The following is a 57,671-nucleotide window of genomic DNA, read 5'->3' as shown; positions in this document are numbered from 1 at the left end:
AGTTTGCGATTGACGTAAATATCAACCCGATAAGTGCCGGGCAGTACGCTGTTGGTACGCAGAAACTCCTGGAGGTCAGGCGGCTGATCGCTTCCCTGGATAAACGCCGTATTGAATTTGACTGTCCCGTCAGCCCGAGTACCGCCAGGCGAGGCTGCGAACGCGCTGAGCGAAAACATCAACGTCAACCCCAGGCCGATACCCAGCGGACAATGTCGTGGGTGAGGCAGAGCGAACTGTGCAATGACTCCCTTGTGATCTTTTTTGCGCCATTCCATAGCGGTCTTCACTCTACTTCGGCTGTCGCGCGCGCCGCGCAATCCTTTACACAGACGCAGGTCTGCCGGGCCGGTTTGTCACGCAGACCCGACGGTTTGAAAGGTGAACGCTGACGTGTGATGTTTCAGGTTATCGAGGCAAGGCCTTGCGGGCATGACCCGGTTCTTTATCGGCCAGTGTCACTTGATAAGGCACTTGCCCGCCGTAGTCATTGATACTGACGAAACTCACCAGCAACGGTGCACTTCCCGGGGTGTGCAACAACGGGATACGCAAGCGCTGATGGGGGGCAAGCATCTGACTGTCGAGGCGGGCAAGCTCATTATCGTGTTGGCGTATGGAAATCCTCAGCATGGACACGTGATAGGGTCCTGGATTCTCCACCTGCACACCCGCGTTATCGATTGATTGCCAGTTCAGCTGTTCAGGTGCCTGCTGCGGATCGTCCTGTAAACCGTCAGGCCGAAAGAACACTTTTATGCGCTGACGTATCGCAATCTGCAGCGTGTTCTCTGCAGCGGTCTGGGGGATTTCCTGCACATTGAGCCATAACACCGATTCACGATCAGTGGGCATGTCTGCACCGGAATGAATGATGCGCAACAGTTGTCTGCCACCTCCGGCCATCCGCGTCAACGCAGGCGTGACGATAAAAGGCAAATACAGCGGGGTGTCGTTGTTGTCAGTCTTGCTGGTCGCCACTGTCGGAGATTCAAGCCAGGACTGCAGGAGAATCTCCCCCCCGCCACTGTTGTGAACACCCAGGCTGACCTCTTTTTCATTGCTCTGATAGATGACGCGCGTCGTATTCAATACGATGCCCGCCTGAACAGAGGACGCCCAGCACACTGCCGCAACAAGCGTCGTGTAGCGAAAAAAATCAGGAAACATACTGGCGTTCGCCTTGAATTCGATAAGGGACAGAGCGAGCAGTGCCCGCCCTGTCCGACACGGTTACTCGTAATCCATCACGAACGGCAGGAAGCCGTCGGCATTACCCGGATTGGTCGGCGTGCCGTTGAGCACATAGACCGCGCCAAAATTGATTTCAGCAGTCGCACCGCTGGCACCATCCTTGATGAGCGTGGTGTCGACGGTTTCAGCACCGCTCAGGTCCATCAGAACGCTGGAGGTATTGAGCAAGCCGATACCGACGCCATCTGCCGCGCCGGTGGTGCGCAGAAGTTTGGCATCGTTATTGTCCAGACCGCTGCCGTTACGGGCAGTAAGGCGCATCTTGACCATGTTGTATTGATCTGCGCCCGCGCTGCAGTTGACCAACAACTGGATAGGCGCAGCCGTTTCGAATCGACTTTCACTCGATACACCAATATCAGAGAAGGAGACGTTGCCCAGGTCGACATTGATTTCGCCAGGGTTGGTGCCCGCACTGACGCCCGTGCCCGGTCCCACATCGCAGGAGATATTGGTCAGTGTGCCGTTGAAGACCATTTTTCCGTTGTTCGCTGCACTGACGTTACCCGCCATGCCAACGCCCATTGCGCCCAGAACTGCCAATGTAAGAGAGAGCTTTTTCATGCTAACGACCTTCCTTGTGTTATGTCGTGTGTGCCCGCTATCGGACGGTGAGCACTATAGATCCAGGTCTATTTCGATGCTGTCAGCTGGATAACTTTTAACCCGCAGACAACACAACACGACACGCAGGACAGGTCTGTAGGAATAACCAGGCGTCTTGCGCAAGTAGGCTAATTACGGCTGTTACACAGTGTGGCGCGGGTGTTTTAAACCAGGGTGGTGTCAGTTTTAAAAGGGCTGACCGGACACTGGACTGTCACTTAAACGTGGGTGACAGTCCGGTCGAAAAAATAATACAGATCTGTATTTATTGATAGCTCAACGTGATGACTCCAGCGCTTGCCCGCAGGGCCTTGCCGTCGATCTCGGCGGCCGGAAGTACCTGATACTGCGCGACAAAGGGCACCGCCTGATCACCACATGCATTGTGCTCGGTGCTCACCTGCATATTGATGCCCGGTGCAACTTGCAGGATGCGCGCATGAGCAGCAGGCACATTCACATTAATGTCGGAAATCACGCAACTGCTGTTGACGATACTGCCATGCAACGTCACTACGCCGTCCTTTGCCCATGAAAAAGCAGGCGCAGCCAGCAAGGGAACCAACACAATGACGGCCCCCAAACCCTGGCGAAGAAACAAACATTTCAACATGACTTTCCAGGTCGTTTTTTTACTGTTCATGGCGTTCTCCACTCATAGGCTCATACAGTGAGTTAAGTTGATGGGAGAATTAGCTGCCAGAAGCCGACCTAGGAAAATGTAGGAAAACTCTTAGGACTTTATAAACATCTGGACAAATAGCTCTTCAACATAGATATCGTCCGTTAGCGGATTTTCTTGACTGCACGCCATGCGCGGTGGAGGCTTTCTGACAAACCTGACAGCTAAAAGTCATTCTGCTGACCGGGTTTGCAGGCTATAAGGAAGCCGTAAAAAAATATTACTCCCGTACCGACATTTGGCGTTTTCTTCATATGCGCAGACAGACCCTGACCGTCACCGCTGTAGTCCTGCTGATAGCCTGCGTGGCCATTGCCGGATGGAAACTGACACGCCCTGCCACACTCCCGAAAAACTCCGTGACTGCGGTGCCTGTCAAGGTGATCACGGTCAGCATTGAGGACGTACCACGTTTCGTCACAGGGATCGGCTCGGTGCTGTCACTGCAAAGTGTGGTGATCCGTCCTCAGGTAGATGGCGTACTGACGCGCGTGCTGGTCAAGGAAGGTCAACAGGTCAAGGCCGGCGAGTTGCTGGCGACGCTGGATGACCGCTCGATCCGCGCCTCGCTGGAGCAAGCTCGCGCCCAGCTGGCGCAGAACAAGGCGCAGCTAGATGTCGCGCAGCTGAACCTGAAACGCTATCGCCAGCTCACTCAGGACAACGGTATCTCGCGTCAGACATTCGATCAGCAGCAGGCACTGGTCAGGCAACTCGAAGCCACGGCGAAAGGCAACGAAGCAAGCATCAACGCCTCACAGGTGCAGCTCTCCTACACCCAGATTCGCTCGCCGGTTACGGGCAGGGTCGGCATCCGCAATGTCGATGAAGGCAACTTCCTGCGCGTCAGCGATGCTACCGGGCTGTTTTCGGTGACACAGATCGACCCGATTGCGGTGGAATTCTCTCTGCCTCAGCAGATGTTACCGACCCTGCAGGGACTGATTGCCGAACGCAACGCTGCGACCGTCAAGGCGTATCAGGGCGACGGCGCGGCCAACGGACTGCTTTTGGGTGAAGGTACGCTTTCATTGATCGACAATCAGGTGTCGGCAACCACCGGCACGATCCGCGCCAAGGCTCAATTCAAAAACCCCGGCGAACAACTCTGGCCTGGGCAACTGGTCACGGTGAAGATCCAGACCGGTGTCGAACTCAACTCGCTCAAAGTACCGCCACAAGTAGTGCAGCGCGGCATCGATCAGCACTTCGTCTATCGACTCACTGCTGATAAAAAAGTGGAAGTCGTACCGGTCAAGGTGCTTTATCAGGACAGCGAGCAGACGTTGATCAGCGGGCCAAACGCCGGAGATGTACTGGTCAGCGACGGCCAGTCGCGGCTGCGGCCGGGGGCGGCTGTCGAAGTGGTCAGCGCACCCGCCCCGGATGTCGCGAGCGCGCAAGTGGAGCACGCACGATGAATGGCCGAGGCTCGGTATCGGCGTGGTGCATCGACCACCCGGTGGCCACCTTGTTATTGACCTTCGCACTGGTACTGCTAGGGGTCATTGCCTTTCCACGACTGCCGATTGCGCCGTTGCCGGAAGCGGAGTTCCCGACCATACAGGTTACCGCGCAACTGCCCGGTGCCAGCCCGGAAACCATGGCGTCTTCGGTTGCCACGCCGCTGGAAGTGCAGTTCAGCGCGATCCCCGGCATGACCCAGATGACCTCCAGCAGCGCCCTGGGGTCCACCAACCTGACGCTGCAATTCACCCTCAACAAAAGCATCGACACTGCCGCTCAGGAAGTCCAGGCCGCCATCAACACTGCAGCGGGACGCCTACCAGCCGACATGCCGAGCTTGCCGACCTGGCGCAAGGTCAACCCGGCTGACAGTCCGGTGCTGATCCTGAGTGTCAGCTCCAGCCTGATGCCCGGCACGGAGCTGAGCGATGTCACCGAAACCATCCTGGCGCGCCAGCTCAGCCAGATCGAAGGCGTGGGTCAGGTGTTCATCACCGGCCAGCAAAGGCCAGCGATTCGTGTGCAGGCCGCTCCCGAAAAACTGGCCGCGCTGGGGCTGACCCTGGCCGACATTCGCCTGGCGGTGCAACAGACCAGCCTCAACCTGGCCAAAGGTGCCTTGTATGGCAAGGACAGCATTTCGACACTGTCGTCCAACGATCAGTTGTTCAAGCCGCAGGACTACGCGCAACTGATCGTTTCCTACAAGAACGGCGCCCCCGTCCAGCTCAAGGATGTGGCTCGGGTGGTCGCTGGTTCGGAAAACGCCTACGTCAAGGCCTGGTCCGGCGACCAGCAAGGCGTCAACATCGCTATTTTTCGTCAGCCTGGCGCCAACATTGTCGACACTGTGGACCGCATCCAGCGTGAACTGCCACGCTTGCAGGAAATGCTCCCCGCTACCGTTGAGGTCTCGGTACTCAACGACCGGACCCGCACCATTCGCGCCTCGTTGCACGAAGTGGAACTGACCCTGATGATCGCGGTGCTGCTGGTGGTGGCGGTCATGGCACTGTTTCTGCGTCAGCTGTCAGCCACCCTTATCGTCAGTGCGGTGCTCGGGGTATCGCTGATCGCCAGCTTTGCGATGATGTACCTGTTCGGCTTCAGCCTGAACAATCTGACATTGGTAGCCATCGTGGTCGCGGTCGGGTTCGTGGTGGACGACGCCATCGTGGTGGTAGAAAACATCCATCGCCACCTTGAGGCCGGACAAGGCATGCGCGAGGCCGCCATAAAGGGCGCGGGGGAAATCGGCTTTACCGTGGTGTCGATCAGTTTCTCGCTGGTGGCGGCATTCATTCCGCTGTTGTTCATGGGCGGTGTGGTCGGGCGGCTGTTCAAGGAGTTTGCGCTGACTGCCACCGCAACCATTCTGATTTCGGTGGTCGTCTCCCTGACCCTGGCGCCGACCCTGGCGGCACTGTTCATGCGCGCCCCCACGCACAACCCGCATCAGAAGCCGGGCTTCGGTGAACGTTTGCTGGCCTCCTACGAGCGAGGCTTGCGCAAGGCGCTGGCCCATCAGCGACTAATGCTCGGCGTGTTCGGCCTGACCCTGGGGCTGGCGGTGGTCGGCTATATCCTCATACCCAAGGGCTTCTTTCCGGTTCAGGACACTGCTTTTGCACTCGGCACCACCGAGGCCGCTGCCGACATTTCCTACCCGGACATGGTGGAAAAACACCTGCAACTGGCAAAAATCGTCGGTGCAGACCCGGCAGTGCTGGCGTTCTCGCATTCAGTCGGTGTGTCAGGCAGCAACCAGACCATCGCCAACGGACGCTTCTGGATCTCCCTCAAGCCGCGCTCCGAACGCGATGTGTCGGTCAGCGAGTTCATTGACCGCCTGCGCCCCCAACTGGCGAAAGTCCCCGGCATCGTTCTGTATCTGCGTGCCGGACAGGACATCAACCTCAGTTCCGGGCCGAGCCGCAGTCAGTATCAGTATGTGCTCAAGAGCAACGACGGCGAATTGCTCAATACCTGGACGCAACGGCTGACTGAAAAACTGCGCAGCAATCCGGCGTTTCGCGATATGTCCAACGACTTGCAACTGGGCGGCAGTGTCACCCATATCTATATTGATCGCAGTGCTGCCGCGCGATTCGGCCTGACCACCGCCGACGTCGATCAGGCGCTGTACGACGCGTTCGGCCAGCGGCAGATCAGCGAATACCAGACCGAGGTCAACCAGTACAAGGTGATCCTCGAGCTGGATGCCCAGCAGCGTGGCAAAGCCGAAAGCCTGGCTTACTTCTATCTGCGCTCACCGCTGACCAACGAAATGGTGCCGCTGTCGGCGCTGGCCAAAGTCAGTGCGCCGCGCATGGGCCCGCTGTCGATCAGCCACGACGGTATGTTCCCGGCTGCCAACCTGTCATTCAACCTGGCGTCCGGGGTCGCACTGGGCGACGCGGTAAACATGCTCGATCAGGCCAAGAAAGAGATCGGCATGCCGGCCTCGATCATCGGCAGTTTTCAGGGCGCGGCACAGGCATTCCAGAGTTCGCTGGCCAACCAGCCGTGGCTGATTCTCGCCGCGCTGGTGGCGGTGTACATCATTCTGGGTGTGCTTTATGAAAGCTTCGTGCACCCGCTGACCATCATTTCCACCCTGCCCTCGGCAGGTATCGGCGCGCTGTTGCTGCTATGGATGATGGGGCAGGACTTCTCGATCATGGCCCTGATCGGCATCGTGTTACTGATCGGTATCGTCAAGAAGAACGGCATTCTGCTGGTGGACTTTGCCCTGCAAGCGCAGCGTGAGCAGGGCCTGTCGCCACAGGAGGCCATTTATGAGGCCTGCATTACCCGCTTCCGACCGATTATCATGACCACCCTTGCCGCCTTGCTCGGCGCACTGCCGCTGATGCTGGGTTTCGGAGTCGGTGCCGAACTGCGTCAACCGTTGGGTATCGCAGTGGTCGGCGGCCTGCTGGTGAGCCAGATGCTGACCCTGTTCACTACGCCGGTCATTTACCTGCAACTGGAGCGGCTGTTTCATAAACGCCACCCGGCGCCCGCCGCACCCGCGCTGGCCCTTCACAAGTGAGAGTCACCCGATGCGCGTGTTGATTATCGAAGACGAAGAGAAAACCGCAGACTACCTGCGCCGCGGCCTGACCGAACAGGGCTACGCCGTCGACGTGGCGCGCGATGGCATCGAAGGTCTGCACCTCGCGCTGGAGAACGACCACGCGATCATCATTCTTGATGTGATGTTGCCCGGCCTGGACGGCTTCGGCGTATTGCGTGCGTTGCGCGCGCGCAAGCAGACGCCCGTAATCATGCTTACCGCTCGCGAGCAGGTCGATGACCGCATTCGCGGCCTGCGCGAAGGTGCCGATGACTATCTCGGCAAACCGTTTTCCTTCCTGGAACTGGTCGCCCGTCTCCAGGCGCTGACCCGCCGCAGCGGTGGCCACGAACCGGTGCAAATCACTATCGCCGACCTGTGGATAGACCTGATCAGCCGCAAGGCGACTCGCGCCGGAATGCGTCTGGATCTGACCGCCAAGGAGTTTTCGCTGCTCAGCGTGCTGGCCAGACGTCAGGGCGACATCCTCTCCAAGACATCAATCGCCGAGATGGTCTGGGACATCAACTTCGACAGTGATACCAATGTGGTCGAAGTCGCGATCAAACGCTTGCGGGCCAAGCTGGACGGTCCTCACGAACATAAACTGCTGCACACCATTCGTGGCATGGGCTATGTGCTGGAGAACCGCAGTGCGGGTTGATTCGATCGCCCTGCGCCTCAGCGGACTGTTCGCGCTGGTGGCACTGGTGGTGTTCCTGCTGATCGGCTGGGCCTTGTACCTGCAAGTCGACAAGAGTCTGGACCTGTTGCCGCGTGCCGAAGTCGATGCGCGCTACAGTGTGCTGGAATCGGCCGTCGGGCGTTTCGGCAACCCGGAGCACTGGGGCAAGATCAAGGCAAAGCTGGAGTTGCTCAGCGAGGAAGACAAGCGCTTGCGTTTCTGGGTAGTCAGCGACAACCCGCTGTACGAATTCGGCAACCCGGACGCGAACATTCGTCGTTTCGCGCAAGGCGCATCGGGTATGCATGACCTGAAACTGGCCGATCACCCGTTCGCATTCAAGGTACTGGTCAGCGAATTCCCAGCCAAGGAACAGCGCCCGGCGCTGCGTTTTCTGACCGCCATCGATACCGAGACATTCTGGCATACCCAACACTCGCTGCTGGTCGCGCTGATCAGTCTGGCTACGCTGGGTATTTTGCTGGCTTCGGCGCTTGGTTACTGGGTCGCGCGCATCGGCCTGCGTCCTTTGACCAGTCTCTCGCAGGAAGTCCAGAAGCTCGCCCCGCCAAGGCTGTCCGGGCGCTTGCAGATTTCGCCGCTGCCACCGGAGCTTGAACAATTCGTCGCTTCGTTCAACTCCACGCTGGAACGGGTCGAGCAGGCCTACTCTAGGCTCGAGTCGTTCAATGCCGATGTGGCGCACGAGCTTCGCTCACCGCTGACCAACCTGATCGGCCAGACCCAGGTGGCGCTGACCCGCGGCCGCTCGGCCGAGCATTATTTCGAGGTGTTGCAATCAAACCTCGAAGAGCTGGAGCGTTTGCGCTCGATCATCAACGACATGCTGTTTCTGGCCAGCGCGGATCAGGGCACAAAAGTCAAAGCGCAGACCTGCGCGTCACTGGCAGACGAAGTCGCCACCACGCTGGATTACCTGGATTTCATTCTGGAAGATGCCCACGTGCAAGTCCGGGTTCAGGGCGACGCCAGCGCGCCGATTGAAAAGCCGCATTTGCGCCGCGCCTTGATCAACCTGCTGCATAACGCCGTGCAACACACCGATGCCGGCCAGGTCATCGAGGTAACTATCGAGTCGCGCGATGCCCATGTGAGTATCGGCGTGACCAATCCCGGCGTGCAAATAGCCCCGGAACATTTGCCCAGGCTGTTCGAGCGCTTTTACCGGGTCGATGCCTCACGCAGCAACAGCGGCGCCAATCATGGCCTGGGGCTGGCCATCGTCAAGGCCATTGCATTGATGCACGGCGGCACTGTGTTCGTGAACAGCGACAAGGGTGTCAATACGTTCGGCATACAGCTGCCTCGCTGATACCTTCAAGAAATACAGCACCCAGTCTGTCTTTCGCAGCCATCCGTGTACGTCTGTTCGGATCATTTTAAATACACTTGCTTTATTCACATTCCATTCATATGAGGCTATAAGGAGCGTGTTATACACCCAGCATTAAAATCATAAAAATAATGATAACTGACTTAACCATTTATCAAGATTCATTCGTCTGCAGGTAGAACAACCAATGATGTTGTTTGCGTCATCTCGGCAAGACCGGCTCAAATGGACCCGACCGGAACTCATGCTGATCTTTGGCAGTTCACTGTCAATGTTCGCCATACTGGGGATTGTGGCGTCTCTACTGGCCCGGGAGCGTGACGACGCAGCGCAGACTGCGGCGCGTGCGGCGGCCAATATCGTGCAATTGATTGATGCCGACGTCATGCATAACGCAGAACTTTACGACTCGTCCCTGCAAGGCATGATCAGCGCATGGCAGCGTCCGGACCTTCAGGATCTGTCACCTGAACTGCGACAACTTGTCCTGTTTGATCGCTCCACTGCGGCGTCTTTCAAAGGCGATCTGGTAATGCTCGATAACAAGGGCGCCATATTGGCTGACTCACTGTCCGTCATCCCTCGAAACGACAACTTCTCCGACCGCTCCTATTTCAAAGAGCACACGGTGAACCCTTCGCTGGGTCTGCACGTCAGTGCGCCGTACAAAAGTCGTTGGGGTTACAAGGACTGGTGCATCAGTTTCAGCCGTCGCATGTCAGGCCCCAACGGAGAGTTCAACGGCATTGTAAGTGCGGCAATGCGGCTGGTGTATTTCAAACACTTGTTCATGAGCCAGAATCTGGGTGTCGGCAGCAGTATCAACCTGATCAATACCGCAGGCATCCTGATCGTCCGCTATCCCGATCTGGAGGGCGAAGATCTGATCGGCAAGGATTACAGCCACAGCCCCAACTTTCAGCGCATTCTTCAGGAAGGAGATGGCAGCTTTGCTGCCATGTCGACGCAGTTGAACGCTCGTCGGCTGTATACATTTTCCCGGGTCGGCAATCTGCCGCTGATTGTCGTCATCGGTCAGTCCGAGGACGAGGTGTACGCGGTATGGCGGCGCAATGCCTGGCTGGTCGGCTCCGCTACCAGCGTACTGTGTCTCGGAATCCTGTGGCTGACATGGCTGCTGTGTCGCGAGTTGCGACGACGCCATCGCGCCGAGGATGCACTGGCCAGCCTTGCCGCTACGGACGGCCTGACCGGGCTCGACAATCGTCGCCAACTTGACGAAGGCATGGAAACCGAATGGGCACGGGCACAGCGCTCAGGCAAACAGCTGTCCTTGCTGATGATCGATGTAGACCATTTCAAGGCATTCAACGAGCGTCATGGTCATCAGGGCGGTGACGAAGCACTGCGCCTTATTGCACAAACCATCTCCTGCAATATCCGCCGGCCCGGCGACCGGGTTGCACGCTATGGCGGCGAGGAGTTTGTGGTAGTGCTACCGGAAACCGACTTGCCTGGGGCCATGATGATTGCCGAACAGATCCGCAAGGCAGCTGAATCACTGCCGCTGTTTCCGGGTGCACAACAGCCCATAACCGTGAGTATCGGTATCGTTTCAGAGATGGTGCGTCAGGGAGACAAACTGGAGGCGTTTTTCGGAATAGCTGACAAGGCGCTTTATCAGGCCAAGCACAAGGGCCGTAACCGCGTGGAGCATCGTAGTTCGGTTACCAGAGAAATGACCGACCAGGTTTGATGAGCTGCCAACGGGCATAAAAAAACGCCAGACTGGCTGGCGTTTTTTTGTTACCGCTGCAACATCGAATTACGATGCGGCGCGGGCTGCGTCACGCAGTGCTTTGACTTCGTCGTGATTTTTCAGCACGCCTTGATACTGCTTTTCAATCACAGCGATCACGGCTGGGGAGATAGCCTTCTCACGCGACTTCTCAAGAGCTTTGCTGTAGGCCTTCTTGGCAACGTCTTCGCCACGCTCTACTTCTTCCAGTACGGCTTTGTCGTCGTTGCTGGTGAAGGCGGTTTTCAGCTTGACCCATGCCTGATGCACGTCAGCCGATACGCTGGAAGAATCTTCTGGCTTGCCACCCAGTTGCTGTACATGCTGCTGCAACTCACGTACCGCACCATCCACTTCGGTAGCACGACGTGCCAGGAATGTTTTTACCTGTGGGCTTTTCGCGTTCTTTGCGCTGGTCTCGAAGCCTTCTTTACCGTCGATGCTGGTTTCGATCAGGTCATTCAGGATAGAGATCGTTTCTTTGTTGATATCAGTCATTTGATAATTTCCTAATGGCAGGTTGATACGAAAGTGTGTAGATGAATAGGTAATTGCAGACACCGTGCCAGTTTTTGATATGTGAATAATTCATTAAAATCAATAAGTTATGAAATTTTCACAATTGGCTGTTCGTGACTTCTGCATGATCTGTCGTTTGGCCTGCATGCAGAATGCACGTATTGTGCTGTTCGATATGTATTGATGGGAGGCTTGCAGATGAACCCGGAGAAGCTCAGGTTATTGGTGACGCAGGAAATGCCATTCGGCAAATACAAAGGACGGCTGATCGCCGACTTGCCAGGTCATTATCTGAACTGGTTCGCGCGCGAAGGCTTTCCGAAAGGTGAACTGGGAGGTTTGCTGGCATTGATGCAGGAAATCGATCACAACGGCCTTGGCGCGCTATTGGACCCGCTGCGCACGCGCCCACGTCACTCGTTCAAGGACAAGGGATAAACAAAGATGCGGTCCGGGGAGAAAAAAACGGTGCTCCGGACCAGGGAGCACCGAAAAGCCATACAACCAACAACAACTTCCTTGTCGGAATCAGCCGCAAAGGGGCTGATTCCGAAATCCTGAAAATCAGTCAAACAACGCCATTGCCTGCGCAGTGGCTTCCTGAATGCGGCCCCAGTCGCCATTCTTGACCCAGGCGTTATCAATCATCCAGGTCCCGCCCACGCACATTACATTGGGCAAGGCCATGTAGCTCTTCAGGTTCTGCTCGTTGACGCCGCCAGTCGGGCAGAAACGCACCTCATTGAAAGGTCCGCCCAAGGCCTTGATTGCCGCCACGCCGCCGCTGATCTCGGCCGGGAACAGCTTGAAACGGCGATAGCCCATGGCATAACCGATCATGATTTCCGAGGCACTGCTGACGCCCGGCAAAAGGGGCAACGGGCTGTCGACTGCGGCTTGCAGCAGGTCTTGCGTGCTGCCAGGGGTCACAATGAACTGCGAACCTGCCGCTTCGGCATCTGCCAGCATCTTGCGGTCAAGAATGGTGCCGGCGCCCACACACAGTTCCGGGCGCTGTTCACGCAGAATACGGATGGCGCTCAGACCGAACGCCGAGCGCAGCGTAACTTCCAGTGCAGTCATGCCGCCAGCGGCCAGCGCATCGGCCAGAGGCAGCACATCCTGGTCACGAGCAATAGTGATGACCGGCAGAATCTTCGCCTTGGCGCAGAGTTCGTCAATCTGGGCAATCTTGTTCGCCATGCTGATGAGCGGCTGATTATTTTCGTTCTGTGTCATGGCGACGGATCCTTTGTTTGTGGGGCTTATGGGGCTTATGGGCACCAGTAAATCTCGAGAGACGGGTTGAGAAAGGCACGCACCGGCATCTCGGCGAGGTCATTGCCCGCCAGCGCGGTGCGCAGGGTGTCGAGTTTGGCCTGACCGGACACCGACAGGATCGGCGAACGTGCCGACGCCAGCAGGCGGCGGGTCAGGGTCAGACGCTGGTGCGGCACGCTCGGTGCGAGCATCGGCAGACAGCGGCGCTCGCCTTGCAGATCAAGGGCTTCTTTCAGGTTCGGGCTATCGGGGAACAGCGACGCGGTATGCCCGTCGTCGCCCATGCCCAGAATCAGTACATCAATCGGTGGCAGCTCGGCCAGCGCCTGATCTGCAGCCAGCGCTGCTTCTTCTACAGTGCCCGCCACGCTGTACAGCCCCAGAAACTTCGCCTTCGCCACAGGCCCCTGCAGCAAGTGGCGCTGCAGCAGGCCCGCATTGCTGTCGACATGCTCGGTCGGCACAAAACGCTCGTCGGCCAGGCTGATGACCACTTTCGACCAGTCCAGCGGCTGCACGGCCAGGCTCTGGAAAAAGGCCACCGGACTGCGACCACCGGACACCACCAGGGTCGCCTGACCGTTTTCGCCAATTGCCTGCTTCAGGCGCTCGGCGACGTTGGCCGCCAGCGCATCAGCCAGTTGCTGCGGTGTGTCGAAATCACGTGCTACCAGCCCTGCTGGCAGCTCAAGGTCACATATCGCCATACCAGGATCTCCCGTCGCGAGTAATCAGGGCAATGGAGCTCATTGGCCCCCAGGTTCCGGCCGGATAAGGCTTGGGCGCATCGCCCGCCTTCTTCCAGCCAGCGATCAACTGATCGCACCATTGCCAGGCGTACTCGATTTCATCTTTGCGGACAAACAGGTTCTGATTGCCACGCATGACTTCCAGCAACAACCGCTCATAAGCGTCGGGGACACGAGCGCTGCGGTAGGTGTCGGAAAAATTCAGTTGCAAGGGCCCGCTGCGCAGCTGCATGCCTTTATCCAGCCCCTGGTCCTTGGTCATCACCTGCAAGGAAATGCCTTCGTCAGGCTGCAGGCGGATGATCAGGCGGTTGCTGATCTGCAAACGCTGTTCCGGCGCGAAGATGTAGTGCGGCGGCTCTTTGAAATGGATCACGATCTGCGACATTTTCTGCGGCATGCGCTTGCCGGTACGCAGATAAAACGGCGTACCCGACCAGCGCCAGTTGCGGATATCGGCACGCAACGCGACGAAGGTTTCAGTATCGCTCTGGGTGTTGGAGTTCTCTTCCTCCAGATAACCCGGTACCGCCTTGCCTTCGCTGTAGCCAGCGGTGTACTGCCCACGCACCACCTGGGTTGCCAGACGCTCGGGCGTAAACGGGGCAAGCGCCTTGAGCACCTTGACTTTCTCGTCGCGAATACTGTCGGCCGACAGGTCACTGGGCGGGTCCATGGCGATCAGGCAGAGCAGTTGCAGCAGGTGGTTCTGAATCATGTCGCGCAACTGACCGGCCTGATCGAAATAGCCCCAACGGCCCTCGATGCCGACCTTCTCGGCAACCGTGATCTCCACATGAGAAATATGGTTCTGGTTCCACTGGGTTTCGAACAGGCTATTGGCGAAACGCAGGGCAATGAGGTTCTGTACCGTGTCCTTGCCCAGGTAGTGGTCGATACGATAAACGCGGTTTTCCGGGAAGAACTGCGCCACTGCATCGTTAACCCGGCGCGAAGAAGCCAGGTCGTGGCCGATGGGTTTTTCCAGTACGGCGCGCGTACGCTCGGCCAGATTGACCGAAGCAAGGTTCTCGCAGATTGCGCCGTAGACCGAGGCCGGGGTGGCGAAATAGGCGATCAGGGTTTCGGCGGTGCCGACGCGTTCGGCAAGCGCGACGTAGTCCTCAGCTTTGAGGAAGTCGACATGCAGGTAGCTGAGGCGCGCCAGAAACCGGCCCAGGTTGTCGGGCTCAAGTTCGGCCTCGGGAATGAAGCGGCGCATGGATTTTTCGATATACGCCAGATGCGACTGTTCGTCGCCGGGTTCACGCGCCAGGGCAAGAATTTTTGTGTCTTCGTGCAGCAGTCCAGCGCGATCAAGCTGATAAAGAGCCGGGAACAGCTTGCGTACCGCCAGGTCCCCCAAGGCACCAAACAGGGCAAATGTGCACGGTTCAACCGTAATCAAGGGCATAATGTTGGTTCTTTTATCAAGTTAGGCTACAAATACCTTTTTTAAAGGCGTTACTCAAGGCCATATGTAGTAATAACCACAACATTCTGCCTAAAAGCATATTCCAGTGGTGATCAACACAGGCCCTCAGTACGATAGGCCACCTTTGCTACAGGCTAAAGAGCTAAAAAAAGCTCAGGCCAAAACCGTTGGTGAATCAGCCCCCGACAAGGACTTTGAATGGACCGCGTAAGAAACCTCCTGGAGCAAATCCAGGGCCGACTCGATGAGTTGAACAAGGCCGAGCGCAAAGTGGCCGAAGTCATCCTGCTCAACCCGCAGATGGCTACGCGACTGAGCATTGCAGCGCTTGCCCAGGCCGCCAAGGTCAGCGAACCGACGGTCAACCGCTTCTGCCGTTCGTTCAGCGTCAGCGGTTATCCGGAGCTCAAACTGCAACTGGCCCAGAGCCTTGCCAGTGGCGCAGCCTACGTCAGCCGCGCTGTGGAAGCCGACGACAATCCCGAGGCGTATACCCAGAAGATTTTCGGCAGCGCCATTGCGTCGCTCGACAGCGCCTGCCAGCAACTGGACCCGGCGCTGATCAGCAAGTCCGTGGACATGCTGATCCAGGCGCGGCAGATCCACTTTTTCGGGCTGGGTGCCTCAGCGCCGGTGGCGCTTGATGCGCAGCACAAATTTTTCCGTTTCAACCTGGCGGTCACGGCGCATGCCGATGTGCTGATGCAACGAATGATTGCGTCGGTGGCCCATACCGGTGAATTGTTCGTGATCATTTCCTACACCGGGCGCACGCGCGAGCTGGTGGAAGTGGCCCGCATCGCTCGTGCCAATGGCGCTTCGGTGCTGGGCCTGACCGCCGCTGGCTCGCCACTGGCGCAGGCCAGCACTGTGAGCCTGAACATTCCCCTGCCGGAAGACACCGACATCTACATGCCGATGACCTCGCGGATCATCCAGCTCACCGTTCTCGATGTGCTGGCCACCGGCATGACCCTGCGCCGCGGCGTCGACTTCCAGCCGCACCTGCGCAAGATCAAGGAAAGCCTGAATGACAGCCGCTATCCGATAGAAGATCAGGGCTGACTGGGTGTCGTTGACTATCGTTCCCACGCTCCGCGTGGTAATGCCTTTCGTGACGCTCTGCGTCACACAGTCCTGCGATTCAGTGAGATTTCGGCTCGACTCGATTCACCTTTTCGCCCCTCGGCGAGTTACTTTGATGGGGCCAAAGCAACCAAAGCCCCTCGCTCCTGTTTCCGGCCCGACTTCGTCGCACTCTGCGTTGTCTGTGCCATCGTGGTTGAAAAGCGCCTAGAGCAGCTTGGTTAAAGGCACGATTCAGATATCACTATCGTGCCGACGCTCCGCGTCGGCATGCAGTTCGTGACGCCCTGCGTCACACGCAACTCACCCCGCCAGGCTGGCTTGCAGTTTGAGCTGCACCTGTTCTCCAGGCCGCAAGCTGAAGGCGTCGCCGGAACCAGAAGCAGCTTCCACGCGCACAAAACCTGCGGTCTCGCTGCCACACACCCCCAGTAGCGGTCTGTTGCCGGGGTGCCAGACCACGGTATTGACGCTGTCGCCGGTGTCGATGTTCAGCCTGCGCTGCCAGGTCGGGTCCTGAAGTTGCAAGGCTCCGGCATGTTCGAAGACTCGCTGGCAGCCGCCTGCCACACGCAATTCGCCTTGTTGCTGGCAGACCTGTCGGCTGAGTTCGTCATAACCCTGCGCCCCATCAAGGCCCTCGAGCGCAACTTCAGCCACATCGCCAATCCGCCAGTACGCATGCAGCGCATGGCTGAAATGACACGGTTCACTGTCCTCGTGGCGTGTGCTCAGACGCAACTCCATGCCTTGCCCCAGCTCGGCATGCAGGTCGACCTGCCAGTCCCACAGCTGCAAGCGCCAGTGCAGGCTGACGCCCTTTTCGCTCTCGCTGCTGTCGATCAGTTTCCAGTCCAGCAAGCGTCCCCAGCCGTGTGCCGGCCAGCCGCTTTCACCGGGGTGTCGGCCGTACCAGGGCCAGCACACTGGCACGCCACCTCGGATCGCCCCCACCTGCGGCCATTGTGCAGCGCACCAGAGCCAGGGCTTCTGGCCTTGCGGCTGAAAATGCAGCAACTGCGCGCCCTGGCGACTGAAGACTGCCTGACACTGCGGATGATCGATAACCAGTACATCGCGCAGCTGGTGACGCTCCCACTCGAAAGTGGGTCTGGCACGTCGGGATCGGAAGAAGCGTTGCAATGGATGTTCAGGCAGTTGCGCGTCGAGAGAGGTCATCGCCAATCGCGTCCCTGAAAAATAAAAGGATCAAGCCAAAAAAAACGGGCAGCCAGGCTGCCCGCAAAGCACACACGACCTTTGATCGCGTTACGCGTCAATCAGTACTCAGAACTTCGACTGGATCTTGATGCCCGCCACAATCGCGTCATCAACCTGATCTACACCGCCAGGATGCTTGACGTACTGCAGGTTGGGACGCACGGTCAGCCAGTTGGTAACGTGGAAGCCGTAGTAGATTTCCGAGTTGTACTCAGTTCTCTGGACAGGCAGGTAGCCAGGGTTGTCGTAGTCGTTGATGCCGCTGATCTGGTTGGCCAGACGCACGCGATCCTGCACATCGTCGTTGACGTGGATACGGGCGATACCGATACCGATGTCATCTTTCGGACGCGAGTTGAAAGGACCTTTGTACGTGAAACCGATTTGCTGGTAGTTATCGACGAAGTTGGTGGCCTTGTCATGCACGGTAGCGTTGGCAAAAATGCTCAGGCCGCGCGATGCATCGCCATCGTGGGTAGTCAGCTGTTGCTGAGCAACAACCCACCAGCCGTGCTTGCTGTCATGCGACTTGAACGCAGCGCCGGTAGCTGCCTGTGGCTGACCGTTGACGTCTTCATAGACATCATCGGCGTTGGGCGTGCTCTTGTAGAAGCCGACACGGTATTCACCGGGCAACGAATTGACGGTCGGCGTCCAGACCAGTTCGACCGGCAGGATCATGCCTTTGGTGCCGCTGCCGCTGAGTTTGAAGCCGTTGCCGGTTTCGAGGTTGGACGGGTTCTGCTCGTAGACGCCGACCTGTGCGTACACTTCCGGCGTGATGTTGTACTTCACGCGCAAGGCCCACTGGCTGATTGGCCAGTTGTACCAGGTGTTCACATAGTTACCGACCTGCGAGCCGCAGAACGACAGGTTCTGGAAATCGCAAGGGAAGCTGTTGAAGTCTTCGCCCGGTCCGAAACGACCGGCCTTGACGTCCAGCGCGCCATCAAAGTACTTCTGCTTGACCCACATTTGCGTCAGACGCCAGGTCTGGCCGCGACCCCAGACTTCCTGGGAGGAGCTGAGGGTACCGGCACGAGGGTCGCCGATCCGGTCGTTGGAAATGTTGCGCCCGCTACGTTCGGTGATTGCCAGCTTGAACTCTGCGTCCTGCCAGCCGAAAGCCTTTTGCAAATCGACTTTCATGCCCAGCGCGAACTGGTCGCTGTAGCGGCCGGTCTTGTCATCGTTGTAACCGCCCTTGATGTTACTGGCCATCTCGGAAACGTATTCCAGCGAGAAGTCATAACCCTTGTCGAGCAGTTCGGTACGCTTGCCGTTCCAGTCGCCAGTCATCCACGGTGAATCGGCAGAAAATGCGTCGGCAGCATGAACGCTGCCTGCCAGCCCCATCGCACCCAATACCGACAGCGTGCTTACCAACTGGAACCGGGAAAGCGATTTACCTTTGTTGATCTTCTTCATCCCATCAATCCTCGTTTTATTGTTATTAGCTTTGGTAGACGTTTTGCTTCATTCACTGCTTCGTTTTCGCCGGTCGGCCGCTTCATTGTGGCAGTAGACAGCCGGCCAGCGATGCCCGGTGCTGGATCAATTTATCACTTGCGGCTCAACTGAGACATTGTTTACCCGTTCAGCCAAAGGCGGTGCTCCCAGAACCCCAAGACGCTCACCGCTCTGAGCATCGAAAATCAGCACTCTGGAAGGGTCGAACTGCAGGGTCAGACTTTCGCCCACCTGCGGTGCGACATCCGGCGCAAGGCGACAGCAGACCTTGCTCTGATTGAGCGTGACGAACACCAGCGTGTCCGGCCCGGTAGGCTCGGTCACCTGGACCTCGGCACGGATGGTCGGCATGCCATTCGATTCAGCGCCAGCAAGCATAATCTGTTCTGGCCGGATACCGAGAATGATTTCTCGATCTTCCAGCCCGGCATCGGACACCCCGACCGGGAGCTCGCAACGCGCCTGACCACTGTCGAGCAGCGCACTCAATTGGCCGTCCTTGCGTTGCAGACGCAGCGGGATGAAGTTCATCGGCGGTGAACCGATGAAACTGGCGACGAACAGGTTGGCCGGATCGGTGTAAATCTGCTTGGGCGTACCGAATTGCTGAACGATACCGTCCTTCATGACCGCGACCTTGTCGCCCAGCGTCATGGCCTCGATCTGATCGTGGGTTACATAAACTGTGGTGGTTTTGAGGCGCTGGTGCATCAGTTTCATTTCGGTACGCATCTCGACGCGCAACTTGGCGTCGAGGTTGGACAGCGGCTCATCGAACAGGTAGATCTTGGGCCGCCGCGCAAGGGCACGCCCCATCGCGACCCGCTGCTGCTGGCCACCGGACATCTGGCCCGGCTTGCGATTGAGCAAGTGCTCGATCTGCAACAGCTTGGCTACGCGAGCCACTTCCGCATCGATGTCGGCCTGCGGCATCTTGCGGATTTTCAACCCGAACGCGATGTTTTCACGCACGCTCATGGTCGGGTAAAGGGCATAGGACTGAAAGACCATCGCGATGTCGCGGTCCTTGGGGCTGGTGCTGCTGACGTCCTGGCCATCGATCAGGATCTCACCGCCGCTGATGCTTTCCAGACCGGCAATGCAGTTCATCAAGGTGGATTTGCCACAGCCGGAAGGGCCAACCAGAATCAGAAACTCGCCATCCTTGATCGACAGATCAATGTTCTTGAGCGTGTCCGGCAGGTTGCTGCCGTAGGTCTTGTTGACGTTGCGTAATTCGAGAGTCGCCATGATTACCCCTTGACCGCGCCGGCCGTGAGCCCACGCAGGAAATACTTGCCAGCCAGTACGTAGACCAGCAGTGTCGGCAGGCCGGCAATCATCGCCGCCGCCATGTCAACGTTGTATTCCTTGGCGCCTGTGCTGGTGTTGACCAGATTGTTCAGGGCCACGGTTATCGGCTGAGATTCACCGCTGGAGAACACAACGCCGAACAGGAAATCGTTCCATATCTGGGTGAACTGCCAGATAAGGCAGACCATCACGATGGGCGTGGACATCGGCAGAATGATGCGCCCGAAGATGGTGAAGAACCCTGCACCGTCCAGCCGTGCAGCCTTGACCAGAGCATCCGGAATGCTGACGTAGTAGTTACGGAAGAATAGCGTGGTAAATGCCAGCCCGTAGACCACATGCACAAACACCAGCCCGGTGGTCGTACTGGCCAGGCCCATTTTGCCCAGCGTAAAGGAAGCCGGCAGCAGAACGGTCTGAAACGGCAGGAAGCAACCAAACAGCAACAGACCGAAAAACAGCTGCGAGCCCTTGAAGCGCCACATCGACAGCACATAGCCATTGAGCGCGCCAATAGCGGTGGAAATGATGACTGCCGGAACGGTGATTTTTATCGAGTTCCAGAAATAACCATCGACCAGGTCCCAGGCCTTTATCCAGCCGATTGCGGTGATCACACTTGGCCAGCTCAGCAAGTTGCCCGTGCCAATATCTTCGGGGGTCTTGAAGCTGGTGAACAGCATCACCACCAGCGGCACCAGGTAAATCAGACAGGCCAGTATCAGCACGGCGTAAATGAGAATACGACTGAAGCTGATGCCCGGTTTGCCAACATGACTAGTCATGGCGTTTGGTCCTCAGCTCGGAATACAGGTACGGCACCAGAATCGCCAGGATCGCGCCGAGCATCAGAATCGCACTGGCCGAGCCCATGCCCATCTGACCGCGGCTAAAGGTGAAGGAGTACATGAACATTGCAGGCAGGTCGGATGAGTAACCGGGGCCACCGGCGGTCATCGCTGCCACCAGATCGAAGCTCTTGATGGCAATGTGCGCCAGGATCATCACGGCACTGAAGAACACCGGACGCAGGCTTGGCAACACAACACGCCAGTAGATCATCGGCAAACTCGCGCCATCCATCTGCGCAGCGCGAATGATCGATTGATCGACGCCACGCAGGCCCGCCAGAAACAACGCCATGACAAAGCCGGAAGACTGCCACACCGCAGCAATGACCAGGCAGTAAACCACGCGGTCCGGGTCGATCAGCCAGTCGAGACGGAAACCTTCCCAGCCCCAGTCGCGCAGCATCTTGTCCAGGCCCAGGCCGGGGTTGAGCAGCCATTTCCACGCTGTACCGGTGACGATCATCGACAGTGCCATCGGGTACAGGTAAATGGTGCGAATCATGCCCTCACGACGGATGCGCTGGTCCAGCAGGACGGCCAGCAGAACACCGATCACCAGGCTGATGCCAATGAACATCCCGCCAAACACCGCAAGGTTCTTGCTCGCCACCCACCAGCGATCGTTATCCATCAGGCGTGCGTATTGTGCCAAACCGACCCATTTGTAGGACGGCAGAAACGTCGAGTTGGTAAACGAAAGCGCGAATGTCCAGAGGATGTAGCCATAGAAACCCACCAGCACGATGAACATGCTGGGCGCCAGCACCAGTTTTGGTAGCCAGCGTTGCAGCGCATCCATTGGCGAGGCTTTGCTGATCGCAGCGACAGAGCTCATCGGGAGTATCCCATCCGGTGTATCGAATCCAGGCCGCAGCCGCGGGTGAAATCAACAGAGGATTTCAGCACCACGAACTGCGGGTACAGGCGGTTCAGAGAGAATTACTGGGCCGATTTGACCGCAGTGGCCAGCTTCTTGGCTGTCGCTGCAGGATCAGCAGCCGGGTCGTTGATGTAGTTGGTGACCACATCAAAGAACGCACCCTGCACCGCCAGCGTAGTGGCCATGTTGTGCGCCATGCTTGGTTGCAGGCCACCGGTCTTCGAATCGGCCAGGAAATCCTTGGCAGCGGTTTGCGCACACGAGTCGAAACCGTACTTGCTCATGTCGGACAGCATGTCTTCACGAACCGGGATCGAGCCCTTGTTGATGCTGAAGACTTTCTGGAAGTCCTCGCCCATCGCGACCTTGGCCAGATCCTGCTGTGCGGCAGTGGTGCCCTTGTCTTTCTGCTTGAACACCGCCAGCGAGTCGATGTTGTAGGTAAACGCCTTGTCGGTGCCAGGGAAGGCTACGCACTGGTAATCCTTGCCGGCGACTTTCTTGGCTGCGGTCCATTCACTCTTGGCCCAGTCACCCATGATCTGCATGCCGGCCTTGCCGTTGATGACCTTGGCAGCTTCCAGGTTCCAGTCCTGGCCCTTGCCATCGGCATCCATGTAGGTCGCGACTTTCTTGAGCTCCGTGAGGGACTTGACCATGCCTTCACCGGTCAACGCGTCCTTGTCCAGATCAACCAGGGCCTTCTTGTAGCCATCAGCGCCCATGACCGAAAGCACAACGGCTTCAAAGACGGTGCTGTCCTGCCACGGCTGACCACCGTGGGCGAGCGGAATGAAACCGGCTTTTTTCAGCTTGTCGCCCGCAGCGTAAAATTCTTCGAGCGTGGTGGGCGCCTTGTCGATACCGGCTTTCTTGAACACCTCAGGGTTGATCCACAGCCAGTTGACGCGGTGGATGTTTACCGGCACCGCTACGTAGTCACCGTCGTACTTCACGGTGTCGGAGACCTTCTTGTCCAGCAGCGAGTCCCATTTCTCGGCCTTGGCGACGTCTTTCAACGCGTCTGTATCAAGCAGACCGGTAGAGGCCCATTCCTGAATGTCAGGACCTTTGATCTGGGCAACACCTGGCGGGTTACCAGCAACCGCACGGCTCTTGAGCACGGTCATGGCGGTGGAGCCGCCACCGCCTGCGATGGCGCCGTCCTTCCAGACAAAGCCGTCTTTTTCGACCTGCGCCTTCAGAACATCGACCGCAGCCTTTTCGCCACCCGACGTCCACCAGTGCACAACTTCTACAGTGCCTTTGGATTCAGCGGCAATAGCGCTCAGAGGGAACAACGAAGCGAGAGAGATGACAACAGCGAGACGTGACATGGAATTCATCGAATTGACCTTTCTTGTTGTTATGCATGAGCAAGTCTGATGCTTGCGCTTCGTGGGAGTCTAACCAAGCCAGACGCAACGACAGTAACGAAGGGACGCGCAATTGTCACAGGATGGTGACAATTGAAACACCCTGAAAATACAAGCTCAAAGCCACTACCCGGAAAGTCATTCCATTGTTCTTGGCAGGTGCAGCGTCACCCGCAACCCACCCTCACGCAGGTTCTGCAGGCTGACTTCGCCACCATGACTGTGGGCGATGTTACGCGCGATACCCAGGCCCAGACCGTAGCCCTGTTGCTGATTGCCTGCCAGACGAAAATGCGGCTCGAAGACATGCTCCAGACGTTGCTCGGGCACACCAGGCCCTTCGTCATCCACATGCAGGACAAAAGCCGTGGCGTTGTCCTCGACTTTCAGATGAGCCCGATGGCCATATTTAAGGGCATTGTCGATCAGGTTGCCGATGCAGCGCCGCAGCGCCAACGGCTTGCCGGGATAGGCAGCCTGCGCCTCGCCTTGCTGGGTAACACGTCCGTCGCCTTCAACATTCAGCCAGGGCTCGACCAGGCAATCAAGCAGTGCATTGAGATCCACCGGCTCGATGTTTTCATGAATATCAGTGTCTTTGACGCACTGCAGCGCGCCTTTGACCAGCAATTCCAGTTCGTCCAGATCGCGGCTGAATTTGTGCTGCATGTGCTCATCTTCCAGCAGCTCGACGCGCAACCGCAGCCGGGTGATGGGCGTACGTAAATCATGGGAGATGGCACTGAACAACTGACCCCGTTCGGTCAGGTAGCGGCTGATACGGTTGCGCATGGCGTTGAACGCACGGCTGACCTCAATCACCTCGCTGCCGCCGCCCTCGACCACCGGCTCGACGTCCGCACCCAGCGACATGTCCCGTGCGGCCCGCGCCAGACGTTTGAGCGGACGGCTCTGCCAATGCACCAGCAAACCGATGAACAACAGCAAAAACACGCTGGTCAGGACGATGAATGAAACCTGCTGAAGGGGCAGCTCCTGCTCCTCCAGCGAGGTGTAGGGCTCAGGCAGCAGAGAGGCAATGTAGAACCATTCACCGGGCGCCATTTCGATTTGCGTGACCAGCACCGGCGGGTTCACCGGCTCAAGTGTCAGCGCGTAATGCGCCCAGGAACGCGGTAGCTCATCGAGCTTCAGGCCGCTGTTGAAAACGCGCAGTTCATCAGGCCGCGCAAACCATACGGTGATGTCCGGCCCATTGCCCAGACGCTGGCGCAATACCTCGCCCACCACGTCCAGCACCGCCTGTTTGCGAGGCGTGGGCTGCATGATCTGCATGTCCAGCGGGTGATCGTTGAGCGAGACGACGAAACGTGTGCCGCCCATACTGCGCAGTTGGTCCAGCACCATGGGCCGATAGGCCAGCGGCAATGAGCGAAAGTAACTGACACTGGCTGCCATCGAGTACGCGAGACTGCGCGCGCTGGTCACCAGCCCTTCGGTCTGTGTGGCGCGCAACTGTGACAGCCAGATCACGCTGGACAGTGTCTGAGCCAGCAGAACCGCCAGTAACGTCAACAGCAGCATGCGCCCCAGCAATGAGCGCGGCAGTGGCAGGCCGGTTCTTTTTGCTCCTGCCACCGGCGGGTTAATAACCGTTGCCCGCTTGCGAGTTGACGTTCGCGGCCAGCAGATAACCACTACCGCGAATGGTGCGGATCAGACGCGGCGACTTGCCGGTATCGCGCAGACGCTGACGCAGACGACTCACCGCCATATCGACGATCCGCTCCAGCGGCATCAGTTCACGCCCGCGTGTGGCATTACCGATAGTGTCACGGTCGAGAATCTGCTGGGGATTGTCGAGAAACAGCTTGAGCAGCGCGAAGTCGGCACCGGACAGAATCACTTCTTCGCCGTCATTGTGAAACAACCTGTGACTGACCATGTCCAGCCGCCACTCATCGAACAGAATGACATCGCCGCCAGGACGCTCCTGGCCGAACTGGGCGCGCCTCAGCAATGCCTTGATACGCGCTTGCAGCTCACGCGGGCTGAACGGCTTGCCCAGATAATCATCAGCCCCCAATTCCAGGCCGATGACCCGGTCGGCTTCGTCCGAACTGGCAGTCAACATGATGATCGGCACATGCGGCTGGCGCGGATGCTGGCGGATCCATTTGCACAGACTGAAACCGTCTTCATCGGGCAGCATCACATCAAGGATCAGCAAATCACTGGGTTCTTCGTTGAAGGCGCGCCGAAAATCAGCGCCATCACCCACCGTACGCACCTGAAAACCAGCACGACTCAGGTAGGCGTCCAGCAACTCGCGAATCTCCTGATCGTCATCCACCAGCAGGATCGATTTACTGACTGAACTCAAGTTGAGGCGTCCTCGTTTGACGGTGAATCTTTGTTGTTATGGGATGCTGCTCAGATCTGCGAACCGAAGGCCTGTTGTAGAGCAACCCCTGAGCCCATCAGGCCAGGGTACTCGGCGGTGACCAGCCAGACCGGCAGGTTCTTGAAATAATCGCTCATCACACCCTTCTCGGCCATGGCTCGCTTGAAACCGCTGTTGATGAAGAACTCAGTGAAGCGCGGCACCACGCCACCAACAATGTACACACCGCCCAGGCTGCCCAGAGTCAGCACATTGTTGCCCACCACCCTGCCGAGAAACACACAGAACTGCTCCAGCACGGCTGCGGCTACCGGGTCGCCCGCCAGCGCTGCCGAGGTGACAGCCGCAGGCGACTTGAGCACCGGCTCGATATCGTCCAGGGCGCAACTGACCTGATACAGCAACAGCAATCCCGCGCCACTGAGTACGACTTCAGCGCTGACATGCTCATGCTCGGCCATCAGACGTGTCCACAACAGCGCCTCGCGTGCCGTGCCGATTGGCAGGTCAGCGTGCCCGCCCTCGCCCGGCAGCGCCAGCCAGCGACTGCCTTCAAGCTTGATCAGCGTGCCGATGCCCAGCCCCGTACCCGGCCCGACCACCACACGCGGACGATCAGGCTTGCCAGCGCCAGGGCAAACCGTCAGGTATTCATCTTCCTTGAGCCGGGTCATGCCCAGCGCCATGGCGGTGAAGTCGTTGATCAGCAGCAGGTGATCGACTTTCAGGTCAGCGCAAAATGCCTCACGGCTCAACTGCCAATGGCTGTTGGTGAATTGAAAAAAATCGCCATCCACCGGTCCGGCCACGGCCAGGCATACGTGACTGATATCACCGCGCTGCAATTCAAGGTCCTGCAAATAGACTTCGATGGCCTTTTCCGGCCCGGCGTAGTCAATGGTCGGGAATACCCGGACAGAATGCAGCGTGTCGTCTTCCCAAATGGCAAAACGTGCATTGGTACCGCCTATATCACCGACCAGGGCCAACTTCACTTGAGCGTCTCCAGACTAGAAGTAAAGGCGCTGGCACCTTGCTCTGCGGAGCTGAAGGCCATGCGCATGAATCCAAAGAGCTCGCGACCACAGCCGACACTGTTGTCGATCTGGTTGATGGCCGGTTCTCTGGCGGCCAATTCTGACGCTTCGACCAGAACTTGTAACGTGCCTTTTACGCCATCCACACGGATCACATCACCATCGCGCACCAGTGCCAACGGGCCACCATCAAACGCCTCCGGGCAGACATGAATGGCCGCAGGGATTTTGCCCGAGGCGCCCGACATGCGTCCGTCGGTGACCAGCGCAACCTTGAAACCACGGTCCTGCAGAACCCCCAGAAACGGCGTCATCTTGTGCAACTCGGGCATGCCGTTGCAGCGCGGCCCCTGGAAGCGCATCACGGCGACGAAATCGCACTCCAGCTCACCCGCCTTGAACGCATCGGCCAGCTCCTTCTGATCCTGAAAGACCTTGGCTGGCGCTTCGACGATCTGATGCTCCGGGGCCACGGCAGAGACTTTCATCACACCGCGGCCCAGGTTGCCTTCCATGACCCGCAAACCACCTTCCGGCGAGAACGGACGGGCGACCGGACGCAAAATGTTTTCATCAAGGCTTTCAAGCGGTCCTTCGCGCCAGACCAGCTTGCCATCCTCCAGGAATGGCTCTTTGGTGTAGCGGCTCAAGCCGTAACCGGCCACGGTATTGACGTTTTCGTGCAACAAACCGGCAGCCAGCAGCTCGCGGATCAGGAACGACATGCCGCCCGCCGCCTGGAAGTGGTTGATATCGGCTTTGCCGTTGGGGTAAACGTGGCTGAGGGTGGGCACCACTTCCGACAGGTCGGCCATGTCTTGCCAGGTCAGTTGAATGCCCGCGGCCTGGGCAATCGCCGGCATGTGCAGCGTGTGGTTGGTCGAACCACCCGTCGCGTGCAACGCAACGATGGAGTTGACCAGCGAGCGCTCGTCGACGATTTCGCCGATCGGCATGAAACTGCCGCTCTGCATGGTCAGACGCGTCACCTGGCGAGCTGCTTCGGCGGTCAGCGCATCGCGCAGTGGCGTGTAGGGATTGACGAACGAGGCACCGGGAAGGTGCATGCCCATGACTTCCATCAGCAGCTGGTTGGTGTTGGCCGTGCCGTAGAAGGTGCAGGTTCCCGGACCGTGATAGGACTTCATTTCCGAGTCAAGCAACTCTTCACGGCTGGCCTTGCCTTCCGCATAACGCTGCCGTACGTCGGCTTTTTCCTTGTTGGAGATACCTGAAACCATAGGCCCGCCGGGCACGAAGATGGTCGGCAGATGACCGAAACGCAGTGCACCCATCATCAGGCCAGGGACGATCTTGTCGCAGATACCCAACATCATGGCGGCGTCGAACATATTGTGTGACAAAGCAACTGCCGTAGACATGGCAATCACTTCGCGACTGGCAATGGCCAGTTCCATACCCGGTTCACCCTGGGTCACGCCATCGCACATGGCAGGCACGCCGCCGGCAAACTGACCGACCGAACCAATGTCACGTAAAGCCTGTTTGATCTGGGCAGGAAAGTGTTCGTAGGGCTGATGCGCCGAGAGCATTTCGTTGTAGGAGGAGACGATTGCCACGTTAGCGGCGTTCATCAGACGCAGGCTTTGCTTGTCTTCCGGCCCGCAGGCAGCGACGCCGTGAGCGAAGTTGGCACATTGAAGCTTGCCGCGCATCGGGCCATCGCTCGCTGCGCCGCGAATCAATTGAAGGTAGCGCTGACGGGTATCGCGACTGCGGGCGATGAGTCGCTCAGTTACTTCAAGGACGCGGGGATGCATGTGATGAACTCCAGGCTAACGTCTAAGGTCACCCGTAAAGACGGTTCCGGTTTTCGAGCAGTGACGGGCGGGGAGCAGAACCCTGATCTCGATCAACCGGGAGGGCCTTTCAGGCTTGTAGTTGTAGATAAAACAAAATATTGCCACTAAAAAGGCTTGTTTTCTATTTCTATGAGAATAATCTTGTAATTCCAACAACAAATTCAGAAGGACGGCTGTATGACTCTTCGTATCGCAATCAACGGTTTTGGCCGCATCGGCCGCAACGTCCTACGCGCACTGTATACCCAAGGCTACCGTCAGGACCTGCAGGTCGTCGCCATCAACGATCTTGGCGACAGCGAAATGAACGCACACCTGCTGCGTTTCGACACCGTACACGGCCCTTTCAGCGGCACGGTCGAGTGCGACAAGGATAGCCTGACCGTCAATGGTGACCGTATTTCGGTCAGTGCCATTCGCAATCCGGCCGAACTGCCGTGGAAGGCGCAGGACATCGATGTAGTGTTCGAGTGCACCGGCCTGTTCACCAGCCGTGACAAGGCCGCCGCGCACCTCACTGCCGGTGCCCGTAAGGTCATTATCTCCGCCCCTGCCAGCGGTGCCGATGCCACCATCGTCTATGGTGTCAACCACGACACGCTGCGTCAGTCGCACCAGATCATCTCCAGTGCATCCTGCACCACCAATTGCCTGGCTCCGGTCGCCCAGGTGCTGCACCGTGAGCTGGGGATCGAAAACGGTCTGATGACCACCATCCATGCCTACACCAACGACCAGAACCTGATTGATGTCTATCACACCGATCCGTACCGCGCCCGTTCGGCCACGCAATCGATGATCCCGAGCAAGACCGGCGCTGCCGAAGCGGTGGGTCTGGTGCTGCCGGAGCTGGCAGGCAAACTCACCGGCATGGCGGTACGCGTGCCAGTGATCAACGTTTCGCTGGTCGACCTGACCGTGACCCTGAAGCGTGAAACCACCGTTGAAGAAGTCAACGCACTGATGAAAGAAGCCAGCCAGCATTCCAAGGTGCTGGGTTACAACGCCCTTCCGCTGGTTTCCCACGACTTCAATCACAACCCGTTGTCGTCGATTTTCGACGCCAATCACACCAAGGTCAGTGGCAAGTTGCTCAAGGTACTGTCGTGGTACGACAACGAATGGGCGTTCTCCAATCGCATGCTCGACAACTGCCTGGCACTGCACAACGCCGAGTAAATTCAGCGTCGCAGTGGGCAGCACAGCAAGATAATTATTTACAGATGCAGGCTTGACCCGACCAAAAGATGAGAAGCATTATCATTTGCTCACATCTCTGGTCGGGCCTCTCTGTGTCGCAGTCACGCTTCAACGATGTCTTTCTGGCCCAGCGCCCGGTTCTGCTACGCACGCTGCAACGCATGGTCGGCAACCAAAACGCTGCCGAAGACCTGCTTCAGGAAACCTGGCTGCGCGTCAGCCGTGCATTGACCGAACACCCCGTCGACCACCTTGAACCCTTCGTCTTTCAGACCGCCCGCAACCTGGCGCTGGATCATTTGCGTGCGCGGCGTATTCATGGCCGGACCATGCTCGAAGACGTCTCACCTGCCCGGCTCGAAAGCGTCGTAGCCCAGATGGGCTCGCCTGAAGACGCTGCGCACGCCAAGCGCCTGCTTGAAAACCTGAGTGCCAGCCTGAGTACGTTGAGCCCGCGCCAGCAGAAAATCTTTACCCTCAGCCGCCTCGATGGCCGCAGCTATCTGGAAATCGCCGAGCAACTGCAGGTCTCCGCCAGTACCGTCCAGAAAGAACTGAAGCTGATCATGGCCATCTGCGTAGGCGTCCTTTCAAGACTTGACCCGCCCTGAACCCTGCCGCACGCTGCCAGAATCTAATCGATACAGTTTCAGGATTGCCGAGGAACACTGTGGCCCCGAGAACCGAACGCCCGCACGCGATTGCGCAGGACGTGTTGAGCAACGCTGCAATGGATCAGGCACTGACCTGGCTGGTCGAACTGGAAGGCGCCGACGCCAACCGGCTTGCCCGCTTTCAGGAATGGCTGAACGCCGATCCAGAACACGCACGCGCCTTCGATAAGGCCCGGACACTCTGGAATTCACAGCCGGTTCAGCACGCCGCCGAAAGCATCGCGCAACCCCGCAAGCCATCGGTGTGGCAACGTGTCCGTGCGCAGTGGAAACCTCTGGCCACTGCAGCGGTGTTGCTGTTGGGGCTGTTCAGTTTCAGCAATCTGCCGCTGCGCCTGCAGGCCGATCACCTGACGATAATCGGTGAACGCCAGCGCCTGGAACTGGCAGACGGCTCGAAAGTGCTGCTCAATACCGACTCGGCCTTCTCCAGCCAGATCGATGAGCAACAGCGCTCTGCTCGCCTGCTGCAAGGCGAAGCATTCTTCGATGTCAGTTCCAGAGCGGGTGTGCCGCTGGAAATCGAAGCCGGACCGGTGCGCATGAGTGCCAACAGCACCGAGTTTTCCGTGCGCTATCTGAACGGCGTTGCCCAGGTAAAAGTGCAGCGCGGCGCTGTCGACGTGCGTGCCACACGCGGCGACTCCAGCGTCAGCCTGGGGGCCGGAGAAAGCGTTCGCGTGGGGCCTGCTGGCTTCGGGCATCGTGAAAAGCTTGACCCGGTCCGGGATTTCGCCTGGGTGCAGGGCCGACTGATCTTCGACAACCGCCCGCTGAGCGAAGTGCTGACTGAGCTGCGGCGCTACTATCCTGGCTGGATTATCAGCACCAACCTGCAACTGGATCGTGTGGCGGTGACCGGCAACTATCGCCTGGACAACCCGCTCGACGTGGTGCGGTCGCTGGCACAGATCACCTCGGCAAGCCTTCACGAAATGCCCGCGCTGGTGATTCTCAACTGAAGGAAAGTTTTTTTACTCGATAGCGACTGCCCGTTCGTCTAGTTATAGCCAATGCAACTGATTCTCATTTTGAAACAGTTTGTAAACACTATAACGAGCAACACCCCAGGGAGCGCTACCGATGTCATCCACGTTCACGCCTGCCGCCCAACCACGCGTACGGCTCACGCTATCTCTGCTGACACTTGCAGTGCTGGGCGCCAGTCTGCAGACGGTCAACGCCAGTGCTGCCAGTGAAAGCACCCAGGCGGTACGCCCGGCAGGCACCTATAGCTTCTCGATCAGGCAGCAACCACTGGTGTCGGCCCTGAACGAGTTCAGCCGCGTGACCGGATGGCAGGTAGGCATGCCAGCGGATCTGGCTCAAAACGTCATTTCTCCTGGTGCACATGGCAACCTGAGCGCCGCACAGGCGCTGGACAACATGCTGGCTGGCAGTTCGCTGAGCTATCGCAATCTGGGCAACAACAATGTAGTGCTGGAAAAGCGCACCGCAACCGCCGGCGTCATGGCCCTCGATCAGATCACCGTCAGTGCCACGCGCCAGGCACAGGATGTCGCCACAGTACCAAACACCGTCAGCGTGCATTCCCGCGAAGAACTGGACCACAGCAACGTCAACACCATCCGTGATCTGGTGCGCTACGAGCCGGGGGTTTCGGTGGGCGGTGCAGGCCAGCGTGCAGGCACAACCGGCTATAACATCCGTGGCATTGACGGTAACCGAATCCTGACTCAGGTCGATGGCGTCGAGGTCCCTGACAGCTTTTTCACCGGCCCTTATGCGCAAACCCATCGCAACTATGTCGACCCGGAAATCGTCAAGCGTGTGGAAATCCTCCGCGGTCCGGCCTCGGCGCTGTACGGCAGCAGCGCGATTGGCGGGGTGGTCAGCTATTACACGCTGGACCCGGATGACATCATCAAGCCCGGCAAGGACGTCGGCGCGCGCCTCAAGACCGGCTACAGCTCGGCAGACCAAAGCTGGCTGAACTCGGCCACAGTCGCAGGCCGTCAGGGCGAGTTCGACGGCTTGCTGCACCTGAGCCAGCGCAATGGCCACGAAACCGAATCCTATGGCAGCACTGGCGGTACCGGCCTGGGCCGTACCGAAGCCAACCCTCAGGACGCGCGCAGCACCAATATTCTAGCCAAGCTGGGCTGGAACTACGCCGACGGTTCGCGTCTGGCTCTGGTCTACGAAAAGTACAAGGACGACCGCGACAGTAACCTGAAAAGCGCAGTCGGCGGGCCGTTCACCAACGGTAGCGGGCTGGGCATGTATCAATCGCGCGAGGGTAACGACACCATCACCCGCGAGCGCTTCGGGATCGAAAACAGCTTTGCCGTCGACAGCCTGCTGGTCGACAACCTCAAATGGAGCATGAATTACCAGACCGCGAAAACTGATCAGAGCACTCGGGAGCGGTACTTTCCGTTCTCCCGAGATGTCATTCGTGATCGCGACACGCACTATCAGGAAAAACAGTGGGTATTCGATGCCCAACTGGACAAGGCATTCTCCATCGCCAGCACGGACCATGTGCTGACCTACGGCACGACGGTAAAGCAGCAGAAAGTCACCGGGCTGCGCAGCGGCAGCGGGACCTGTGCGCGCGTATTCGGCTCCTGCCGTGCCGTTGGTGCAGACAGCCCGAGCGACCGTCTGGCCGCGACGAGCGATTTCCCGGACCCGACCATCACCAGCTATGCGCTGTTCGCACAGGATCAGATCAGCTGGAACGACTGGACCTTCATGCCTGGCGTGCGTTACGACCATACCCGGCTCGATCCGAAGTTCACGCCAGAATTTCTCAGGTCGGTCAGCCTGAGCGACCCCGACCAGGCCAACGATGAAACGCGGACATGGCATCGCTTGTCGCCCAAGTTCGGTGTGACCTATGCACTTAGCGACGCCTACACCTGGTACGGCCAGTACGCCGAGGGCTTCCGTACCCCTTCGGCCAAGGCCCTTTATGGCCGCTTCGAAAACCCGACGGCAGGCTATGTGGTTGAGCCCAATCCGAACCTGGAACCGGAAACCAGCAAGAGCTATGAAACCGGCCTGCGCGGCCGCTTTGAAGCAGGCTCGTTCGACATCGCGGTGTTCTATAACAAGTACCGCGACTTCATCAACGAGGACGCCATCACCCCCGGCTATAGCGAACTCACGTTCCAGTCCAACAACATCAAGCACGCAACCATGAAGGGCGCGGAATTCAAAGGGCGCATCAATCTCGACAGCATCGGTGCGCCAAACGGTCTGTACAGCCAGGCATCGGTTGCCTACGTGCAGGGCCGCAACAACGATACAGGCGAGCCGATCAACAGCGTCAACCCGCTGACCGGTGTGATCGGCCTGGGCTATGACCAGAATGACTACGGTGGTCTGCTGAGCTGGACGCTGGTCAAGCGCAAGAATCGCGTGGACGACAGCAATTTCCACACGCCGGACGGCACCTCCAGTCAATTCAAGACCCCGGGCTTCGGCATTCTGGACCTGAGCGGCTACTACAAGGTCAGCGACGATGTGACCGTCAATGCGGGCCTGTACAACCTGACCGACAAGAAATACTGGCGCTGGGACGATGTGCGCGGCTACGACGGCGTGGGCGAAGCTGGTGTGACTGCGCCCGCCAATCTGGATCGCCTGACCCAGCCGGGACGCAACTTCAGCGTCAACGTGGTATGGGACATCTGAACCTGAAAGTAGCGTAAAGCCCGTCGCCGAGTACATCGGCGGCAGGCTTTTTTTACGCTTTCGGGTGCAGCTATTCGTCTATTCAACAAGCCCCTTTTTCAGCAAGGAAGAACTCGATGACTCTTGATCAGAACCGACCGACCCTGCGTTCGCAACGCCTTAGTCAGATTACCCACGCGCCGCACGAGCAACTCGACAAGGTGGTCAAGGCCCACGCGCCGTTTGAAACCCTGGCCAGCTACGCACGCTTCGTGGTTGCTCAATACCTTTTTCAGACGGAACTGCAAAGCCTGTACAACGAGCCTGCGCTGGAGGCGATCATCAACGACCTGCCGGCCCGCTGCCGCGCCGAACAGGCCGGGGCGGATCTTGCCGACCTGAACATGGACCTTCCCCTGCCGGTGGCCGGAGGAGTAAAAGCGCCGAGCACCGCAGAAGCGCTCGGCTGGCTATTTGTCTCCGAAGGTTCCAAGCTGGGCGCTGCATTCCTGATCAAACGCGCTGAAGCCTTGAACCTGAGCCACAGCTTTGGCGCCCGGCATCTGGGCGAGCCTGCCGGGGGCCGCGCTGCCGGCTGGAAAACCTTTGTCAGGACGCTTGACGGGCTGTCGCTGACCGCCGAGCAGGAAGTAGCACTGGATCGAGGCGCCATTGCCGCATTCGAGCGCTTCAATGTCCTGCTGCAACACGCCTACGCCGATGCCCCTATTACAGATCTGGCACAGGCATGAAAAAGCGCCCGGTGCTGTTAAGCTGGCCGGGCTCCCCGAACCTGCCTGTAGAGACCATGACGTACAAACCACCCGGCTCAAGACTCTCGCGCCTTTTATACGGCATCCTCGCCTATGTCGCCCTCGGCATCGGCATTGTCGCGATCTTCATTCCCGGCTTGCCGACCACCGAGTTCATTCTGCTGGCGGCCTGGGCGGCGACACGCAGCTCGCCGCGTCTGAATGCCTGGCTGGAAAACCATCGTGTGTTCGGCCCGATTCTGCACAACTGGCGCAACGGCAGACTGGTCGCCCGCAAGGCCAAGATCAGCGCCACCATCAGCATGCTGGTCTGCGCCGTGGTGATGTTGAGCCTGATCGGCCACGCCTGGTGGCTGTACCTGGCGCTCACCGGCATGGCGCTGGGTAATCTTTGGATATGGTCGAGGCCGGAACCGGACAAGATCGATCGTTGAGCGCAGGCATGTTGCGAGCGGCACTCTGCACGAGGCTGAACCGTCTGGTCGCGAGGAGTGTCAGACTGAGCACACTCACCACTTGATGGAGTCACTTCATGTACGAGCCAGGCCATCTGCACCTCACCCACGTGGCGCTTCAACCGTCGGATATCAGCTATGACATCCACTTGCGCTACAACGTGGAGGAAGATCCCAAGCAAGGCACGTCCATGCACTTCACCATGCAGGGCGAAATCAACGGCAAGCCGTTCGAAGAGCAATTCCAGCTGCCCCGTGACCTGGCGTTCAACTTCGCACATGACGCCAGTCGCATCGCGATAAGGCACGGCTTGCCCAACTCGGCCGCACTGCCCATCGCCCAGCACAAGGACTACGACCGAATGTTCGCGGACATTCGTGACAAACTCCACGCCAAGTCAGGCGACCCGGTGAGGCCGGAGCATCTGGAGTAAGCACCAGGTTCCTCGTGGCAACGGGAGCGTGAGGTCCGGAGAGCACTAGCGTGCGGTAGCGTGAGGAACGAGGCTCCGCAGAACACCAGCGTGCAGTAGCGTGAGGAGTGAGGCCCGGAGAAGACCATCGTGCCCATGCGTAGGGAACGATAGGTGCGCGCAAGAACACTATCGTGATCGTGCCCATGCACACTGCCGGATTTCACCAAACCTGCCGCTACAAGGCATACTTGCCGCCTTCTCATTCGCGAACCGTCAACGCCTCATGCGCATCCATGTCAGCTTCATCGACCGCGTCGGTATCACCCAGGAAGTGCTGGCGATCCTGGGTGGACGCAATCTGAATCTGGATGCCGTGGAAATGGTACCGCCCAATGTCTATATCGACGCGCCCACCCTCAGCCACCAGATGCTCGAAGAGCTCAAGGACGCGCTGTTTCGGGTTCGTGGGGTAGAAGCAATCACTGTGGTCGACATACTGCCCGGTCAGCGCCGCCATCTACAGCTGGACGCGCTGCTCGCCGCCATGACCGACCCTGTGTTGGCACTGGATAGCGCCGGGCATGTACTGCTGGCCAATCCCGCGCTGATCGCACTGATTGGCCGGGAACCTGCGGGCGAACCCATTGCTGAACTGTTCGCCGACCCCGGCCTGCAAGCGGCCCTGCTGGAAAACAGCTTTCGACTGCCACTGCGCGAAATTACCCTCAACGGTGAAGCGCTGTTGCTGGATGCCACCCCGATCACCGAGGCAGGTGCGCTGATTACCCTGTACCTGCCCAGCCGTATCGGCGAACGCCTGTCGGCGCTGCATCACGATCACGCCGAAGGTTTCGATGCGCTGCTCGGCGAGTCAGCCGCAATCCGCACCCTCAAGGCACGCGCGCAACGTGTGGCGGCGCTGGACGCACCGTTGCTGATTCAGGGTGAGACCGGCACCGGTAAAGAACTGGTGGCCCGGGCTTGCCACGCCAGCAGCGCCCGCCACGGCGAACCATTCCTGGCGCTGAACTGCGCGGCGCTGCCGGAAAATCTCGCTGAAAGCGAACTGTTCGGCTATGCCCCGGGCGCCTTTACCGGCGCCCAGCGCGGCGGCAAGCCAGGGCTGATGGAATTGGCCAATCAGGGCACCGTGTTTCTCGATGAAATCGGTGAGATGTCGCCTTATCTGCAAGCCAAACTGCTGCGTTTTCTCAACGATGGCAGCTTTCGCCGTGTCGGTGGAGATCGGGAGGTCAGGGTCAATGTGCGTATCCTTAGCGCCACCCACCGCGATCTGGAAAAAATGGTCAGCGAAGGCACCTTCCGGGAAGACCTTTTCTACCGGCTCAACGTCCTCAATCTTGAGGTGCCACCGCTGCGCGAACGCGGGCAGGACATTCTGTTGCTGGCCCGCTACTTCATGGAACAGGCCTGTGCGCAGATTCAGCGTCCGGTGTGCAGGCTTGCGCACGGCACCTACCCTGCTCTGCTGGTCAATCGCTGGCCGGGCAATGTTCGTCAATTGCAGAACGTGATTTTCCGTGCTGCCGCCATCTGCGAACACACTCAAGTGGATATAGGCGATCTGGATATCGCAGGCACCGCAGTAGCGCATCAGCACGACAGCCCCGTGGACAGCCTCGAGCATGCCGTCGAGGCATTTGAAAGAAATCTGCTGGAAAAACTCTACGCAGACTACCCGTCTACCCGTCAATTGGCCGCGCGCCTGCATACCTCGCACACCGCCATCGCTCATCGGCTGCGAAAATATGGAATACCGGGCAAGCGCTAATCTATTGACGCCATTTATCAAAAATATATTCCGAAAAGATTCATTTAATAACTAAACTGTCGATACTGATCTGGTATGGTCCACAAACCTCTTATCATCCATTTGAGTGGATGTCCGTAAGTTTGATTACGGCCGTAATGGCAGAAAGGTCAGGTAGTACCGGGAAGTGATATGTCAACCCCGCCAGCAGACCGCCCGCTTGCCGATTCTCAGTCTCGTGCTGAAAAAATCGTCGAATCTCGCCGTCAGAAAATCCTGCTCAAAACCGGCGCGCTGCAGGACGCGATTTTCAACAGCGCCTACTTCTCCAGCATCGCAACCGACGAACACGGTGTCATCCAGATATTCAACGTCGGTGCCGAACGCATGCTCGGTTACCACTCTGAAGATGTGGTCGACAAAATCACGCCGGCAGACATCTCCGACCCCGCCGAGCTGATTATCCGCGCGGCAGCGCTCAGCCATGAACTGAACACGCCCATCACGCCGGGCTTTGAGGCGTTGGTGTTCAAGGCTTCGCGTGGCATCGAAGACATCTACGAATTGACCTACATCCGCAAGGACGGCAGCCGCCTGTCAGCCATGGTGTCGGTCACCTCACTGCGAGACAGCGCCGAAACCATCATTGGTTATCTGCTGATCGGCACCGACAACACCGCGCGCAAGCAGGAAGAGGAAGCCCAGGCCCTGCTGGATCAGCGGTTGCGGGACCAGCAGTTCTACACCCGCTCGCTGATCGAATCGAACATCGACGCGCTGATGATGACCGACCCGCAAGGCATCATTTCCGACGTCAACAAGCAGATGATGGCGCTGACCGGGCGCACCCGTGATGAGTTGATCGGCGCGCCCTGCAAAAACTTCTTCACGGACCCGGCAAGTGCCGATGCCGCGATCAAACGCGTGCTCAGCGAACACAAGGTCAGTGACTACGAACTCACCGTACGTGCCTACGACGGCACCGAAACCGTGGTGTCCTACAACGCTGCGACCTTTCATGACCGGGACCGCAAGCTCAAGGGTGTTTTCGCTGCCGCCCGGGATGTGACCGAGCGCAAGCGCTTCGAGCGTACGCTGGAAGAAAAAAACGTCGAGCTGGAACACGCCAGCCATATGAAGTCCGAGTTCCTTGCCACCATGTCCCACGAGTTGCGCACACCACTGAACGCCGTCATCGGTTTTTCCGAGGCGCTCAAGGACGGCATGGTCGGCGACATGACCGATGCCCAGCGACGGTACATCGGCGATATATTCAACAGCGGCCAGCATCTGCTCTCGCTGATCAACGACATTCTCGACCTGTCCAAGGTCGAAGCCGGAATGATGACCCTGGAGCTTGAGCCGGTCGATCTGGACGAATTGCTGAGCAACAGCCTGCTGATCGTTCGTGAGCAAGCCGCCCTGCAACGCATTCAGTTGAAACTGGAAACAGAAGCCGACTTCGGCCTGCTTGAGCTGGATCGGCGCAAGACCAAACAGATTGTCTACAACCTGCTTGCCAACGCCGTGAAATTCAGCGAACCCGAAGGCTGGGTGACCCTGGCAGTACGCCAGGTGTCATTTGCCCAGGCAGGCATCATCGAGGGTGACTGGCCGGTACACGCGTTTCCATTGCCGTCCAGTGACTACGAACAGTTTCTGGAACTGAGCGTCAGCGACACGGGAATCGGTATCGCCCAAAGCGATATGAACAAACTGTTCAAAGCCTTCAGTCAGATCGACAGTGGCCTGGCACGCAAATTCGAGGGTACCGGACTGGGTCTGGCGATGGTCAAGCAACTAACCGAACTGCACGGCGGTTGCGTTGCGGTCGCAAGCGTCAAGGACCTCGGCGCACGCTTTGTGGTCTGGCTGCCGATCCGCCCGCCTGAATGCGAGGAGGCACGATGGCCCAGATCCTGATCGTTGAAGACAATGCGGCGAATATGCGCCTGGCGGAGCTGTTACTGACCAGCGCCGGTCATGGCGTACTGTCGGCAGTCGATGCCGAAACCGGCCTGAAACTAGCCCGCGAGCGTCAGCCCGACCTGATTCTGATGGATATTCACCTGCCGGAAATGGACGGCCTGAGTGCCACCGCGCTGTTGAAGAAAGACGTAAGTACAGCCGCGATCCCGGTGGTCGCCTTGACCGCGATGGCCATGAAGGAAGACAAGGAAAAGATCCGTCTGGCGGGCTGCAACGCTTATATCATCAAGCCATTGCGCTACAAGGAGCTGTACCGGGTTATCGACACCCTGCTGGAAAAAAATCTGCCTCAACAGCCAATTACCTGAGCATTCGATATGACCCAGAGCGCCGCAACCATCCTGATTATCGATGACGATGTTCATGTCCGGGACCTGCTGGAGGTTCTGCTGCAGAATCAGGGTTATCGGACGCTGACTGCGGAATCGGGCGAGCTGGGGCTGGCCATGGTCGAACAACAAGCGCCTGACCTGATCCTGTTGGACATCATGATGCCGGGCATGGACGGTTACGAAGTCGCCAGCCAGCTCAAGGCTAGCAAGAGCACCGCCAATATACCGATCATCATGCTCTCGGCACTCGACAAGCAAAGTGCGCGTTTGTCAGGACTGGAAGCCGGTGCCGAGGAATACCTCAACAAACCGGTGGACAGCGCCGAGCTGTGGTTGCGTGTGCGTAACATGCTGCGCCTCAAGGCGTTTGGCGACTACCTGAAAAACCACAGCCTGATCCTCGAAGATCAATTGCAGCAGCGCACCATCGACCTTGAACGTTTTCGTACAGTGATGGACGCTTCTGAAGATGCCATCTTCCTGATCAACCGCAACACCATGAGCCTGATCGAATTCAATCGCAGGGCATGTCAGCTGCTGGGCTACACCGCTGAAGAACTGGCGCACAAGACCCCCGCCGAGCTGGGCGAGACGTCGATGGAAAACCTGGAAGTCGTGTACGACCAGATCATCGCCGGCAAAGGTCCCAGCGAACCACTGGAAACCCAGATTCGCGACAAGAGCGGACGCGATGTCGAAGTCGAGATCCATCGTCAGGCCTACCGTACCGGCGAGGACTGGGTCATTGTCGGCATCGTCCGTGATATCACCCGTCGCAAGGAAAGCGATCAGCGCCTGCTGACCATGGCCCACTACGACGCACTGACCGGCCTGCCCAATCGGGACCTGTTTTTTACCAGCCTGCAAATGGGTGTGACCCAGGCGGCCATCAGCCGCTGGAAGCTGGCGGCACTGACGGTGAATCTGGATGGCTTCAAGAACATCAACGAAACCTGGGGGCATGTACTGGGCGATGAGGTGCTGCTGGAAGTCAGCCACCGCCTGTCGGAGTGCCTCAACGCCAGCGACACCCTTGGCCGCGTGGATGGCGATCAGTTTGCACTGATTCTGATGCTTCGTGACGGCCAGGCCGACACCCGCCAGACACTGGACCGCATTCGCAACGCATTGCGCGTGCCTTTTAAGTTGGAAGGCCAGAGTATCGTCATGACCGCCAGTATCGGCATCGCACTTTATCCGGAGGACGGCGAAGACTCCCGCGAGCTGATCAAACACGCCTACACCGCAATGAACAGCGCTAAAAAAATGGGCCCGGACACCTATCGGTTCTATACCGCACAGATGAACGCTGACGTCTCGGCACGCCTGGACCTCGAGGCGGCATTACGCGACGCTGTGCAAAAACAGGCGTTCGAGATTGTCTACCAGCCCAAACTGAACCTTGCTGACAATCAGGTATGCGGGCTTGAAGCCTTGCTGCGCTGGCCGCGCCCTGGCCAGTCAGGCATCTCGCCTGCCGTATTCGTTCCGGTGCTGGAAAGCCTGGGGTTGATCGGTGAAGTCGGCAACTGGGTCGTCGACAGCGTTTGCGAGCAGATTGCGCGCTGGCAACGTTCCGGGCTGGGCTCTTTTCAGGTGGCAGTCAACATCTCCGGGCAGCAGATTTCCAGCAGCAGTCTGGTGGCCGACATTCGTCAGGCACTTGAGAAACACAAGGTCGCGCCGCAGTGGCTGGAGGTCGAACTGACGGAAAGCTCGTTGATGGAGAACACCTCTCACACCATCGCTACCCTGGGTGCGCTACGTGCCAATGGCGTGAGTATTTCCATCGACGATTTCGGCACCGGCTATTCAAGCCTGGCGTACCTGCGCCGCTTCCCTATCGACAAGCTGAAAATCGACATCGCATTCATTCGCGAGGTGACCAGCAACCCACAGGACGCGGCCATCGCCAGAGCCATCATCGAGCTGGCTCACAGCCTCGACCTGCAGGTGATCGCCGAAGGGGTTGAAGCCCCAGAGCAACTGGCGTTCCTGCGCGAAAACCATTGCGATCAAATTCAGGGCTATCTGATCAGCAAGCCACTGCCGCTTGAAGAGCTCGAAACGTTTTTGTGCTCACCGGCAAGCCGCGTCGGGTAACTGCCGACGCGCTAGCGAGAGGTTCCGGGTAATAGCCATTGGTAGTCGGGTGCAATCATGCCGGCCCGATCGTAGCGAAAACGCTCCACCGTAACGATTTCGCTCCAAAACGGCTCATTCCCCACGCATCAAGGCCTTGATCAGTCAGGTATTTTCAAATACCTGACGACCGTAGCGTTTTCGCTACACCTGATATCGTCAAGCGTAGCCAAAGAACATACAACCAATTGATTTAAAAAGAAAAATAAAACATGGCCGCTAAATTGCTAGGTCATGGCTCATATTGTTCGCGTGCTGCGCGAGCCCTGTTCTCCGAGGAGTTTGTATGAGCGAGTTGCGATTCACCGTTGACCATGAATGGCTGCGTGCCGAAGCCGACGGCAGCATTACGGTCGGCATCACGCCCTATGCGCAAGAATCGCTGGGCGACGTAGTCTTCGTGCAGCTCCCGGATTTGCAGGCCTACACTCAGCACGCTGAAGTGTCAGTGGTGGAATCGGTGAAAGCCGCCAGCAGCATCAACATGCCTCTGGACGGTGAAGTGGTCGAGGTCAATTCAGTCCTCGATGACACGCCGGAGCTGGTCAATGAAGACGCTCTCGGTGCAGGCTGGTTTTTTCGTTTCATTCCACAGGATGCCGACGCCATCCACGGCCTGCTGGATCAGGACGCCTACGACCGCCTGATCAAAGCCAACGCCCAAGCCTGAGGAGCACGCCATGACTGACCATATTGAACTGACCACTGCCAACGAATTCATCGCCCGCCACATTGGCCCGCGCGCTGCCGACGAACAGGCCATGTTGCAGACGCTGGGCTTCGACTCCATTGAAGCGCTGAGCGAAAGCGTTATCCCGGAAAGCATCAAGGGCACCAGCGTGCTGAACCTGCCTGCGGGGCAGAGCGAAGCCGATGCGCTGGCGTCCATCAAGGCCATCGCTGGCAAGAATCAGTTGTTCAAGACCTACATCGGCCAGGGTTACTACAACACCCACACGCCGGCCCCCATTCTGCGCAACCTGCTGGAAAACCCGGCCTGGTACACCGCCTACACGCCCTACCAGCCAGAGATTTCCCAAGGCCGTCTGGAGTCGCTGCTCAATTTCCAGACGCTGATCAGCGACCTGACCGGCCTGCCGATTGCCAATGCGTCCTTGCTCGACGAAGCAACCGCTGCTGCCGAAGCAATGACCTTTTGTAAACGCTTGAGCAAGAACAAAGGCAGCCAGCAGTTTTTCGCCTCCAGCCACTGCCACCCGCAGACACTTGATGTGTTGCGTACCCGTGCCGAGCCATTGGGCATCACCGTTGTGGTGGCGGATGAAGCCGAGTTGGGCGACGTCAGCGATTACTTTGGCGCGCTGCTGCAATACCCGGCCAGCAACGGCGACGTGTTCGATTACCGCGAGCTGGTCGAACGTTTCCATGCTGCCAACGCGCTGGTCGCCGTGGCTGCCGATTTGCTGGCCCTGACGTTGCTGACCCCGCCAGGCGAATTTGGCGCCGACGTGGCCATCGGCAGCGCACAACGCTTCGGTGTACCGCTGGGCTTCGGCGGCCCGCATGCGGCTTACTTCTCGACCCGCGATGCCTTCAAGCGCGACATGCCGGGCCGCCTGGTCGGCGTGTCGGTGGACCGCCACGGCAAGCAGGCCCTGCGTCTGGCCATGCAGACCCGCGAACAGCATATTCGTCGCGAGAAGGCCACCAGCAACATTTGCACTGCACAGGTTCTGCTGGCCAACATCGCCAGCATGTACGCCGTCTACCATGGCCCGCGCGGCCTGACACAGATCGCCAGGCGCGTTCACCAGTTGACCGCGATCCTTGCCGAAGGCTTGAGCACGCTGGGTCTGAAGGCCGAGCAGGCATTCTTCTTCGACAGCTTGACCCTGAACACCGGCAGCAGGACCGTTGCGCTACACGCAGCGGCTCGCGCCAGGCACATCAACCTGCGTGAAATCGACGACCAGCATCTGGGTCTGTCACTGGACGAAACCACCTCGCAGTCGGCAGTTGAAACGCTGTGGGAAATCTTCGCCAGCGACGGTCAGAACCTGCCGGACTTCACCGCACTGACAGCCAGCGTCCCGTCGCGCCTGCCCGCTGCGCTGCTGCGCCGGTCGGCAATCCTCAGCCACCCGGTGTTCAACCGCTACCACTCTGAAACCGAACTGATGCGCTACCTGCGCAAGCTGGCTGACAAGGACCTGGCGCTGGACCGCACCATGATCCCATTAGGCTCGTGCACCATGAAGCTCAACGCCGCCAGTGAAATGATCCCGGTGACCTGGGCCGAATTCGGCAACCTGCACCCGTTCGCCCCGGCCGAGCAAAGTGCCGGGTATCAACAACTGACCGACGAGTTGGAGGCCATGCTCTGTGCCGCCACCGGCTATGACGCGATCTCGCTGCAACCGAACGCCGGTTCGCAGGGTGAATATGCCGGCCTGCTGGCCATCCGCGCTTATCACCAGAGCCGTGGCGATGAGCATCGCGATATCTGCCTGATCCCTTCATCGGCACACGGCACCAACCCGGCCACAGCCAACATGGCCGGTATGCGTGTCGTGGTCACCGCCTGCGATGCACGTGGCAACGTCGATATCGAAGACCTGCGCGCCAAGGCCGTTCAGCACCGCGACCAGCTTGCGGCGATCATGATCACCTACCCGTCGACCCATGGTGTATTCGAAGAAGGCATCCGTGAAATTTGCGGCATCGTTCATGACAACGGTGGTCAGGTCTACATTGACGGCGCCAACATGAACGCCATGGTCGGCCTGTGCGCTCCGGGCAAATTCGGTGGCGATGTATCGCACCTCAACCTGCACAAGACCTTCTGCATCCCCCATGGCGGCGGCGGCCCAGGCGTTGGTCCGATCGGCGTCAAATCCCATCTCGCACCGTTCATGCCGGGCCATGCGCGCATGGAGCGCAAGGAAGGCGCAGTCTGCGCAGCCCCGTTCGGCAGCGCCAGCATCCTGCCAATCACCTGGATGTACATCCGCATGATGGGCGGCGAAGGCCTCAAACGCGCTTCGCAACTGGCGATCCTCAACGCAAACTACATTTCGCGCCGCCTGGAAGAGTACTACCCGGTGCTGTACACCGGCACCAACGGGCTGGTTGCCCACGAATGCATCCTTGACCTGCGCCCTATCAAAGACAGCAGCGGCATCAGCGTCGATGACGTGGCCAAGCGTCTGATCGACTTTGGCTTCCATGCCCCTACCATGTCATTCCCGGTTGCCGGGACCTTGATGATCGAGCCAACCGAGAGCGAGTCCAGAGAAGAACTGGACCGTTTCTGCGACGCCATGATCAAGATCCGTGAAGAAATACGCGCGGTTGAAAACGGCACACTGGACAAAGACGACAACCCGTTGAAAAACGCCCCGCACACCGCTGCGGAAATCGTCGGCCAATGGAGCCATCCTTACAGCCGCGAACAGGCGGTGTATCCAGTTGTTTCGTTGACCGAGAACAAGTACTGGCCTCCGGTCGGCCGTGTCGACAACGTCTTCGGCGACCGCAATCTGGTCTGTGCCTGCCCGTCCATCGAGAGCTATCAGGAAGCCTGATAGCCCGTGCCCTGGCATCCCTGTGCGTAGCTCGATAGTGAGTGCGCGCAGGCAATGCCGTTCTGCATGGCCCGCTCAACAAGGAATTGAACATGTCCACAGAAACCCTGCTGACCACTCCCCTGCACGCCCTTCACCGCGAACTCGGCGCGAAGATGGTGCCCTTCGCTGGCTACGACATGCCCGTGCAATACCCGGCTGGCGTGATGAAAGAACATTTGCACACTCGCGCACAGGCCGGCCTGTTCGACGTCTCGCACATGGGGCAGATTCGCCTTACCGGTGCAGATGCTGCCAAGGCCCTTGAGGCCCTGGTGCCAGTGGACATCATTGACCTGCCAGTCGGCATGCAACGCTATGCGATGTTCACCAACGATGCTGGCGGCATTCTCGATGACCTGATGGTTGCCAATCTCGGTAATGATCAACTGATGCTGGTGGTCAACGCGGCCTGCAAGAATCAGGACCTGGCGCACTTGCGCATGCACCTGGCGGGGCATTGCACTATCGAACCGTTGTTCGAAGAGCGGGCCCTGCTCGCCCTGCAAGGTCCGGCCGCTGTCACGGTGCTGGCGCGCCTTGCGCCGGAAGTGGCGAAGATGACCTTCATGCAGTTCGCCAGCGTCAAGCTGCTGGACGTTCAATGCTATGTCAGCCGCTCGGGCTATACCGGCGAAGACGGCTATGAAATTTCAGTACCGGCCGAACAGGCTGAAGCCCTGGCGCGCCGCCTGCTGGAAGAGCCGGAAGTTGCCCCGATAGGTTTGGGCGCACGTGATTCGCTGCGACTGGAAGCAGGTCTGTGCCTGTACGGTCATGACATGGACACCGACACCTCACCGGTGGAGGCCAGCCTGTTATGGGCTATTTCCAAAGTGCGTCGCGCCGACGGTGCACGTGCAGGCGGCTTCCCGGGAGCAGAGCAGGTCTTTGCCCAGCAACAGAACGGTGTCGCCAAAAAACGTGTCGGCCTGCTTCCCGAAGAGCGCACGCCAGTGCGTGAGGGCACAGAAATCGTCGATGAACAGGGCACTGTCATCGGCACTGTCTGCAGCGGCGGTTTTGGCCCGAGCCTGGCTGGCCCGCTGGCCATGGGTTATTTGAAGAACGCTTACACCACGCTGGATACACAGGTCTGGGCAATGGTGCGCGGCAAGAAAGTGCCCATGCGTGTTGCAAAAATGCCTTTCGTTGCACAACGTTACTTTCGCGGCTAAACAACGGCGTCAAAAAAACAGCAATACTTCGCTGTTGCGCAGGTGCTGTTACACACCACTGTTTCGGCCGTGTTTCAACCGAGTGAACAGTCTGTTGTATATGCCAAAAATGCACCTATAAAGTGCAAAATGTTATGACAGACCAGACACCGTGCACAGCAGGCAAACACGCCGGGCATAACGCTCTACCCCCCGGAAACAGGGTACAAGGCAGGGGGGTTGTATTTGTAACGAGAGTTGGCGTAGAGTTTCCGGACTGTGTTTGCATGGGTCGCCGAATCTGGACCTGGGCAGTAGCTCTAGGTTTGCTACAACCCGTTCTACGTTTCTTACTTCCTGCAACCAGCCCCACTGCTCTTTCGTGTGAAAGAGGCTGTAACCAATTCAAGTCAAGCGTCAAGGAAATAAGAAAATGGCTGATCGTCAGAGCGGTACCGTCAAGTGGTTCAACGATGAAAAAGGTTTTGGTTTTATCACTCCTGAGAGCGGGCCGGATCTGTTCGTACACTTCCGCGCCATCCAGGGTAACGGCTTCAAAAGCCTGAAAGAAGGCCAGAAAGTTACCTTCGTTGCCGTACAGGGCCAGAAAGGCATGCAGGCTGACGAAGTTCAAGCCGAAGCCTGATACGACACACTCTCGTCCGTACAGAAAGCCTCTGACAGCGATGTCAGAGGCTTTTTTGCATGTGTGATTCGCTCAGCAGGCGCATGAGTACGCCCATGAAAAAGCCGACTCGAGGTCGGCTTTTTCACTACGACTATGCAACGCTATCCGGCGCGGCGCAGCAGATACACCCCGGCCAGCGCACAGGCCGCAGCAGGCATCAGCACGGCCAGTAACGGCGGGAAACCGAACAGCAGGCTGGACGGACCGAGCAGGTCTTGAATGATGCGGAAGGTAAAGCCAACCACCACCCCCGTGAACACACGTTGCCCCAGCGTAACCGAGCGCAGCGGGCCGAAGATGAACGAGATTGCCATCAGCACCAGCGCCACTGTCACAGCCGGTTGCAATACCTTGGTCCAGAACGCCAGCCAGTAGCGGCCATTGCTCAAGCCCTGATCAGCCAGATAATGCGCGTAGTTCCAGAGACCGCTGATCGAAAGCGACTCGGGCGGCATGATCACCGTGCTCAGCAATTGCGGGCTCAACGCTACATCCCAGCGCTCGACCGGTGTATTGATGACCTCGGTGCGGCCGTCATTGAAATGCGTGGTACTGACGTCCTTCAACTCCCAGTAATCGGTCTTGAAGTTGGCCTCTTTGGCAAAGCTGGACGTCAGCATGTGGCGTTGATCGTCAAAACGATAACGTGTCACGCCGAGCATCAGACCATTGGGCTGGACGGTGTTGATGTGGATGAATTCGTCACCCTGACGGTGCCACAGACCATGCCTGGCGCTCTGCGCATCACCCGAGCCCTGAGCCAGCGAGCGAGCGGCCTGAGCCTGGTTCTCGGCGTAGGGAGCCACGTACTCGCCGACCAGTACACCGGCGACCATCAATAGCAGCATCGGCTTCATGACCGCCCAGACGATGCGCCCGATGGACACACCTGCTGCACGCATGATGGTCAGTTCGCTGCTGCTGGCCAGCGTACCCAGACCAATGAGGCAACCGATCAGGGCAGCCATTGGCAGCGTGTCGTAGACCCGCCGCGGCGCGGTCAGCATGACGTAGCTGAGGGCATCCACCAGCGTGTAGGTGTCACTGATATCGCCCATCTCGTCGATGAACGCGAACAATGAAACCAGCCCCAGAATGATTCCCAGAACCGCAAGAATCGCCAGCAATACGCTTTTACCGATGTATCGATCAAGCTTGACCACGAGTCACCTCCGTGACGCTGCGACGACTCGCCATCTTCAGACGCAGAGGCTCCCAGTAGAACAACACCAGACCGATGCACAGGTAGATGCCGTGCACCCACCACATGCCAAGGCTGAGCGGCAGCTTGCCTTTCTCCAGCGAACTGCGCACCGAGATCAGAATGGCCAGATAAGACATGTACAGAAGGATCGCCGGCAAAAGCTTCAGGTAACGGCCCTGACGCGGATTGACGCGCGACAACGGAATAGCCATCAACGTGACGATGAACACCGACAGCGGCAGCGAAATACGCCATTGCAGCTCGGCGACGGAGCGCGGTGCCGGGTTGCCGATCAGTTCGCTGGTCGGAATGGCCTCACGGTCGGTGATTTCTTCACTGATTTCCGGTTTGGGCAGCATCGCCCCGTAAGTGTCGTACTTGATCACACGATAATCAGCCGCACCAGGATTGCCATCGTAGCGATAGCCGTTTTCGAGGATCAGGAAGCGACTGCCATTGGGCCTTACCTCCTGATGGCCCTTCTCTGCAACCAGCACGGTAATACCGTTGTCCTTGCTCTTGTCGCCGGACATGCGTTTTTCAGAGATGAACACACCAGCAAGTTGCGAGCGGTCTTCCGACAGCTCCTTGGTGTAAGTGATACGCGTACCGTCACGCAGCGCCTGAAAACGGCCCGGCACCAGGGTGTCGAACTCGGTCATGGCATCCTGTTTGTTGATCAGCAGAGAAAATTGGGTAGCGCCCTGTGGAGCCAGACTGAAACTCAGCCAGGCGACCAGCAGCCCGACCAGCGTGGCAGGCCCCATGGTGATGGCAAGCAGCCGCTGCTGACTCATGCCGGTGGCGGCCAGCACGGTCATTTCACTTTCCAGATACAGGCGCCCGTAAGCCATGAGGATGCCGAGGAACAGGCCCAGCGGCAGAATTACCTGCAGAAAGCCTGGCAGGCGGAAGCCCATGATCAGGAACAGCACGCCCGGATCGAGCGCACCGGACGCGGCCTGCGCCAGGTACTTGATGAAACGTCCGCTCATGATGAACACCAGCAGCACGGCGCTGACCGCGCTCAAGGTAAGCAGCACTTCTCGGGACAGATAACGGAAGACAATCAAACCAGACACTCCAGAGTTGTCAGGCTCAGGCAGCCAAACAGGGAAAAATTGTGAGCCACGGCAACCAGAGATTCACGCCGGCAAAAGGCGTGGGCATCAAAAAATATGCGGCATTATCCTGTGATTGTGTGTTTCTGTCACTGCGCACCGGGGATAGTTCGCACATACACGCAAAGCAGGCGGCGCTACGGGGTTGTCAGCAGTCGTGCAGCGGGGTCAAACTGCAAGGCTTACCGCGGGCATCTTCCTTGAAAACACTCAGGCCATGCCGCGTACATCATTCATATTGCGACTCTCATCGTCTACTCGGGGACCCCACATGGAATTGGTTGTTAAAAGCGTAAGCCCAGAAACCTTGAAAACCGCAACGCTGGTGGTCACCGTCGGCGAAAGCCGTGTACTGGTTGGTGCTGCCCAGGCTGTCGATATCCTCAGCGGCGGAGCCATCTCCCTCATTCTCAAACGCGGTGATCTGGCGGGCAAGGTCGGCCAGAGCCTGCTGCTGCACAACCTGCCCAACATCAAGGCCGAGCGCGTTCTGCTGATCGGCACCGGCAAGGAAGGCGAACTGTCGGACCGCCAACTGAAAAAAATCGTCGGCACAACCCTGACCTGCCTCAAAGGCCTGGGTGGCAGCGACGCTGCGATTGCGCTAGATGACCTGTCAGTGAAAAACCGCGACACCTACGGCACGGCTCGCCTGCTGGTCGAGGCCCTGGCGGATGGCGAGTACGTCTTCGACCGCTTCAAGACCCAGAAAGCCGAAGTTCGCGCCCTGAAAAAAATCACCCTGCTGACCGACAAGGTCCGCATAGCTGACATCGAGCGCGCTTCCACTCACGCCAAGGCTATCGCCACCGGCATGGCACTGACCCGCGACCTGGGCAATCTGCCACCTAACATCTGCCACCCGACCTACCTGGGCGAAGAAGCCAAGGCGTTGGGCAAGGCACACAAGAATCTGAAAGTGGAAGTTCACGACGAGAAGAAGCTGGCCGAACTGGGCATGGGCTCTTTCCTCGCAGTGGCTCAAGGCAGCGCCCAGCCACCTCGCCTGATCGTAATGAACTATCAGGGTGCCAAAAAAGGCGACCAGCCCTTCGTGCTGGTCGGTAAAGGCATTACGTTCGACACCGGCGGCATCAGCATCAAGCCTGCCTCGGGCATGGACGAGATGAAGTTCGACATGTGCGGCGCTGCCAGCGTGTTCGGCACCCTGCGCGCTGTGCTGGAACTGAAACTGCCGATCAATCTGGTGTGTATTCTGGCCTGCGCCGAAAACATGCCGAGCGGCACCGCGACACGTCCCGGCGACATCGTCACTACCATGAGTGGCCAGACGGTCGAAATCCTCAACACCGACGCTGAAGGCCGTCTGGTGCTGTGCGATGCACTGACCTACGCCGAGCGTTTCAAGCCGCAGGCGGTCATCGATATTGCAACCCTGACCGGCGCCTGCGTCGTTGCACTGGGCGGCCACACTTCCGGCCTGCTGGGCAACAATGACGCGCTGATCAATCAGTTGCTCGACGCGGGCAAACAGGCGGATGACCGTGCCTGGCAGTTGCCGTTGTTCGATGAGTATCAGGAGCAGCTCGATAGTCCGTTCGCCGATATCGCCAATATCGGTGGCCCGAAAGGCGGCACCATCACGGCGGCCTGCTTCCTGTCGCGCTTCACCAAGGCCTATGACTGGGCTCACCTGGACATCGCCGGCACTGCGTGGCTGAGCGGCGGTAAGGAAAAAGGCGCCACCGGACGTCCGGTTCCGCTGCTGACCCAGTACTTGCTCGACCGCGCTGGCGTATAAAAAGACACCCTGGCGTGTCGGCCTCACGGTCGATACGCCACTGGTTCTGGAACCTGTATGACCCAAGTCGATTTTTACATCCTGCCCAGCGCCGATCCTGCCGCGCGCCTGGACTTTGCCTGCAAACTAACGGAAAAAGCCTGGCGTTTGGGCCACAAGGTCTATCTGCATTGCAGCGATGCAGCGCAGCGTGAAGATCTTGATGCCCGGCTCTGGCGCTTCAGGGGTGAAGTGTTTCTGCCCCACGGCGACGCCGAGAACGACTCCGATGCCCCCGTGGTGCTGGGTCTGGGTGACGACTCGGGCGCTCACGAGGACCTGTTGGTCAACCTCGACCTGAGCATTCCGGCCTTCTTCAAACGCTTCGCCCGCGTGGCGGAAGTGGTTGTCGAAGACCCGGCCATACGTCTTGCCGCACGCGAGAGTTTCCGTTCATACCGTGAACAGGGCTATCCTCCGCAAGATCACCGACTGCAGCGCCTTTGAGGACACGATGGATACTTCAAAAAAAGCTGAATCCGCGCATTTGCTGAACGATCTGGAATCGATCCGCCAATTGCTCGGCGATGACCCCGCACACTCCCCGCTGCCGAACGACCCGGCTCGTCCGGAAGGCCAGATTCCTCTGTTATTCGATGTGGTCGGCGCTCGCCCCGACGCGGCGTATCAACAGGACGTCGACGCAGACGACATCCCGACGCTGACGCCTGATGTGCAATCCGCACCTGTCGAGCAGCTTCAGACCGTTCAACAGCCTACCCAGCCTCAAGCACTGCCGAACCCGGATGCCCTGCTGCATCTGGACAACGAATTGCGTGCCGCCGCGCAGTTGATCCTGCAGGACGTGATCGCCGACTTCGCCCCGCATATCGAAAACGAGATCAAGCGCCGGCTGGAGGCAAGGCTGGAGCGGTTATTGGCGCAGCAGCAGAAGTGAAGCCTGGAACCTGACGCTTAAATGTCTGGGCACTCTGCTAGCGTCGATTCAGTTCAGCGCGGATGCTGGCTACCAACCGCCCCATGTCTGCCTCACGATGAATAAGTGAATTCAAGCGTTCGTCCAGTCGCCTATGTTCGCCCACTACTCCATCAATACTTTCCAGTATTTCGATGGAGGCTGCATGGGCTCGTCGATTTCGAGCTACTGCATTTTGAAATTGGGAATAACTGGCGCCCGGCACGCGCGCCACGTCATCAAGAATTGATTGTGCTCGGCGACCAAGGCTTTTGATCTCTTTGTCCATTCCTTGCTTGATGTTCGCCGCTGCGCGTTCGAACTGTGCTTTGAAGGTGTCATTTTTGAGCATGGCGGGCGAAAGGTCTGTCTTGTTGCTCAAAATTTTGCGAATAGTCAACAGTTCGTCTGGATCGCCTACATTGATCCACGGTTTTTTTATCAGCCCGAATACCTTTTCACGCATTGAACGGGATGTTTCCGCCAAATTGTTTGCACCTTTTAACGGCAGGTTTTCGATTATCTTTGCCAATACTTCGTTGGGAAGACGTTGGAAAAGAGATTTCTTAGGGAACATGGTCAGCCCAAGCACCCTGAACGATGAGATATGCCCATCCGGATCGCTCCTGTTAAACGGATCACCCTGACAGTAGGCATACGCATTCAGTCCTCCCCGCCCAAATGGACTCAACGAGTCTGGCCGGTTGAAACGCATCAGCACCGGGTTGAACGCGCGGTAGCCGTTACCCAGCAGGTAATGCCCGGTCACAGGGTCCGCACGCTCGCCATTGAAGCCGGAAAACGGGCCGCCCTGCGCGCGATGTCCGTAAGGGCTATAAGCAAACGGCTGCCGCCCCTCTGAACTCACCGCACACAGCACACTGCTTTGCCTGTCGGTGCCCAGCAGGTCGACCCGAGTGATGGAGCCGTCCGTTTCATACTCAGCCAACAAGCGATCATCGCCGTGAAACACACGACGTCGCACCGCGCCCTGTATCTCGACCGTCAAACGGTTCTTTTGATAAAAACGCGACACTGCACCCTGTGCTCCGGGATGGACGACGGCAATACGATCCAGCGCGTCATAGCGATATCGGCACAGTACGCGCCTGCTTTCCGAAGTCTTGCTCATGGCCGCATCCGTCCTGTGATCAATGCTTGAACACCCGATCATGCCCCTCGCCCCACTCGCCGCCAACTGACAGATCTGCCAGTTGTGGCCCGGCGCTTATGGCTTGTCGCTGGCCGTCAGGTCTATACTTACCGGTTTCCGAATCAATGCCACAGGTTCCCGCCGCGCATGGACAAGACTTACCAGCCGCACGCCATCGAAACTTCCTGGTATCAGACCTGGGAGTCCGAAAACTACTTCGCTCCGCAAGGCGTGGGTGACTCGTACACCATCATGATCCCGCCGCCGAACGTCACCGGCAGCCTGCACATGGGCCACGGCTTCAATAACGCGATCATGGACGCCCTGATCCGTTTCCGTCGCATGCAAGGTCGCAACACGCTGTGGCAACCGGGCACCGATCACGCCGGTATCGCCACGCAGATGCTGGTGGAGCGTCGTCTTGAAGCGCAAGGCGTGAGCCGTCATGAGCTGGGCCGCGAGAAGTTTCTGGACAAGATCTGGGAATGGAAAGCCGAGTCTGGCGGCAACATCAGCCGTCAGATCCGCCGTCTGGGCTCGTCCGTCGACTGGAGCCGCGAGCGCTTCACCATGGACGACGGCCTGTCCGACGCCGTGAAGGAAGCCTTCGTGCGCCTGCATGAAGACGGCCTGATCTACCGTGGCAAGCGTCTGGTCAACTGGGACACCAAGCTGCACACCGCGATTTCCGACCTTGAAGTGGAGAACCACGACGAGAAAGGCCATCTGTGGAACCTGCGCTATCCGCTGGCCGACGGTGCAAAAACCGCCGAAGGTCTGGATTACCTGATCGTTGCCACCACTCGCCCGGAAACCATGCTCGGTGACGCCGCCGTTGCGGTGAACCCACAGGACGAGCGCTACAAGGCATTGATCGGCAAGTTCGTCGAACTGCCACTCGTAGGCCGCCGCATCCCGATCATCGCGGATGATTACTGCGATCCCGAGTTCGGCACCGGCTGCGTGAAAATCACTCCGGCGCATGACTTCAACGACTATGAAGTCGGCAAGCGTCACAACCTGCCGCTGCTGAACATCTTCGACAAGAATGCCAACGTATTGCCCGCCGCTCAGGTGTTCAACCTTGATGGCACGCTGAACGAAAGCGTCGACGGCAGCCTGCCTGCGGACTACGCCGGGCTGGACCGTTTTGAAGCGCGCAAGCAAATCGTGGCTGCGTTCGACGCCGCCGGCCTGCTGGTAAGCGTCGACGATCATGCCCTGAAGGTGCCGAAAGGTGACCGTTCCGGCACCATCATCGAGCCGTGGCTGACCGATCAGTGGTACGTCTCCACCAAGCCATTGGCCGAGCCCGCGATTGCCGCTGTCGAAGACGGCCGTATCGCGTTCGTGCCCAAGCAATACGAAAACATGTATTTCTCGTGGATGCGTGACATCCAGGACTGGTGCATCAGCCGTCAACTCTGGTGGGGCCACCGCATTCCGGCCTGGTACGACGAGTCCGGCAAGGTTTACGTCGGTCGCGACGAAGCCGAAGTTCGCGCCAAGAACAATCTGGGCCCGGAAATCGCGCTGCAGCAGGACAACGACGTACTCGACACCTGGTTCAGCTCAGGCCTGTGGACCTTCTCCACGCTCGGCTGGCCGGAAAAGACCAAGGCACTGGAAACTTTCCACTCCACCGACGTGCTGGTCACCGGCTTCGATATCATTTTCTTCTGGGTTGCCCGGATGATCATGCTCACCATGCACCTGGTGAAGAATGAGGACGGCACGCCGCAAGTCCCGTTCAAGACTGTTTACGTGCACGGCCTGGTGCGTGATGGCCAAGGCCAGAAGATGTCCAAGTCCAAGGGCAACGTCCTTGACCCGCTGGACATCGTCGACGGTATCGACCTCGAAACGCTGGTGCAGAAACGCACCAGTGGCCTGATGCAGCCGCAGCTAGCGAAGAAGATCGAGAAGCAGACCCGCCAGGAGTTCGCCGACGGCATCGCCAGCTACGGCACGGATGCCCTGCGCTTCACCTTCTGCTCGCTGGCATCCACCGGTCGCGACATCAAGTTCGACATGGGCCGCGTCGAAGGCTATCGCAACTTCTGCAACAAGATCTGGAACGCTGCGCGCTACGTGCTGGACAAAGGTGAAGACTGCGGCCAGAACGGCGAAGCGGTCGAACTGTCGCTGGCTGATCGCTGGATCATCTCGCAATTGCAGCGCACCGAAGCCGAAGTGACTCGCCAGCTGGACCAGTTCCGCTTCGACCTCGCGGCCCAGGCGCTGTACGAGTTCATCTGGAACCAGTATTGCGACTGGTATCTGGAGCTGTCCAAGCCTGTGCTGTGGGATGAAACCGCACCGGTCGAACGTCAGCGTGGCACACGCCGTACGCTGGTACGCGTGCTCGAAGTCGCACTGCGCCTTGCGCACCCGTTCATGCCGTTCATCACCGAAGAAATCTGGCAGCGCCTCGCGCCGCTGGCGGGCGCGGAAGGCAAGACCATCATGCTGCAACCGTGGCCGGTTGCCAACGAAGCACGCATTGATCAGGCGGCCGAAGACGACATCGAATGGCTCAAGGGCCTGATGCTCGCCGTGCGTAACATCCGTGGCGAGATGAACATCGGTCCGGGCAAGCCGCTGCAGCTGTTCCTCAAGAACGTCAGCGCCGAAGATCTGCGTCGTTTGAGCGAAAACGATTACCTGCTCAAGAAGCTGGCCAAGCTGGAATCGATGACCGTACTGACCGAGGGTGCAGAAGCGCCACTGTCGGCCACTGCACTGGTCGGTGACATGGAAGTGCTGGTGCCAATGGCCGGGCTGATCGACAAAGGGGCCGAACTGGCGCGTCTGGACAAGGAAATCCAGCGTCTACAAGGCGAAGTGCAACGCGTCGGCGGCAAGCTGTCCAACGCCGCCTTCGTCGACAAGGCACCGCCTGAAGTCATCGCCAAGGAACGCGCCAAACTGACCGAAGCCGAACAGGCACTGGGCAAGCTGGCTGAGCAACACGCACGCATCGCCAGCCTGTAAGGTGGCCAGAAAAGCCAGCCCGACCATGGGCTGGCTTTTTATTATCTGAATTTCTGTACTCGACATCACGGCTGACCATCGAACCCATGACCGATACCCGCAAACCACCGCGCAAAAAGCCTCAGCGGCCAGCCAGACCGGTCGCACCGCGTGAAAAGGCTACCTTGCACCCGCGCAATCGTCATCAGGGTCATTACGACTTTCCGAAGCTGATCAAATCCAGCCCCGAACTGGCAGCGTTCGTGATCCTCAATCCGTATGGCAAGGAAAGCATCGACTTTGCCAATCCGCAGGCGGTGCGGGTGTTCAATCGCGCGCTGCTCAAAGCGTTCTATGGCATCGCCCATTGGGACATTCCGGCCGACTACCTGTGCCCGCCGATTCCGGGGCGTGCGGACTACCTGCACTTCCTCGCCGACTTGCTGGCCGAGGACAATGAAGGCGTGATCCCACGCGGCGCATCCATCAGGGCGCTGGATATCGGCACCGGAGCCAATTGCATCTACCCGCTGTTGGGGCATAGCGACTATGGCTGGCAGTTCGTTGGTTCGGACATCGACAGCACGGCCATCGCCGCAGCCACTACGATTGTGAAGGCCAACGGCCTCAGCAAGGCCATCAGCGTGCGCCAGCAGGACAACCGCAAGCAGATCCTGCTCGGGTTGCTCGACAGCAGCGAACGCTTCCACGTGAGCCTCTGCAACCCTCCATTCCATGCTTCGCTGGATGAGGCGCAGCTTGGCAGCCAACGAAAATGGCGCGCACTGGGCAAGGCTGATCCCAAGCGCAAGCTGCCGGTTCTCAACTTCGGCGGGCAATCTCAGGAGCTGTGGTGCGAAGGCGGCGAGATCGGCTTCGTGACCCGACTGATCCAGGAAAGCGCCACATTGCCGGGCCAGGTGGTGTGGTTCAGCACCCTGGTGTCCAAGGCATCCAACCTGCCACCGATCCAGAGCGCCCTGAAAAAAGCCAACGCGCTTGAGGTGAAAGTAGTCGAGATGGGCCAGGGCCAGAAACAAAGCCGCTTCGTGGCCTGGACCTTCCTTGACAAGGCACAACGCACACCCCATTGATAGGGCTATCGTGCCGCATCGACTATCGTGCGACGCTCTGCGTCGGCAGGCCTTAATCTCGATTATCGTGCGACGCTCCGCGTCGGCATGCCTTAATCTCGGTTATCGTGCGACGCTCCGCGTCGCATGCCGTTCTGGACGCTCTGCGTCCTCTCTTGAGTATGCAGTGCGGCACAGATCTGTGACGCGGAGCGTCATGCAAGGCATTCCCACGCTGGAGCGTGAGGAACGATAATCTCAACTACCGTACGACGCTCCGCCGACATGCCTTAACCTCGACTATCGTGCGACGC

At 58.6% G+C, this 57,671-nt stretch carries 48 protein-coding genes (1 of these 48 running past the window's edge); 27 read left to right on the top strand and 21 right to left on the bottom strand.

The genetic code is table 11. The annotated features are described in order from the left end of the window. The 4 genes from RGM3321_RS25745 to RGM3321_RS25730 form a co-directional block, all read right to left on the bottom strand. A protein-coding gene (locus RGM3321_RS25745) for a fimbria/pilus outer membrane usher protein (RefSeq protein ID WP_244395778.1) crosses the window boundary here: on the bottom strand, positions 1-206 show its 5' end (the start). 2,266 nt of this gene lie to the left of the window's left edge; only the first 206 of its 2,472 coding nucleotides appear in the window; the start codon lies at positions 204-206; its stop codon lies beyond the left edge, outside the window. Positions 207-408: 202 nt separating this feature from the next. Next, positions 409-1,170 (bottom strand): molecular chaperone, encoded by a 762-nt coding sequence (locus RGM3321_RS25740; RefSeq protein ID WP_244395400.1) that lies wholly within the window; start codon positions 1,168-1,170, stop codon positions 409-411. Between the two features lie 63 nt (positions 1,171-1,233). Next, a complete protein-coding gene (locus tag RGM3321_RS25735) occupies positions 1,234-1,818 on the bottom strand; it encodes a fimbrial protein (protein ID WP_244395399.1) in 585 nt (194 codons plus the stop codon). 307 nt (positions 1,819-2,125) lie between these two features. Further along, entirely contained in the window at positions 2,126-2,503 is a 378-nt protein-coding gene (locus RGM3321_RS25730) for a hypothetical protein (RefSeq protein WP_244395398.1), read from the bottom strand. A 293-nt stretch (positions 2,504-2,796) separates the two neighbouring features. Between RGM3321_RS25730 and RGM3321_RS25725 the strand changes: the two genes are divergently transcribed. The 5 genes from RGM3321_RS25725 to RGM3321_RS25705 all read left to right on the top strand — a co-directional run bounded on the left by RGM3321_RS25725 (position 2,797) and on the right by RGM3321_RS25705 (position 10,844). Then, complete coding sequence (locus RGM3321_RS25725; protein WP_244395397.1) at positions 2,797-3,963, top strand: efflux RND transporter periplasmic adaptor subunit; 1,167 nt, start codon at positions 2,797-2,799, stop codon at positions 3,961-3,963. Continuing rightward, the gene (locus tag RGM3321_RS25720) at positions 3,960-7,064 is read left to right on the top strand and encodes a multidrug efflux RND transporter permease subunit (protein ID WP_244395396.1); all 3,105 of its coding nucleotides are present in this window, start codon (positions 3,960-3,962) and stop codon (positions 7,062-7,064) included. The genes RGM3321_RS25725 and RGM3321_RS25720 overlap by 4 nt, the downstream gene beginning before the upstream one ends. A 10-nt stretch (positions 7,065-7,074) precedes the next feature. Continuing rightward, positions 7,075-7,752, top strand: coding sequence for a heavy metal response regulator transcription factor (locus tag RGM3321_RS25715; RefSeq protein ID WP_002552331.1), 678 nt, complete (start codon positions 7,075-7,077; stop codon positions 7,750-7,752). Then, a complete protein-coding gene (locus RGM3321_RS25710; RefSeq protein ID WP_244395395.1) occupies positions 7,742-9,106 on the top strand; it encodes a heavy metal sensor histidine kinase in 1,365 nt (454 codons plus the stop codon). Before RGM3321_RS25715 ends, RGM3321_RS25710 begins: the two co-directional genes overlap by 11 nt. A 208-nt stretch (positions 9,107-9,314) precedes the next feature. After that, positions 9,315-10,844, top strand: a complete 1,530-nt coding sequence (locus RGM3321_RS25705) for a sensor domain-containing diguanylate cyclase (RefSeq protein ID WP_244395394.1) — start codon at positions 9,315-9,317, stop codon at positions 10,842-10,844. 69 nt (positions 10,845-10,913) lie between these two features. Here RGM3321_RS25705 and RGM3321_RS25700 read toward each other — a convergent pair whose 3' ends face one another. Further along, positions 10,914-11,384: a PA2169 family four-helix-bundle protein gene (locus RGM3321_RS25700; RefSeq protein ID WP_244395393.1), complete on the bottom strand. Its 471-nt coding sequence runs from the start codon at positions 11,382-11,384 to the stop codon at positions 10,914-10,916. Between the two features lie 219 nt (positions 11,385-11,603). Between RGM3321_RS25700 and RGM3321_RS25695 the strand changes: the two genes are divergently transcribed. After that, on the top strand, positions 11,604-11,843 hold the full coding sequence (locus RGM3321_RS25695; protein ID WP_244395392.1) for a DUF3820 family protein: 240 nt from the start codon (positions 11,604-11,606) through the stop codon (positions 11,841-11,843). A 126-nt stretch (positions 11,844-11,969) separates the two neighbouring features. Here the strand turns inward: RGM3321_RS25695 and RGM3321_RS25690 are convergent, their stop codons facing one another. Genes RGM3321_RS25690 through zwf form a run of 3 tightly spaced genes read right to left on the bottom strand, consistent with a single transcriptional unit; the run spans position 11,970 to position 14,849 of the window. Further along, the gene (locus RGM3321_RS25690) at positions 11,970-12,644 is read right to left on the bottom strand and encodes a bifunctional 4-hydroxy-2-oxoglutarate aldolase/2-dehydro-3-deoxy-phosphogluconate aldolase (protein ID WP_002552327.1); all 675 of its coding nucleotides are present in this window, start codon (positions 12,642-12,644) and stop codon (positions 11,970-11,972) included. A 35-nt stretch (positions 12,645-12,679) separates the two neighbouring features. Then, positions 12,680-13,393, bottom strand: a complete 714-nt coding sequence (pgl, locus tag RGM3321_RS25685) for a 6-phosphogluconolactonase (RefSeq protein WP_244395391.1) — start codon at positions 13,391-13,393, stop codon at positions 12,680-12,682. Next, complete coding sequence (zwf, locus tag RGM3321_RS25680; RefSeq protein ID WP_004656035.1) at positions 13,380-14,849, bottom strand: glucose-6-phosphate dehydrogenase; 1,470 nt, start codon at positions 14,847-14,849, stop codon at positions 13,380-13,382. Before zwf ends, pgl begins: the two co-directional genes overlap by 14 nt. Positions 14,850-15,068: 219 nt before the next feature. Between zwf and RGM3321_RS25675 the strand changes: the two genes are divergently transcribed. After that, entirely contained in the window at positions 15,069-15,935 is an 867-nt protein-coding gene (locus RGM3321_RS25675; RefSeq protein WP_002552324.1) for a MurR/RpiR family transcriptional regulator, read from the top strand. Positions 15,936-16,259: 324 nt separating this feature from the next. Here the strand turns inward: RGM3321_RS25675 and RGM3321_RS25670 are convergent, their stop codons facing one another. The 10 genes from RGM3321_RS25670 to edd form a co-directional block, all read right to left on the bottom strand. Beyond that, positions 16,260-17,135, bottom strand: a complete 876-nt coding sequence (locus tag RGM3321_RS25670; protein ID WP_244395390.1) for a D-hexose-6-phosphate mutarotase — start codon at positions 17,133-17,135, stop codon at positions 16,260-16,262. A gap of 108 nt (positions 17,136-17,243) precedes the next feature. Continuing rightward, entirely contained in the window at positions 17,244-18,605 is a 1,362-nt protein-coding gene (locus RGM3321_RS25665) for a carbohydrate porin (protein WP_244395389.1), read from the bottom strand. Between the two features lie 126 nt (positions 18,606-18,731). Next, positions 18,732-19,898 carry an ABC transporter ATP-binding protein gene (locus RGM3321_RS25660; RefSeq protein ID WP_244395388.1) on the bottom strand — a complete coding sequence of 389 codons (1,167 nt, stop codon included), beginning with the start codon at positions 19,896-19,898 and terminating at the stop codon, positions 18,732-18,734. Positions 19,899-19,900: 2 nt separating this feature from the next. Beyond that, complete coding sequence (locus RGM3321_RS25655) at positions 19,901-20,746, bottom strand: carbohydrate ABC transporter permease (protein ID WP_004656028.1); 846 nt, start codon at positions 20,744-20,746, stop codon at positions 19,901-19,903. After that, positions 20,739-21,647 carry a sugar ABC transporter permease gene (locus RGM3321_RS25650; RefSeq protein WP_244395387.1) on the bottom strand — a complete coding sequence of 303 codons (909 nt, stop codon included), beginning with the start codon at positions 21,645-21,647 and terminating at the stop codon, positions 20,739-20,741. Before RGM3321_RS25650 ends, RGM3321_RS25655 begins: the two co-directional genes overlap by 8 nt. A gap of 104 nt (positions 21,648-21,751) precedes the next feature. Beyond that, entirely contained in the window at positions 21,752-23,038 is a 1,287-nt protein-coding gene (locus RGM3321_RS25645; protein ID WP_244395386.1) for an ABC transporter substrate-binding protein, read from the bottom strand. A 168-nt stretch (positions 23,039-23,206) separates the two neighbouring features. After that, a complete protein-coding gene (locus tag RGM3321_RS25640) occupies positions 23,207-24,613 on the bottom strand; it encodes an ATP-binding protein (protein ID WP_279614152.1) in 1,407 nt (468 codons plus the stop codon). 61 nt (positions 24,614-24,674) lie between these two features. After that, on the bottom strand, positions 24,675-25,412 hold the full coding sequence (locus RGM3321_RS25635; RefSeq protein ID WP_044319266.1) for a response regulator transcription factor: 738 nt from the start codon (positions 25,410-25,412) through the stop codon (positions 24,675-24,677). Between the two features lie 50 nt (positions 25,413-25,462). Then, complete coding sequence (locus RGM3321_RS25630) at positions 25,463-26,428, bottom strand: glucokinase (RefSeq protein WP_244395385.1); 966 nt, start codon at positions 26,426-26,428, stop codon at positions 25,463-25,465. Next, complete coding sequence (edd, locus tag RGM3321_RS25625) at positions 26,425-28,251, bottom strand: phosphogluconate dehydratase (RefSeq protein ID WP_002552315.1); 1,827 nt, start codon at positions 28,249-28,251, stop codon at positions 26,425-26,427. Before edd ends, RGM3321_RS25630 begins: the two co-directional genes overlap by 4 nt. A gap of 219 nt (positions 28,252-28,470) precedes the next feature. Between edd and gap the strand changes: the two genes are divergently transcribed. The 15 genes from gap to RGM3321_RS25550 all read left to right on the top strand — a co-directional run bounded on the left by gap (position 28,471) and on the right by RGM3321_RS25550 (position 47,074). After that, positions 28,471-29,472 carry a type I glyceraldehyde-3-phosphate dehydrogenase gene (gene gap, locus RGM3321_RS25620; RefSeq protein WP_244395384.1) on the top strand — a complete coding sequence of 334 codons (1,002 nt, stop codon included), beginning with the start codon at positions 28,471-28,473 and terminating at the stop codon, positions 29,470-29,472. Between the two features lie 113 nt (positions 29,473-29,585). After that, on the top strand, positions 29,586-30,104 hold the full coding sequence (locus tag RGM3321_RS25615) for a sigma-70 family RNA polymerase sigma factor (protein WP_057402358.1): 519 nt from the start codon (positions 29,586-29,588) through the stop codon (positions 30,102-30,104). Between the two features lie 59 nt (positions 30,105-30,163). Beyond that, complete coding sequence (locus RGM3321_RS25610) at positions 30,164-31,129, top strand: FecR domain-containing protein (protein ID WP_244395383.1); 966 nt, start codon at positions 30,164-30,166, stop codon at positions 31,127-31,129. Positions 31,130-31,250: 121 nt separating this feature from the next. After that, positions 31,251-33,830, top strand: coding sequence for a TonB-dependent receptor (locus RGM3321_RS25605; RefSeq protein WP_244395382.1), 2,580 nt, complete (start codon positions 31,251-31,253; stop codon positions 33,828-33,830). 116 nt (positions 33,831-33,946) lie between these two features. Next, complete coding sequence (locus tag RGM3321_RS25600) at positions 33,947-34,561, top strand: biliverdin-producing heme oxygenase (protein WP_244395381.1); 615 nt, start codon at positions 33,947-33,949, stop codon at positions 34,559-34,561. Next, positions 34,558-35,016 (top strand): YbaN family protein, encoded by a 459-nt coding sequence (locus RGM3321_RS25595; RefSeq protein ID WP_054077878.1) that lies wholly within the window; start codon positions 34,558-34,560, stop codon positions 35,014-35,016. Before RGM3321_RS25600 ends, RGM3321_RS25595 begins: the two co-directional genes overlap by 4 nt. Before the next feature lie 98 nt (positions 35,017-35,114). After that, entirely contained in the window at positions 35,115-35,471 is a 357-nt protein-coding gene (locus RGM3321_RS25590) for a DUF5064 family protein (protein WP_244395380.1), read from the top strand. Between the two features lie 265 nt (positions 35,472-35,736). After that, entirely contained in the window at positions 35,737-37,245 is a 1,509-nt protein-coding gene (locus RGM3321_RS25585; protein WP_244395379.1) for a sigma-54-dependent transcriptional regulator, read from the top strand. A gap of 171 nt (positions 37,246-37,416) precedes the next feature. After that, the gene (locus RGM3321_RS25580) at positions 37,417-39,147 is read left to right on the top strand and encodes a PAS domain-containing sensor histidine kinase (RefSeq protein ID WP_244395378.1); all 1,731 of its coding nucleotides are present in this window, start codon (positions 37,417-37,419) and stop codon (positions 39,145-39,147) included. Continuing rightward, entirely contained in the window at positions 39,132-39,521 is a 390-nt protein-coding gene (locus RGM3321_RS25575) for a response regulator (RefSeq protein ID WP_244395377.1), read from the top strand. The genes RGM3321_RS25580 and RGM3321_RS25575 overlap by 16 nt, the downstream gene beginning before the upstream one ends. Positions 39,522-39,530: 9 nt before the next feature. Next, positions 39,531-41,648, top strand: coding sequence for an EAL domain-containing protein (locus RGM3321_RS25570; RefSeq protein ID WP_244395376.1), 2,118 nt, complete (start codon positions 39,531-39,533; stop codon positions 41,646-41,648). A gap of 325 nt (positions 41,649-41,973) precedes the next feature. Then, a complete protein-coding gene (gene gcvH, locus RGM3321_RS25565; RefSeq protein WP_002552291.1) occupies positions 41,974-42,357 on the top strand; it encodes a glycine cleavage system protein GcvH in 384 nt (127 codons plus the stop codon). 10 nt (positions 42,358-42,367) lie between these two features. After that, positions 42,368-45,232, top strand: coding sequence for an aminomethyl-transferring glycine dehydrogenase (gcvP, locus tag RGM3321_RS25560; RefSeq protein ID WP_244395375.1), 2,865 nt, complete (start codon positions 42,368-42,370; stop codon positions 45,230-45,232). Positions 45,233-45,324: 92 nt separating this feature from the next. Beyond that, the gene (gene gcvT / locus RGM3321_RS25555) at positions 45,325-46,449 is read left to right on the top strand and encodes a glycine cleavage system aminomethyltransferase GcvT (RefSeq protein WP_244395374.1); all 1,125 of its coding nucleotides are present in this window, start codon (positions 45,325-45,327) and stop codon (positions 46,447-46,449) included. A 412-nt stretch (positions 46,450-46,861) separates the two neighbouring features. Beyond that, entirely contained in the window at positions 46,862-47,074 is a 213-nt protein-coding gene (locus RGM3321_RS25550) for a cold-shock protein (protein ID WP_002552288.1), read from the top strand. A 143-nt stretch (positions 47,075-47,217) separates the two neighbouring features. On the opposite strand, the gene lptG is transcribed toward RGM3321_RS25550, so the two are convergent. Next, positions 47,218-48,279 (bottom strand): LPS export ABC transporter permease LptG, encoded by a 1,062-nt coding sequence (gene lptG / locus RGM3321_RS25545; RefSeq protein WP_244395373.1) that lies wholly within the window; start codon positions 48,277-48,279, stop codon positions 47,218-47,220. Beyond that, on the bottom strand, positions 48,266-49,393 hold the full coding sequence (gene lptF / locus RGM3321_RS25540; RefSeq protein WP_244395372.1) for an LPS export ABC transporter permease LptF: 1,128 nt from the start codon (positions 49,391-49,393) through the stop codon (positions 48,266-48,268). The genes lptG and lptF overlap by 14 nt, the downstream gene beginning before the upstream one ends. Before the next feature lie 319 nt (positions 49,394-49,712). Here lptF and RGM3321_RS25535 point away from each other — a divergent pair, with 319 nt between their 5' ends. From RGM3321_RS25535 to RGM3321_RS25525, 3 genes are read left to right on the top strand one after another with little or no spacing between them, the layout of a single operon-like run. Next, positions 49,713-51,203, top strand: coding sequence for a leucyl aminopeptidase (locus tag RGM3321_RS25535; RefSeq protein WP_244395371.1), 1,491 nt, complete (start codon positions 49,713-49,715; stop codon positions 51,201-51,203). 57 nt (positions 51,204-51,260) lie between these two features. After that, positions 51,261-51,689, top strand: coding sequence for a DNA polymerase III subunit chi (locus RGM3321_RS25530; RefSeq protein WP_244395370.1), 429 nt, complete (start codon positions 51,261-51,263; stop codon positions 51,687-51,689). Positions 51,690-51,696: 7 nt separating this feature from the next. Continuing rightward, entirely contained in the window at positions 51,697-52,140 is a 444-nt protein-coding gene (locus RGM3321_RS25525) for a DNA polymerase III subunit chi (RefSeq protein ID WP_244395369.1), read from the top strand. Positions 52,141-52,177: 37 nt separating this feature from the next. On the opposite strand, the gene RGM3321_RS25520 is transcribed toward RGM3321_RS25525, so the two are convergent. Beyond that, positions 52,178-53,290 (bottom strand): RHS repeat-associated core domain-containing protein, encoded by a 1,113-nt coding sequence (locus tag RGM3321_RS25520; protein ID WP_244395368.1) that lies wholly within the window; start codon positions 53,288-53,290, stop codon positions 52,178-52,180. 168 nt (positions 53,291-53,458) lie between these two features. Between RGM3321_RS25520 and RGM3321_RS25515 the strand changes: the two genes are divergently transcribed. Together RGM3321_RS25515 and rlmF are read left to right on the top strand one after the other, a co-directional pair. Continuing rightward, entirely contained in the window at positions 53,459-56,305 is a 2,847-nt protein-coding gene (locus tag RGM3321_RS25515; protein WP_244395367.1) for a valine--tRNA ligase, read from the top strand. An 86-nt stretch (positions 56,306-56,391) separates the two neighbouring features. Next, positions 56,392-57,378 carry a 23S rRNA (adenine(1618)-N(6))-methyltransferase RlmF gene (gene rlmF, locus RGM3321_RS25510; RefSeq protein ID WP_244395366.1) on the top strand — a complete coding sequence of 329 codons (987 nt, stop codon included), beginning with the start codon at positions 56,392-56,394 and terminating at the stop codon, positions 57,376-57,378. The last annotated feature ends 293 nt before the right edge of the window (positions 57,379-57,671 follow it).

This window comes from Pseudomonas sp. RGM 3321, from assembly GCF_022836805.1.
Classification (GTDB): Bacteria; Pseudomonadota; Gammaproteobacteria; order Pseudomonadales; family Pseudomonadaceae; genus Aquipseudomonas.
This window is presented reverse-complemented; position numbering and strand designations above follow the sequence as displayed.

Coding starts and splice junctions, on each gene's coding strand:
- RGM3321_RS25740 (WP_244395400.1), bottom strand. CDS start 1,170: ATGTTTCCTGATTTTTTTCGCTACACGACGCTTGTTGCGGCAGTGTGC.
- RGM3321_RS25735 (WP_244395399.1), bottom strand. CDS start 1,818: ATGAAAAAGCTCTCTCTTACATTGGCAGTTCTGGGCGCAATGGGCGTT.
- RGM3321_RS25730 (WP_244395398.1), bottom strand. CDS start 2,503: ATGAACAGTAAAAAAACGACCTGGAAAGTCATGTTGAAATGTTTGTTT.
- RGM3321_RS25725 (WP_244395397.1), top strand. CDS start 2,797: ATGCGCAGACAGACCCTGACCGTCACCGCTGTAGTCCTGCTGATAGCC.
- RGM3321_RS25720 (WP_244395396.1), top strand. CDS start 3,960: ATGAATGGCCGAGGCTCGGTATCGGCGTGGTGCATCGACCACCCGGTG.
- RGM3321_RS25715 (WP_002552331.1), top strand. CDS start 7,075: ATGCGCGTGTTGATTATCGAAGACGAAGAGAAAACCGCAGACTACCTG.
- RGM3321_RS25705 (WP_244395394.1), top strand. CDS start 9,315: ATGATGTTGTTTGCGTCATCTCGGCAAGACCGGCTCAAATGGACCCGA.
- RGM3321_RS25700 (WP_244395393.1), bottom strand. CDS start 11,384: ATGACTGATATCAACAAAGAAACGATCTCTATCCTGAATGACCTGATC.
- RGM3321_RS25695 (WP_244395392.1), top strand. CDS start 11,604: ATGAACCCGGAGAAGCTCAGGTTATTGGTGACGCAGGAAATGCCATTC.
- RGM3321_RS25690 (WP_002552327.1), bottom strand. CDS start 12,644: ATGACACAGAACGAAAATAATCAGCCGCTCATCAGCATGGCGAACAAG.
- pgl (WP_244395391.1), bottom strand. CDS start 13,393: ATGGCGATATGTGACCTTGAGCTGCCAGCAGGGCTGGTAGCACGTGAT.
- zwf (WP_004656035.1), bottom strand. CDS start 14,849: ATGCCCTTGATTACGGTTGAACCGTGCACATTTGCCCTGTTTGGTGCC.
- RGM3321_RS25675 (WP_002552324.1), top strand. CDS start 15,069: ATGGACCGCGTAAGAAACCTCCTGGAGCAAATCCAGGGCCGACTCGAT.
- RGM3321_RS25670 (WP_244395390.1), bottom strand. CDS start 17,135: ATGACCTCTCTCGACGCGCAACTGCCTGAACATCCATTGCAACGCTTC.
- RGM3321_RS25665 (WP_244395389.1), bottom strand. CDS start 18,605: ATGAAGAAGATCAACAAAGGTAAATCGCTTTCCCGGTTCCAGTTGGTA.
- RGM3321_RS25660 (WP_244395388.1), bottom strand. CDS start 19,898: ATGGCGACTCTCGAATTACGCAACGTCAACAAGACCTACGGCAGCAAC.
- RGM3321_RS25655 (WP_004656028.1), bottom strand. CDS start 20,746: ATGACTAGTCATGTTGGCAAACCGGGCATCAGCTTCAGTCGTATTCTC.
- RGM3321_RS25650 (WP_244395387.1), bottom strand. CDS start 21,647: ATGAGCTCTGTCGCTGCGATCAGCAAAGCCTCGCCAATGGATGCGCTG.
- RGM3321_RS25645 (WP_244395386.1), bottom strand. CDS start 23,038: ATGAATTCCATGTCACGTCTCGCTGTTGTCATCTCTCTCGCTTCGTTG.
- RGM3321_RS25640 (WP_279614152.1), bottom strand. CDS start 24,613: ATGCTGCTGTTGACGTTACTGGCGGTTCTGCTGGCTCAGACACTGTCC.
- edd (WP_002552315.1), bottom strand. CDS start 28,251: ATGCATCCCCGCGTCCTTGAAGTAACTGAGCGACTCATCGCCCGCAGT.
- gap (WP_244395384.1), top strand. CDS start 28,471: ATGACTCTTCGTATCGCAATCAACGGTTTTGGCCGCATCGGCCGCAAC.
- RGM3321_RS25605 (WP_244395382.1), top strand. CDS start 31,251: ATGTCATCCACGTTCACGCCTGCCGCCCAACCACGCGTACGGCTCACG.
- RGM3321_RS25600 (WP_244395381.1), top strand. CDS start 33,947: ATGACTCTTGATCAGAACCGACCGACCCTGCGTTCGCAACGCCTTAGT.
- RGM3321_RS25595 (WP_054077878.1), top strand. CDS start 34,558: ATGAAAAAGCGCCCGGTGCTGTTAAGCTGGCCGGGCTCCCCGAACCTG.
- RGM3321_RS25590 (WP_244395380.1), top strand. CDS start 35,115: ATGTACGAGCCAGGCCATCTGCACCTCACCCACGTGGCGCTTCAACCG.
- RGM3321_RS25585 (WP_244395379.1), top strand. CDS start 35,737: ATGCGCATCCATGTCAGCTTCATCGACCGCGTCGGTATCACCCAGGAA.
- RGM3321_RS25580 (WP_244395378.1), top strand. CDS start 37,417: ATGTCAACCCCGCCAGCAGACCGCCCGCTTGCCGATTCTCAGTCTCGT.
- RGM3321_RS25575 (WP_244395377.1), top strand. CDS start 39,132: ATGGCCCAGATCCTGATCGTTGAAGACAATGCGGCGAATATGCGCCTG.
- RGM3321_RS25570 (WP_244395376.1), top strand. CDS start 39,531: ATGACCCAGAGCGCCGCAACCATCCTGATTATCGATGACGATGTTCAT.
- gcvH (WP_002552291.1), top strand. CDS start 41,974: ATGAGCGAGTTGCGATTCACCGTTGACCATGAATGGCTGCGTGCCGAA.
- gcvP (WP_244395375.1), top strand. CDS start 42,368: ATGACTGACCATATTGAACTGACCACTGCCAACGAATTCATCGCCCGC.
- gcvT (WP_244395374.1), top strand. CDS start 45,325: ATGTCCACAGAAACCCTGCTGACCACTCCCCTGCACGCCCTTCACCGC.
- RGM3321_RS25550 (WP_002552288.1), top strand. CDS start 46,862: ATGGCTGATCGTCAGAGCGGTACCGTCAAGTGGTTCAACGATGAAAAA.
- RGM3321_RS25535 (WP_244395371.1), top strand. CDS start 49,713: ATGGAATTGGTTGTTAAAAGCGTAAGCCCAGAAACCTTGAAAACCGCA.
- RGM3321_RS25530 (WP_244395370.1), top strand. CDS start 51,261: ATGACCCAAGTCGATTTTTACATCCTGCCCAGCGCCGATCCTGCCGCG.
- RGM3321_RS25525 (WP_244395369.1), top strand. CDS start 51,697: ATGGATACTTCAAAAAAAGCTGAATCCGCGCATTTGCTGAACGATCTG.
- RGM3321_RS25520 (WP_244395368.1), bottom strand. CDS start 53,290: ATGAGCAAGACTTCGGAAAGCAGGCGCGTACTGTGCCGATATCGCTAT.
- RGM3321_RS25515 (WP_244395367.1), top strand. CDS start 53,459: ATGGACAAGACTTACCAGCCGCACGCCATCGAAACTTCCTGGTATCAG.
- rlmF (WP_244395366.1), top strand. CDS start 56,392: ATGACCGATACCCGCAAACCACCGCGCAAAAAGCCTCAGCGGCCAGCC.